Consider the following 57,327-nt stretch of genomic DNA (forward strand, 5'->3'; position numbering starts at 1 on the left):
CTTGACCACGGCCTTCTTGGCGGACAGAGGCTCGGTGACCAGCTCGATCACGGCCTGCGGGGAGTTGTCTCCACGGCGGGGCGCTATCTTGGTGATTCGTGTGTAGCCACCCTCACGCTGCTGCATTTGCTCAGCGATCTGCGTGAACAAGATATGGACCACAGACTTGTCGCGGATGACGCGCATGACGCGGCGGCGGGCAGGCAGATCCCCGCGCTTGGCGAAGGTGATCAGCCGCTCAGCCAGCGGACGCAGGCGCTTGGCCTTGGGTAGGGTGGTCGTGATGCGGCCGTTGGCGAAGAGGCTGGTGGCCATGTTGGCCAGCATCAACCGCTCATGCGCCGGGCTGGAGGCCAGACGTGGGCCCTTGCTAGGTTTTGGCATTGGATTATCTCCTTACGGCCCGGGAGGACAGGTGGGCATACGCCCGAACATCCGACTTCCCGGAATTTCTGTCAGCAGGCGACGGAACCCTTCCCCCTCGCCCGCTCATACGAAGGCTGCAATCCCTCACTCGTCGTCAGGCGAGAAGAAGGTGCCTCCCTCGAGATTATTAGTGTCGAAGCCCAGCGGTGAGGCCTTCAGCGACAGCCCCATGCCCTCAAGCTTCTCCTTGACCTCGTCGATGGACTTCATGCCGAAGTTGCGGATGTCCAGCAGATCCTGCTCGGTATGCGAGACCAGCTCGCCGATGGTGTGGATTCCTTCGCGCTTGAGGCAGTTGTAGGAACGCTGCGTCAGGTTCAGGTCCTCAATCGGCACGGACATTTGCGGATCAGCTTCTTCCACCTCAGGCTCGGGCCCAACCTCTACGCCCTCGGCCTGAGTGTTGAGCTCGCGGCAGAGGCCGAAGAGCTCGACCAGGGTCGACCCAGCGGACGCCACTGCATCACGCGGCGAAATAGCCGGCTTGGTCTCCACATCCAGGATCAGCTTGTCGAAATCCGTGCGCTGCTCGACACGGGTGGCCTCGACCTTGTAGCTGACCTTGAGCACAGGAGAATAAATGGAATCAACCGGGATGCGGCCGATCTCATCGTTGTCCTGCTTGTTGAGCTGGGCCTGGACGTATCCACGCCCACGCTCCACCGTAAACTCGATCTCCAACTCGCCATCCTCGGCCAAGGTCGCGATATGCAGATCAGGATTGGCCACGGTGACGCCTGCCGGCGGGGTGATATCCCCGGCTGTGGCCTCGCCCTTGCCGCTCTTGCGCAAATACATGACCACAGGCTCGTCGTATTCGCTGGTCAGCACGATGCCTTTGATGTTGAGCAGGATCTCAGTGACGTCCTCCTCCACACCGGGCAGCGTGGTGAACTCGTGCAGGGCACCCGAGATGCGGACCGAGGTCACAGCCGCACCGGGTATGGAACTCAGCAGGGTACGACGCAGGGAATTGCCCAGAGTGTACCCGAATCCCGGCTCCAAGGGCTCGATGGTGAAACGGGAGCGCTGGGCATTGACGACTTCTTCAGTAAGAGTCGGACGCTGTGCAATAAGCACTGTTGCTATCCTTTCAGCTCCGACCGGTGGTGCACTCACCGGTCTTCGCGGGTGGATTCATGGGTTTTCTAGTGCTCAGACGCGACGGCGCTTGGGAGGACGAACGCCATTGTGTGCCTGTGGGGTCACATCCGAGATGGAACCGACCTCCAGGCCTGCGGACTGCAGGGAGCGGATGGCGGTCTCACGGCCCGAACCCGGGCCCTTGACGAAGACATCCACCTTCTTGACCCCATGCTCCATGGCCTTGCGGGCTGCGGATTCAGCGGCCATGCCCGCTGCGTAAGGAGTGGACTTGCGGGAGCCCTTGAAGCCTACGTCGCCGCCCGAAGCCCAGGCCACTACAGCACCGGAAGGATCGGTGATGGAGATGATGGTGTTGTTGAATGTTGACTTGATATGCGCCTGCCCGACCGGAACCGACTTGCGATCCCGACGACGAGGCTTGCGCGCGGCCTGCTTTGCTGCTGCCATTGATCCTCGTTTCCTTGTCACGAATAACGAATAACTAATTGCTAGTGCGAACCATCGGGGACCCTCATCCCCGCTTCGCATTCAGCCTTACTTGGTCGCCTTCTTCTTTCCGGCGACAGTGCGCTTGGGTCCCTTGCGGGTGCGGGCGTTGGTCTTGGTCCGCTGGCCGCGCACGGGCAGACCCCGGCGGTGGCGCTGGCCCTGATAGCAATTGATTTGGATCTTACGGCGAATATCAGCGTCGATCTCACGACGCAGATCACCCTCGATCTTGTAGTTTCCCTCGAGGTAATCACGCAGCGTAATAAGCTGCTCGTCCGTGAGATCCTTGACGCGGGTGTCCGGATTCACTCCGGTCGCGGCAAGTGTTTCCTTGGCGCGAGTACGCCCCACACCGAAGATGTAGGTGAGGGCTATCTCTATGCGCTTCTCGTTGGGGATGTCGACTCCGGCAAGACGTGCCATTGCGATTCCTTTTTTGCTCTACGCAGGTCGTGCACCGAGTCTTCCGGTCTCCCGGCCCGGGCCTGCGCACCCGGGGTTCAGCCTATCGGCTGTGACTCAGCGCCTTTAGTGTTCGTTGCCGCTGGGAATCCGCTCAGCCCTGGCGCTGCTTGTGGCGTGGGTTTTTGCAGATCACCATGACGCGGCCGTGACGACGAATCACGCGGCAGTTCTCGCAGATTCTCTTCACACTAGGGCTGACCTTCATGGTTTTCCTTTGCTTGTGTACCTTGTTACTTGTACCGGTACGTAATCCGTCCGCGGTTCAGATCATAGGGACTCATTTCGAGCACCACCCGATCCTGGGGCAGAATGCGGATGTAATTCTTGCGCATCTTGCCGGAAATGGTGGCCAGCACCAGGTGCTTGTTCTCGAGCTCGACGCGGAACATCGCATTCGGGAGGGCCTCGACCACACGCCCTTCCACCTCGATCACACCATCTTTTGCCATAAGCCTTCTATCCGATCCTCGGCCGGTTACACGGCGCGCCGAAAGACACGCCAAATGGTAAGTATAGCATTGATGGACCCAAAATTGGGCAATAGCGTGTTGACACGACAAAAGGGCCGTCCGAACGGCTGTCGCTCAATCAGTATAGCAGTCGTTCAGGCGGTCCGATAAGGACCCGAATCCCTCAGTCCTCAATGGCGATGTTCTGCGTGTTGTCAGCCGGCTCGATGCTGGTCTTGGGCAGGGTCACCTCGAGGGTGCCATTGGCGTAGTGAGCATGGATATCCTCCTGGCGGACCTTATCGCCCACATAGAAGCTGCGGGAGCAGGACCCGGTGTAACGCTCGCGCCGAATCCAACGGCCCTGATCGTCCTTGTCGCCCTGGTCGCTGTTCTTCTGCGCGGATACAATCAGGTAGCCGTCCTCAAGACGCAGGCCGATGTCCTTCTTGTCAAAGCCAGGCATGTCGATGGAGAGCTGGTACTGCCCGTCCTTCTCACGCACATCCGTGTTCATCAAGGGGCTGTTCAGCGCGTTCTTGGCGCTCTGACCCTGCCGACGCCCGTCACGCCAGTTGTTGAAGAAGGGATCGTCGAAGAAGTCGCCGAAGATCGAATTGTTCATCAATGCGGGAAACATAGCCATAATCACATCTCCTGATTCTCTAAGTCATCGTTCCTGCGGACCGGAACCCCAGACGGACATCCTGACCTATCCTCCCGGGCTCCCTGCCCTTCACTTTGTCCAAACCGCGGGCCCCGGGTTCCATGCCCGATGTTCACCCAAGGAATAAAAGTTGAGTCGCGGAGACTCAACTTTTGCTAGCGCACTTAATTACTCTTCTTTGTTCTCTCATTCTTCGGGCCTTGAATGACCACATGTTAGACATTACGGGCCACAATTCTTGTGACGTAACTTTGGGGCATTTACCATAGGATAAGATTCCGCCAGCCCCCGTAGGCTCTTGAGGGCGGACCCAATCGTATGTGGACCGGACGGACCGGCCATTCCTAGTCAAAGGAGCTTAGATGCTCACCAACGAATACATCAAGCGCGTATACCAGCAGGTTGAGAAGCGCGACGGCGACCAGCCGGAATTCCTGCAGGCTGTGCGTGAAGTCTTCTCCAGCCTGGAGCCCGTGGTGGAGCGGCATCCCGAGTATGAGGCCAACGGCGTGCTGGAGCGCCTGGTCGAGCCTGAGCGTGCAGTCAAGTTCCGTGTGGCCTGGACCGACGATCAGGGCCATGTTCAGGTCAACCGCGGTTACCGGATCCAATTCAATTCAGCAATCGGTCCCTACAAGGGCGGCCTACGCTTCCACCCGACCGTGACCGAGTCGGTCATCAAGTTCCTGGGCTTCGAGCAGATCCTGAAGAATTCGCTGACCGGACTGCCCATGGGCGGTGCCAAGGGCGGATCCGACTTCGACCCCAAGGGCCGCTCGGATGCCGAGGTCATGCGCTTCTGCCAGGCCTTCATGACTGAGTTGCAGCGCCACATCGGGCAGTTCACCGACGTGCCCGCCGGCGACATCAACGTGGGATCCCGCGAGATCGGCTACCTGTTCGGTCAATACAAGAGAATGCGCGACGAGTACTCGGGCGTGCTGACCGGCAAGGACTTGACCTTCGGCGGCTCCCTGGCCAGGACCGAGGCTACGGGCTATGGTCTGTGCTACTACACCCAGGAGGCCCTGCAGACGCTGCGCAAGGATTCCTTCCAGGGTAAGACCGTCGTCATCTCCGGCTCGGGCAATGTGGCCATCTTCGCCATCGAAAAAGCCCAACAACTGGGCGCCAAGGTGGTGACGGCATCCGACTCCAATGGGTACGTCTACGATCCCAACGGAATTGACCTCGACGTCGTCAAGGACATCAAGCTGGGTCACCGCGGCCGAATTCGCGAGTATGCAGACCGCGCAAACTCCGCTGAGTACCACGAGGGCTGCAAGGGTGTTTGGACCGTGCCCTGCGACATCGCCCTGCCCAGCGCAACACAGAACGAAATCGACGAGGAATCCGCAAAGACCCTGGTCGCCAACGGGTGCACCGTAGTCTGCGAGGGCTCCAACATGCCATCCACCCCCGAAGCCATCCAGGTCTATCAGGACAACAAGGTGCTCTACGGACCCGCCAAGGCCGCCAATGCCGGCGGCGTCGCAGTCTCCGGTCTGGAGATGAGCCAGAACTCGCTGCGCCTGCAGTGGACCTTCGACGAGGTGGACCAGCGGCTCAAGGACATCATGACTGGAATCTTCCAAAAGTCCTACCAGGCCTCCAAGGAATATGGTCATGAGGGCGACCTGATGCTGGGCGCCAATGTGGCCGGCTTCACCAAGGTGGCCGATGCTATGGTGGCCCAGGGCATCCTCTGAGATAGGCTCTAGATAGCGAAATAAGGGGTCCGACCCGCCGAAATTGCAGGTCGGACCCCTTATTGTGCTTTAGCGGACGGCAGGACTCAGGCAACCAGCTGGTCGATGACCTCGGAATCAATCCTCTGACGCGGGTTGAAGTCCTTGGAGCCCAGATACCGATAGATGCTGGTCTGAAGTGCCCGAGCCTCCGGATATTCGGTCAGATTCTGCAGGCCCATGGAGGAGAGCAGAAGCCGGCCCTTACCACAGCGGCATTCCAGCAGCTGTGTCATGGGTCGCAGGTAAGCGTAGCTGTCCATCTCAGTGATGATGGATTGGTAGCGCTCAGGCAGGATGATGGCCCGCTGGGTGGCCATGGGCCACCACTGCCAGTCAGTATGCGAGTCGGTCGGGAAATCGGCAAAAATAGGGTGGTCGGCTTGAATGAACTGCCCCATGGTGCCGCTCTGGTCCTTGAATGTCCCCACTGACCAGAAGTCCGTGGAGAAATGGGCCTGAACGGATCTGGGCAGGGACTGTGCCGTGGAGTCAGGACTCAGATAGACTGTGCCTCCCTGGTCCAGGATCCGACGCGCCTGGTGGTCAAACCTCCTGGCCTCGTACAGACCGCCTGGCCGTTCAGGCTTGCTGTCCCGGTAGACCCAGACCGGATAGACATTGGTCACGCCGTCGATCTCCAAACTCAGGCGGCAGCGTTGGTTGCCTTCAACGCCATCCAGAGGCAGTTCGAAGGCTCCAAGATCGGTCAGCTTGCCCACCGGACAGGTGACCTGACGGAAGACACGCTCCAGATCAACCCCCTGGCCCTGCAACCGCAGCCGAAGATCACCCTGCAGCGCGCGTCGGCCGTAGTTGGCCACTTTGACCGTCCCTGAGAGCTTCTCTCGGCTGGTATAGGCATAACGGTCCATGACTGCCAGCGGCAACTGGTCGGTGAAGAAGGACCGGAAGCGTTCGGGGCGGGCGAAGGGAAAATGCTTGGGGTGCAGATGAGCATCCATCATGCCCACCAGAGCCGTGCCCTGTCCGGGAAAGTCCTGCAGACCCAGCAGCGAAAGTCCCGACATGGAAGGGGTTCGCAGGACGGACTCCACCTCCTCCCGGTAGCAGATCCGCGACAGTTCGCCTGTAGCGGCCACCCATTCCAGCCAGGTGCGCTGGTCCAGGCCAGATTCACGGACCCTGTCACGGATCATTGCGTAATTCTCAGGACGGGTGACCCCTGTGAACTCCTCGATCTCTCGGAAGTCCGGCAACACTTCATACTGGCCGACCTCGAATCCATAGACCGGCACCTTGCACTCTTTGCGGACTGCCTGCATGGAGTCCTCGAAATTGTGTGCAGTTCCCGGATGGGCAGCGTTGGTGGATCCGCGCATGTTGGCGAAGCAGCAGCGCAGGTCGTGGCTCTTGTAGGACTCTGATGTGTAGACCTCGTTGCAGTCATCACTGCCCAGCTGTCCATAGTGCGGGTTGGACGAATTGGCGTAGAGCCGGGTGTCGTCAATGCTCCGGGCATCCTCGATAAGCTGAGCCATGCGCTGGTGGCCGGTCGCATCCGCAGACAGCTCGTTGCCCAGGGTGAGCATGACAAAGGAGGGATGGTTGGCCAGGAAGAGCAGCGTCTGCTCCAGTTCGGTGCGATAGTAGCGGTAACTCACATCCTCCTGGAAGGCATGATGGTAGTCCCAGTGGGAGAGCTCGGGCTGCATCATCATCCCCATCCGGTCCGCGGCGATGAAGGCTGCCTCGGGCGGGCAGTGCGAGTGGAAGCGGACTACATTCACTCCGTATGACCGGTAGGCCTCCAGAATACGAATCCAGGAGCCCACGTCCATGGGCGGGAAGCCGGTCTGCGGAAACTCAGCGCAATTGGCCTCGCCTCGCAGGAAGAAGGCCCTGCCGTTCAGAGCCAGTCTCCCCTGCTCATCGGCTGCGAAGTCACGGATGCCGAAGTCCGTACTTACCCGCGAGAGCACCTTGGATCCGTCCGGTGGCAGGAGCTCGATTGCCATGCCATGCAGACAGCCCTGGTATTCGTCCCAGCGATCCGCATGGGCATCAAGCGGAAGATCGGGCCAGGTCAGTGTTCGCCGCCCAGGTTTCAGGTCTGCAGCGACCTCCAGAGGCTGGGCCAGTGCATCGGAAGAGAGCCTCAAGCGACCATGGAATCCTTGGCGCGAATCCACATCAGCCTCTACGGTCAGCGCATCGCCATGGGGGTAAGCACGAATGCTATCTACAAAAGTGTCCTCCTCCACACGCAGACCAATGTTTCCGAGAAGCCCGTTCCAGTTGGTCTGGGTGTGGTCAGTGGCGGTCGAGGAATCCACAATGGCGTCGTGAGGCATGCCCTGATAGGCGTTGTCGGAATCCACCTGCAGCAGGTCATTGCCCGTCAGCAGTCCGGTCAGCTCGAAGACATGCGGCGTATTCAAGGTCTGAGGACGATAGGGCTCGACCAGGCGTTCTCCCACCCTGACCTCCAGGCGGCGAGCGCGCTCTACCTCGAAGAAGACCCTCCGCCCCGGCTGCGGGGCCCATCGAATCTGTCGGGACAGCCTGACCGTCCCTTCAAAAGTGTGCCGCCTGGTCAGCCGAGAGCCGATGGGGCCGGGTTTGCCGCTGCCATAGTCAGCAGACAGCTCCTGATCATCGTGTCCGAGTCCGTTGGTGTCCAGCGTGCCCGGCAACAGGACGGTTCCCTGCAGCTCAGATGGGGACTGAACCTGCCAGGCTCCAGTCAATGCAACCTTGATCATGCTTTCCTCCCGGTGAGAATTGCCCTGTGGTCCAATTCATCAGTGAACATCCCGGCCTGAATATGGCCGGCATCCAGTTCCAGCACCTGCTTCAGGCACTCCCGAGCCTGGTCGATCTGCCCTATGCCGATGCGTGCCAGTGCCATCAGGTAGAGGCAATGAACCCGGTTCATACGGGTATAGTCCGCATCAAAGGTCAGGAAGTCGGGAAGGGAGACTGCGAAGTAGTCCTTCTCCACATGGTCGTCCAAATGCTGCTCGCCAAAGTCCAGCAGCCGGTAGTAGCAGGCGTTGGCCGGACCCTGCTCGCCAAGAGCCTGGTGGGCCAGCCCCTGGAAAAGGACCATCTCAGCAGGCTGGTCGTTGTAGTAGAGCGACTCCCCCACCTGCCCGGAGCCCAGGCAGGCCAGACGGAACTCCTGAACCGCTGCATCCTTGTCTCCTGCTGCTCGTCTGACTATCCCCAGATAGTAGTGAAGATCGTTGTCCTTCTGACCTTCCAGTTTGCCTTCGCCCAGGTTCTCCGGATAGGTCATGGCTCGCTCCAGCAGGTCCGCAGCACGGTCCCAGTCCTGGACCGCCATGGCATCCTTGGCCATCAGGGTCAGGGATATCCGGTATTGGGCGGTAATCTTGCCCTCGCCGCCCTCCCAGGGGTGGAAGCGCCGGCTGCTCATGAGCTGATAGGCCCGTTCGTAGCCGCCGGTCTGGTTGAGCAGGCTCAGGTATTCGATATACAGATCGTCCCTGCGGGCCACAACCTCTGGATGCTTTGCAAATTCCGTCAGCCGACGGGCAAAGCTCCAGCCCATCAGCCTATGAAGCTGATCCCGCTCCAGAAAGACCCGGGCGTCTTCGGGATCCAACCGGTAGGCGGTCTCGATTTCCCGGTCGGCGGCCTGCCAATCGTGTCGCTTGTTGTCATAGGCGATGGCCAAGTTGCGGTGAACAGTGGCGAAGTCGGGATCCAGCTGCCGGGAATGCTCCCAAAGCTCGATGGCCCGGTCTGTCAGAGACTTGTCGTAGTAGAGACAGCCCAGATAATAGGCTGCTTTGGGACCATCAACCGTGTCCATGGCCATCTGCAGCGGCGCGATATCATCCAGGGAATTGGGGAAACAGTAGTCCGAAGGCGCGGCCTCGGCGGCTTGGAAGGCTTCAAGAGCCTGATCCTTCCTCCCAAGCAGGTGCAGATACCAGCCTTGATAGTACCGGACCATGGGCTGATGCTGATCGGCCTGGCCCAGCAGCTGCAGCGCCTCCTCATAGGCGCCGAATGCCGCGTAGCCACGGGCCGCTCGCAGGAGGTTGAGGTAATCCCCGCGCATCAGTTTGAACAGCTCGTCCGGATCGCCGCCTGCCAAGACTCGCTCGTATCCGGATACGAAGTCGAACCGATCCAGGGCCAGGTTCTCGCGCACCACTTGGTCCGCCTGATCCTGCCTGCCCAGCCGACGCAGCAGATAGGCCTTGAGCCCGCGAGCCCGAATATTGTCGGTGTTGCGGGTCAAAGAGCGCTGGACGAAGTCCAATGCCTGCTCCAACTGGCCGCGACATGCAGCGATGCAGGACAGGCAGAAGAAGGCCCCTTCCTTTTGGGCATCGTCCCAGGTGGCCTTGTAAAAGGCATCATAGGCCTCATCCGTTCGTCCTTGATAGCTCAAGGCAAGACCCAAATTGTAATGGGCCTCGGAATCATAAGGCTGATTATTGCGCCAGGTCAGCCGCCTGATGGCTGTGCGGAAGTGCTGCTCGGCTCCGGCGAAGTCGCCGCGTCGAAGCAGAAGTCGACCATAGGCGTTGTTGATGCGTGCATCGCCCGGGTCACGCTTGAGCCCCTCCAGGTAGTAAGGATCAGGCCTGTAGGTGGCATGGCGGTACTGTTCCAGGTGCAGTCCGGTCAGCAGCAGCTCCTCGTTGGTGGCGATACGTTCCGGCTGATCGGCGGCCTGCGCCGGCTCGGGAATCTTGCCTCCGGCGGGTGGCTGCGGACGATAGCTGACCAGGAGCCGTCCTTGAGCGTCCTCCACCCGGGCTGTCAATGAAGTAGCCGGACGATCGCCTGTCTCGAATTCGGCCCTGACCTGATTGTCAGGGCCAAGGGTGCCCTGCCACTGGTAAAGGATGGATCCGTCATCGGCAGCGACCTGGGCGCGCGCATCCTTTTGAACCCGTGTGGTGTAGACGGTGACACGCCCTTGCCCGGCCCTCAGCCCCTGGGCCTCGATACCCTCATGCTCGCCGGCAGCTCCGAAGGTCTGCTCGGGGCCGACTTCCAGGTTCAGGGCCGCATCCACGCTGGCGTTCTTGACCAGCCCAACCTGTTTGTAGGGCATGAAGTACTGGGTGAAGGTCTTGCCCTCGTATGGCTTGAGCCAGGTGAAGTCGGGCTGGTTGTCGGTGAAGACCCCGGTCATCAGCTCCACGTAGGGGCCATCAGCATCGGTCAGATTCCGATCCCAGGCGTGGCCGAAGTCCCCGCAGCCCCAGGTCCACTGCTTTTTGCCCGGCGAGATGTGATGGTCAGCCACATGCAGAATGCCCGCCTGCCGCGAGAAATCGTAGCCGCCAACGAAGTCATAGTCAGAATGCGCCGCCATATATGAGGTCGGTACCGGCACATTCTTGTAACGGCTGATGTCCACTCCTTGGGAGTAGTCGTGCTTGTAGTAGGTTCCCGTGGCGATCGGATAGCGGGAGACGTCGCGTTTGCCGTGGTCCATGACTGCAGTCACATCGGGTGGCATGACGGTCCTGGTGTGCTCGTTGACCGCCACGGCCGGGTTGGCCCACCAGAGGAAGGATTGGGGCAGGGGCGTGCCGTTGTAGAGCCGGGCCGAGATTTCAATGACGCTGACCCCGGGATGCAGGGCGATGGTGGTGGTGACCTGGGTGCCGTAGATGCGGTCGGTATCGTGGCAGACCACCGCCTTGCCCCCGTCCGGCAGATCCTTCAGCGTACAGTCCACCGGAAGGAAGGTACTGGGCCGGTGGTGCTGCGGCCAGTTGAACTCGATGCCCCCGGAGATCCAAGGGCCCGTCAGGCCTACCAAAGCAGGCTTGATGACCCGATTGCGGTAGACGAAGTCATAGTCGTTGGTCTTGTCCCGAGCATACTGAATGCGTCCGCCCAGCTCAGGCAGGACGGTCACCTCCAGGTATTCATTCTCCAGGATGACCGCCTTGTAGTCCTGATCCTTGCATTCATCCGAGATGGTCTCGATGACCGGGTAAGGATAGACCCGTCCCGAAGAGCCCTGATAGACTCGATTTTCGATAAATTGCGGATTCTTGTCCGGTTTTCCGATCCCGTAGGTGGGAATCGTAAGCTTTTCGACCTTTACTGTGACGCCCATTGTCATCAGCCCCTTGTCTGCTCAGCCAAACTGTATATATTTGCTCTCAGTCTATAGTCGGAATTGGCCTTCGGAACTGCATAAATTGTTTAAAAATATTAAAAAATTGCTACTAGGCCAGCACTTGTCGAACTCGGGACGACTGCAGAAAATGGTCGAATGCATATACAGGAAAGGGGTCGGCCCATCGCGGACCGACCCCCTACACTAACGTCGCTTATGCTGGATCATGCCTTTGGCAATCCCGGAGAGCCCTACTCCAGTTCCAAGGCTCCGGTGTAGAGCTGGTAGTACTCGCCATGCTTGGCTATCAGCTCATCGTGATTGCCACGCTCGATGATTCGCCCATGGTCAAGGACCATGATCACATCAGAGTTGCGAACCGTGGAGAGCCTATGGGCAATGACGAAGACCGTCCTACCGCGCATCAGCGCGTCCATGCCCTGCTGGACCACCTCCTCGGTCCTGGTGTCGATCGAGGAAGTGGCTTCGTCCAGGATCATGGCCGGAGGATCCGCCACAGCCGCCCTGGCAATGGAGATCAGCTGACGCTGACCTTGCGACAATCCGCTTCCATCCCCCTCGAGAACGGTCTGGTAGCCCTGGGGAAGCATGCGGATAAAGCTGTCAGCGTTGGTCATTTTGGCGGCTTCGATGCACTCCTGGTCAGTGGCATCCAAACGTCCGTAGCGGATGTTGTCCAGGACTGTGCCGGTGAAGAGGTTGACGTCCTGAAGGACGATGCCCAGGGAACGGCGGAGGTCAGGCTTGCGGATGTTCCTCACATCGATCCCGTCATAGAGGATCTGCCCCTGTTGGATGTCGTAGAAGCGGTTGATCAGGTTGGTGATCGTGGTCTTGCCAGCACCAGTGGCCCCGACCAGAGCAACCTTCTGTCCAGGCTTAGCGAACCAGGTGATGTCGTGCAGGACAGGCTTGCTCGGGTCATACCCGAAGCTGACGTCGGTGAATCGCACATCCCCTTGCAAGAGGGTGTATCGCCCATCAGGAGAGGTGATTGCCTGATCCTTGGCCTTCAGGGCCACATCTCGGGCATCGCCGGGAAGCTTCATGGCGGCCTCCAGCGAGCGCCTGCCATCGTCATCTGCCTCACGCTTCCAAGCCCAGTGCCCTGTTTCGTGGTCGACGGGGGTCATGGTCCGGCCGTCCGAGGCCAGCTCGACGCTGACCAATCTGACCGTACCCTGGTCTGATTCAACAGGCTGGTCCATCAGGTCGAAGATCCGCGAGGCTCCGGCCAAGGCCATCATGACCATGTTGAACTGCATGGAGACCTGGCCGATGGGGTTTACGAAGGAGCGGGATAGGGTCAGAAGGGAGACGATGGTTCCCAGGGTCAGCGGCCCTGCCCCGGTCAGTCCTACGTTGCCCATGCCCGCGATGCCGGCCAGCCCGCCTACGATTGCCAGAATGACATAGAGCAGGTAGCCCATGTTGCCCACGACCGGCATGGTGACATTGCCGTAGGTGTTGGCTTGGGCCGAGGCCTGGAAGAGCTCCTCATTCCGCGCTTCGAAGACCTTGGCGGTGGCATTCTCGTGGTTGAAGACCTTGATGACCTTCTGCCCGTTGACGGCCTCTTCAACGAAGGCGTTCACCTGGCCCAGATAGCGCTGCTGGTGAACGAAGTACCGGCCGCTTCGGGTGACCAGAACCCGGACCACCACAATCAGGACCGCCGCAAAGACCAGGGTCAGGACGGTGAAGGGAATGGAGAGCCAGAGCATGGAGATCAGGGCTGCCAGGGCGGACAAAACCGAGGAGACCATCTGCGGGAAGGACTGGGAGATGGCCTGGCGGAGGGTATCCGTGTCGTTGGTGTAGCGGCTCATGGTGTCGCCGTGCTCATGGGTGTCGAAAAAGCCGATGGGCAGCTCCTGCTGGTGGGCGAACATCTGGTCGCGGATGGTTTTCAATGTGCCCTGTTCCACCTTGACAATCAGCCAGTTCCAGAACCAGGAGCAGAAGGTCCCTACCGCATAGAGGCAGCCCATCAGGATCAGGGTCCTCATCAGCGGTCCCCAGTCAGGGTTGGCGGCCCCGACCAGCGGCAGGATGTAGTGATCGATCAGTGGCTGAAGGAAGAAGGCCGATGCGGCTTGGGCCCCGGCGCTGACAATGATGCAGACTACGATCACCACCAGCTGCCAGCGGTAGGCCAGCAAGTAGCTGAAGATGCGACGGGTCGTCCCCGGCGCGGCCTTGTCCAAGCGGGGCTTGCGGTCCTTGAATGATCCGTCACTCATGGTCCTTGTCCTCCTCGCTCTGGTTCCTGGTCTGTGATTCGTAGATGGATCGGTACTCCTGACATGTTCGCAGAAGCTCCTGGTGGGTGCCCTTGTCGAGAATCCTGCCCTCTTCCAGGACAACGATCATGTCAGCGTCCTCCACAGAGGCCAGACGCTGGGAGATGATGATCTTGGTGGTATCGGGAATCTCCTGGCTGAAGGCCCGGCGGATCAGCTGGTCGGTCTTGGTGTCCACGGCGCTGGTTGAGTCATCCAGAATCAGGATGTCAGGTTTCTTCAGAAGGGCACGTGCTATGCACAGACGCTGTCGCTGACCACCAGAGAGGTTGGTGCCGCCCTCATCCAGGTAGGTCTGATACCCATCGGGAAACTCCCGCACGAAACCGTCAGCCTGGGCCAGAGTGCAGGCGCGCACCAGATCTTCGTCCGAAGCATCAGGATTGCCCCAGCGCAGGTTCTCGGCGATGGTCCCGGTGAAGAGGACATTCTTCTGAAGCACCATGGCCACCTGGTCGCGCAGGACGGTCAGGTCGTACTGGCGCACATCCACCCCGCCCACCTGAAGGGACCCTTCGGTCACGTCGTAGAGACGGGGTATGAGCTGGACCAGGCTGGATTTGGAGGAGCCGGTCCCGCCCACGATGCCCAGGGTCGATCCCGAGGGAACGTCCAGATTGATATGGCTCAGAACGGGACGTTCGGACCGATCCGAGTAGCGGAAGGTCACATCCTGGAAGCTTATGGAGCCGTCGGCCACCTTCATAACCGGTTTGGCGGGATCATGCACGGTGCTGACCTCGTCCAACACCTGGCAAATGCGCTCCGCCGAGGCCTGGGAGATGACGACCATGACCACGATCATGGAGACCATGTTCATGGCCATCATGATCTGGATGGCATAGGTGACCAAGGCAGTCAGATCGCCCGTGGTCAGCCCCAGGGCCGCATTGTTCCCGGATGCCACGATCTGGGAGGCTCCCATCCAGGATATGACCAGCAGAGAGGCGTAGATGCAGAAGTTCAACAGCGCCGGGTTCAGGCTCATGATTCTCTCGGCCTTGCAGAAGGCCCGGTAGATGGCCAGAGAAATACCGTTGAATTTGCGCTCCTCGTAGTCCTCCCGGTTGTAGGACTTGACCACTCTGATGCCCTGAAGATTCTCGTCCACCACATTGTTGAGGTGGTCGTAGGTGTGGAAGACCCGCTCAAAGATAGGGTGCACCAGCAGGGACAGACCGATCAGCCCGAAGCCCAGGATGGGGATGGCGATCAGGAAGACCAAGGATATGGGCCTGGAGATCTTATAAGAAAAGAGCCAGGCGACGATAACCATGATCGGCGCCCTGACCCCGACCCTGATGACCATCTGATAGGCGTTCTGCAAATTGGTCACATCGGTGGTCAATCTGGTGATGATGGAACCGGTGGAGAAGCGGTCGATGTTGGTGAAACTGAAGGACTGCACCTTGGCGAAGAGGTCGCTGCGGACATTCTTGGCCAGGCCGGAAGAGGCGATGGCCGCATACCGCCCGGACATGAACCCGGAGAAGAGGGAGACGGCCGAGCAGGCCAGCAATATCAACCCGAATTTGAAGATGGCCGGCATGGACCTCCCCGAGACTCCTTGGTCGATCAGGGAGGCCATGATGGTCGGAATCACAATTTCAAGGACGCTCTCCAGAAAGACGAAGGCTGGAGCTAGAAAACTGGCCTTCCGGTATTCGCGCAGTGAGCGCAGAATGGTTCGGATGGTGTGCTTCGGACGCGCTGGTTCCTGTTTATCCGATCTGACCACGGATGCCGTAGACCCCTTCAAGTGGACCTCTTCTGTTTCTATTGATTTCTCTATCTTTTACGGCCAATCACCGACATGCAATACCCCCGGAAGAGGGTCTGAATGCAACTAGGCTATCATCCTCTCCGCCAGAGTTGGGCGGACGCGCGGGGATTTCCGCCCACCACAAAAAGAAGCTGTCAAGCCCCCTGGGGCCATGCAGCTTCTATGCTTGGGTTAGTCTTAGTGGCGAGCTGTGCCAGTGTGTTCTGAACAAGGCCTTCTTACGGTTAATTCAGCTGGCGACAACCCTTTAGCCTGACAGGCTATGAATTAGCGCTTGTCCAGCTGCGCGATAATCTCCTTGGATATCTGCTCGACCGCTCCCTGACCGTCCACTGCGACCAGAAGGCCACGAGACTTATAAGTGTTCAGCAGGGGTGCGGTCTCCTTGGCATAGATATCCAGACGCTTGGCGATGGCCTCGGGGGTATCGTCTGCTCGCCCCTCTTCCTTGGCTCGCTGGGCGATGCGCTGCATAAGCACGTCATGGTCGGCGTCCAAGGCCACCACAGCCGTCAGCGGAGTGTCAAGCTCTTTGAGCATCTTGTCCAGGGCCTCGACCTGGGAAGCCGAACGGGGGTAGCCGTCCAGAATCCAGCCCTGGGCGGCGTCATCCATGCCAAGACGGTCCTTGACGATCTTATTGGTCAGCTCGTCTGGAACCAGCTCACCCTTGTCGGTGTAGACCTTGGCCTGCTTGCCCAGCTCAGTTCCGTTCTTCAGGTTGTATCGGAAAATGTCGCCGGTGGAGATGGCCGGAATCCCGTAATGCTTGCTGAGCAAGGCTGCTTGCGTGCCCTTGCCAACACCTTGAGGTCCCATGATCAACAGTCGCTGTGCCATTCCCTATCCTTTGCTCGATGTTCTATGTTCTTGACTCTTTGGTTCCGGACGGTCTTAGCCGTCTTTGCCGGGCAGAACCCTCATTTACGTATGCTAGCGGCTACCCGACCCAATACAGGTTCCACTTACTGAACCCATGCAAACTGTCTTCCCGCGACACAAAAGAATCCGGCCCCTTGCCACCAAGGGCCAGGGCCGGACCTTCATTTGTTTTAATCTGACAGCACTTGCAGGTGCTTAAGTTAGGGTCAGCCTTCCTTGTGGTCGCCCTCCAGCAGGAAACCAGTGTACTGGAACTGCTCGGTCTGGGCCCTGGCCTGACGCAGGGTGTCCAGGCCGACGCCGGCGATAATCAGGATGGTGGTGCCGCCGAAGGGCAACTTAGAGTTGATCTTCAGCAACATGATTAGCACCGTGGGTATCAGCGCCACGAAAAGCAGATAGATGGCGCCGACTGTATTCAGCCGATTCATCACGTATGACAGGTACCGGCTGGTGGCGCGTCCGGCCCTGATGCCGGGGATGAAACCGCCGTACTCCTTCATGTTGTCGGCCGTCTCATCGGGGTTGAAGGTGATGGAAGTGTAGAAGAAGCAGAAGAAGACGATCATGACCGAGTAGAGCACGATGTACCACACCGAGGTGGTGTTGGCCATGTTGGCATCAATCCACTTGACCCAGCTCTGTTCGGGCTTGCCGAACTGGGCAATGAGGGTGGGAATAGCCAGAATGGATGAGGCGAAGATGGGAGGAATCACGCCTGACATATTGATCTTGAGTGGCAGATAGGTTGAGGATCCGCCGTACATCTTGCGGCCGATCATCCGGCGGGTGTACTGGACGGGTATGCGGCGCTGAGCCAGCTCAACATAGTCCACCAGAATCAGAATGACCACCAAGACAGTCACAACGATGCCGAACTTGACCCAGTCGCCGTTCTTGCCGTTGGTGCCCCAGCCGATGTTCCAGAGCTGAGGCAGGAAGCCGGAGCAGATGGAGATGAAGATCAGGACGGACATGCCGTTGCCAATGCCCTTGTCAGTAATTAGCTCGGCCATCCACATGATCAGGCCTGTGCCGCCGGTCATGATCAGAACCATGACCACCAGGTTCCAGACCGAACTGTCAGGGATAACCTGCTGCTGGCATGCCCCGTTGAAGAGCGCGCCGTTGCGGGCAGTGACCAGAATAGTCGTGGACTGCAGCACCGCCAGGCCGATGGTCAGATACCTGGTGTACTCGGTCAGCTTGGCCTCGCCGGACTGACCCTCCTTGTGCAGAGCCTCAAAGCGTGGAATGACCACACGCAGCAACTGCACCACGATGGATGCGGTGATGTAGGGCATGATGCCTAGCGCGAAGATGGACAGCTGCAACAGAGCCCCGCCCGAGAACAGATTGACCAGGCCGATGAAGTCCTCATTGCCGGCTGTGGTGATGCACTTCTGCACGGCAGGATAATCCACACCTGGGGTAGGTATGAACGACCCGATGCGATAGATGATGATGATGCCAAGAACAAAGAGGATTTTCTTCCTCAACTCCTTGGTCTTGAAGGCCTGGATTAACGTCCTCACCTAAGTTCCCTCCCTACGCGCCCACGCGTTGGTCCCGGTGCATCGCACCTTATTGCTCCGACCAGCTTAACCGATGGCTCCGTCAAATCCCGACGGCAACCTGGCCGGAAACGAATTCCGGCCCTCGCCCGCTTGGAGCGGGGAGGGCCGGAATCATCTGCCTTGCGGTCTGTCCCCTATGAGTGTCAGTCCTCAGAGACGGACCCGCCTGCGGCTTCTATCTTGCTTTTGGCCGAGGTCGAGGCCTTTACGCCCTTGAGGGTGAAAGCAGCCTTGACATCGCCATCACCCAAGACCTTGACGGGGTGGCCCTTGCGGACCGCTCCCTTGTTGACCAGATCCTCGACAGTGACCTCGCCGCCGTTGGGGAAGAGTCCTTCCAGAGCACCCAGGTTGACCACCTGGTACTCCTTCTTGAAGGGACTCCTGAACCCACGCAGCTTGGGCAACCGCATGTACAGGGGCAGCTGGCCGCCTTCAAAGCCCGGACGGACTTGGTAGCGTGCCTTGGTGCCCTTGGTGCCACGACCGGAGGTCTTGCCCTTGGAACCCTCGCCGCGACCCACACGGATGCGGTCACGCTTGGCACCCGGAGCAGGACGCAGGTCATGCATCTGCAGGATGGTGGGCTCTTGCTTCTCGCTGGCCATAATCAGTCTGCCTCCTCTACGTTCACCAGGTGGCGGACCTTGTCGGCCATCCCCCGGTAGACGGGGGTGTCCTCACGCAGGACTGTCTGGCCGATCTTGTGAAGGCCCAGAGACCTGACGTTCTCCTTCTGGCGGTCGGTGGCATGAGCCACGCCCTTGACCAGGGTGATCTTGATCTGCTTGGTCATCACTCACCTGCCTTCGACTGCTCGTCAGCCTTGGCCTTGGCCTCTTCGCGCTCCTTGCGCTCGTCGGCGATGCCGGCGGCACGTGCGCGCAGGAGGGAGTCAGGGGCGACCTCCTCCAGGGGCAGGCCGCGGCGTGCCGCGATCTCCTCAGGCTCCTCCAGCTGCTTCAGGGCAGCTACAGTGGCCCGCACCATGTTGACGGCTGTGGCCGAGCCCATGGACTTGCTCAGAATGTCGGTGATGCCTGCGCACTCCAGGACGGCGCGAACCGGACCACCGGCGATGACGCCGGTTCCTGGGGCTGCAGGCCGCAGGAGAACCGTTCCGGCTGCATCGTGGCCGATCACCGGATGGGTTACGGTTCCGCGGATGCGGGGAACAGTGAACATGTGCTTCTTGGCGTCCAGCTGACCTTTGGAGATAGCTGCGGGGACCTCACGGGACTTGCCGTAGCCAACACCCACGGTGCCCTTGCCGTCGCCCACGACCACCAGAGCCGCGAAGCTGAAGGTTCGGCCGCCCTTGTGGACCTTGGAGACACGGTTGATGGTCACGACCCTGTCGAGCATGTCGTCACGCTCGTCGCGGTCGCGGCGACCACGACGGCCATCCCTACGGCCGTCACGGGAGCCGCCCCGACGACCGCCGCGGCGATCATCGTTCCGGTCGTTCCGGTCCCTTCTGCCACCCTGGCTGGACTGAGCGTTTGTGGAATCTTCAGTCACCTGGGTTGTTTCCTTTGTCGTTTCGTTGTCGCTCACAGTGCCAAACCTCCCTCACGGGCGCCTTCCGCAACCGCTGCGACCCTTCCGTGGTACTTGTTGCCACCACGGTCGAAGACCACGGTGGTGATGCCAGCCTTCTTGGCCTTGGCCGCGATCTGCTCGCCGACCTTGCGGGCGGCCTCGGTCTTGGTGCCCTTGAAGGAGCCGTAGTCCGAAGCCATAGTCGACTCGCTGACCAGGGTGACGCCCCTGGTGTCGTCGACGATCTGGGCGATCATGTTGCGGTTGGTCCGTGTGACCACCAGACGGGGACGCTCTGCCGTGCCGGATACATGCTTGCGCAGACGGGCATGGCGGCGCAGACGGGCGATCTTCTTGCCTTTGCCTAGTATCGAGACCGTCATATCACTTACCAGCCTTTCCAGCCTTGCGCAGGATGTGCTCGTCGGCGTATTTGATGCCCTTGCCCTTGTAAGGCTCGGGAGCACGCAGGGCGCGGATGTTGGCCGCAGCCTGGCCGACAGCCTGCTTATCGATGCCGGAGACGACCACTTCGTTGGCGTTCGGTGTCTCGAAGGTGATGCCCTCCGGGGGGTCGACAGTGATGGTATGCGAGTAGCCCAGCGAGAACTCCAGGGACTTACCCTTGGCAACCACTCGGTAGCCTGTGCCGACGATCTGCAGGTGCTTGCTGTAGCCCTTGGAGACGCCCTCGACCATGGATGCCACAATGGAGCGGCTCAGGCCATGCTTGGCCTTGGTGGTGCGGTCCTCGTCGGCGGGGGTCATGATGATCTCATTACCCTCGACTTTGCCGGTGATGCCCTCAGGCAGCGTGCACCCGTCGGAGCCCTTGGGACCCTTCGCGGTGAATTCCTGGCCCTTGAAGGCCACCTCCACACCTGCCGGAACGGCGATGGGGAGCTTACCAATATGCGATGCCATGTTCAGCTCTCCTTTCTCACCATACGTAGGCGACGATTTCGCCGCCGATGCCCCTGTCGAGGCATTCCTTCTGGGTCATCAGTCCCGAGCTGGTCGAGATGATGGCGATTCCCAGCCCGCCCAGCGGCATGGGCAGGGAATCCGATTTGGCATAACGGCGCAGACCGGGCTTGGAGACACGCTTGATTCCCTGAATGGACTGGCGTCCATCGGGACCGTACTTGAGCGTGATCTCCAGATCCTGCCCGACGCGCGCCTCCTTGGCGCGGTAATCGGCGATAAAGCCTTCGCGCTTGAGAATCTGCGCGATGTTCGCCTTGAACTTGGAGTACGGCATGTCGACTGTTTCATGCTTGGCCGCACTCGCATTACGCAGACGTGTCAGCATGTCTGCGATGGGATCTGTCATTGTCATGTGGGCTTATGCCCTTCCTCGCCGTGGTTTCCGCCGCCGGGCAGAAATCTGCCTCGACCGCGGACCTTCAGCGTCGATCTTTACCAACTGGACTTCGTCACACCCGGCAGCTCGCCGCGATGCGCCTTCTCACGAAGGCAGATGCGGCACAGGCCGAACTTGCGATAGACGGAATGAGGACGACCGCAGACCTGGCAGCGCGTGTAGCCACGCACCTTGAACTTCGGCTTGCGTGCCGCCTTGTTTCTCAGAGCGGTTTTTGCCATATCAGTTCTCCTTGAAGGGGAAGCCCAGCTGCTTAAGCAGCGCCCGGGCCTCCTGATCGTTCTTGGTGGAGGTCACCACTGTGATATCCATACCACGCTGGTGATCGATCTGATCAGGATCGATCTCGTGGAACATGGACTGCTCCGTGAGACCGAAGTTGTAGTTGCCCTGGCCGTCAAACTGACGGTCGCTGATGCCGCGGAAGTCGCGGATGCGGGGCAGAGCCAGGGTCAGCAGTCGATCCAGGAACTCCCACATGCGCACGCCACGTAGAGTGGCGAAAGCGCCGATGGCCTGTCCCTCACGCAGGTGGAACTGCGCCACGGACTTCTTGGCCTTGGTGATCTTGGGCTTCTGGCCGGTGATGGCCGTCAGATCCTTGACTGCACCCTCGATCAGTTTGGAGTCGCGTGCCGCGGCACCCACGCCCATGGAGACCACGACCTTCTCGATCCTGGGCACCTGCATGGGGTTGGAGAACTTGAACTCCTTCTCCATCTCGGGCACGATGTTCTCGCGGTACTGCTGCAGCAAACGAGGGACTGCCGGTGCTTCAACGGTGGTATCGCTCATGACAGCTCCTTGCCTGACTTCTTGGCGAAGCGGGTGCGCACGACCTTGACCTTGCCGTCACGCGCCTCCTCCTTGATGTTCACGCCGATGCGAGTCGGCTTCTTGGTCTCCGGGTCGATGACCATCACGTTGGAGCGATGGATGGGCGCCTCGGTCGGGACAATGCCCGACTCCTGACCCTGCTGGGTGGCCCGCACATGCTTCTTGACGATCTGAATACCCTCGACGATCAGGCGGTCATTGGGCAGAATCCGCAGAACCTTGCCCTCCTTGCCGCGATCCTTGCCGCGGATGACCTTGACCTGGTCGCCTGTCTTGATTTTGGCTACCACTTCAGATCACCTCCGGTGCCAGGGACACGATCTTCATGAAGCGCTTGTCGCGCAGCTCACGACCGACCGGTCCGAAGATACGAGTGCCGCGGGGCTCACGACCGGTGCCGAGGATGACTGCCGCGTTCTCGTCGAACTTGATGTAGGAGCCGTCATGGCGACGGTGCTCCTTTACGGTACGGACGACAACCGCCTTGACGACCTCGCCCTTCTTGACCGACCCGCCGGGTATGGCATCCTTGACGGTGGCGACGATCACATCGCCAATGCCGGCATAGCGTCGCTTCGACCCGCCGAGCACGCGGATGGCCAGGATCTCCTTGGCACCCGTGTTGTCGGCGACCTGAAGCCGCGATTCCTGCTGAATCATTGATTCTCCTTAGCCGCGCTGGTTCTCCGCAGACACCCCGCGCCAGGGCGGGATGAAATGCGGAGCCTGGCCGAACTTGTTACTTGGCGCGCTCGACGATGGAGTCGAGACGCCAGCGCTTGGTCTTGCTCAGAGGACGGGTCTCCATGATACTCACGAAGTCGCCCACATGGGCCTCGTTCTTCTCATCATGGGCCTTGACCTTGCGGTTGCTGCGGACGACCTTGCCGTACAGGGGGTGGGTCGAACGCTGCTCCAGCTCTACGGTGATGGTCTTGTCCATCTTGTCGGACACGACGTAGCCGCTGCGAACCTTGCGGAAGTTGCGCTCCTGCTTGTCAGCCATGCTTACTTCTCCTCAGCTTTGCTCTCGGCCTTTGCTTCGGCGGGCTCCTGGCTGATGCCCAGCTCGCGCTCACGCAGGACGGTGTACATCCTGGCGATGTCGTGCTTGACGGCCTTGAGGCGGGAGGTGTTCTCCAGCTGACCGGTGGCCGACTGGAAGCGCAGGTTGAACAGCTCTTCCTTGGACTTCTTCAGGAAATCCTCGATCTCCGCATTGGTCTTTTCATTCAGATTCTTGATGGAATACTCGGCTGTTCCGACTGACATCAGATGTCACCGCCTTCACGTGCAATAATCCGGCACTTCATGGGAAGCTTGTCAGTAGCGCGGCGAAGGGCCTCGCGGGCCACATCCTCGCTCACGCCGCCAATCTCGAAGAGCACCCGGCCAGGACGAACGTTGGCCACCCAGAACTCAGGCGCACCCTTGCCGGAACCCATTCGTGATCCCAGGGCGTGCTTGGTCAGGGGACGATCCGGGAAGACCGTGATCCAGACGCGGCCACCACGCTTGATGTACCGAGTCATGGCGATACGGGCTGCCTCGATCTGCCGGTTGGTCAGGTAGGCCGGAGCCAGAGCCTGGATGCCGTAATCGCCGAAAGCGATCTCGTTGCCGCCCTTGGACATGCCCGAACGACCCGGACGATGTTGCTTGCGGTATTTAGTCCTCTTTGGGATAAGCACGGCTCACTCCTTTGCTTCGGTTGCGACGGGGGCCGAGGCGGTCTGCTCCTGAGCTGCCGCCGGCGGCGCGGCCACACCGCTGTTCTGCTTGGCTGCATCCTGCTCACGGCGGGTGCGTCCCTCGGAGGGACGGACCCCACGGCGAGGACGACGATCGCCACGCCGACCGGGGCGGTTGTTCTGCTGAGCCTGCTGCTCCTCGAACTGACGCTCCGTCATGTCGCCCTTGTAGATCCAGACCTTGACGCCGATACGTCCGTAGGTGGTCCTGGCCTCGAAGAAGCCGTAGTCGATCAGGGCGCGCAGAGTCTGCAGGGGCACACGGCCCTCACGGTAGAACTCCGAACGGCTCATCTCGGCTCCGCCCAGGCGGCCGGAAAGCTTGATCCTGATGCCCTTGGCACCGGCCCGCATGGCATCCTGCTGAGCCTTTCGCATGGCACGGCGGAAGGTGACGCGGTTGGTCAGCTGCTCGGCGATGCCCTGAGCCACCAGCTGGGCATCGATGGAGGCGTTCTTGACCTCGAAGATGTTCAGCTGGACCTGCTTGCCGGTGATATTCTCCAGCTTGGCGCGCACGCGCTCGGCCTCTGCTCCACGACGACCAATGACGATGCCTGGCCGGGCGGTATGGATATCGACGCGCACACGGTCACGGGTCCGCTCGATGACGATCTTAGAGACGCCTGCGCGCTCCAGATCCTTGTTCATCTCCTTGCGGATCTTGTCGTCCTCAAGAACGAAGTCGCTGTAACGCTCCCCCGCCTTGTTGGAGTCGGAGTACCACTTGCTGCGGTGCTCCTCGGTGATGCCGAGTCGGTACCCAAACGGGTTGATCTTCTGCCCCATTATCGGGCTCCTTCCTTGTCGGCCACCACGACGGTGATGTGGCTGGTCCGCTTGTTGATGCGGGCAGCACGACCCTGGGCGCGGGCGCGGAATCGCTTCAAAGTGGTGCCCTCGTCCACGTAGGTCTCCCGAACCACCAGCTCGTTCTCGCGGAAGGGCTGGTTGGCCTTGTCCGCCTTGACACGCGCATTGGCGATGGCGCTCTCCAGGCACTTGCGGACCGGAACGGCCGCGTCCTGGGGGGCGAACTTCAGAATGGTCACGGCCTCGGTCGCCTGCTTGCCTCGGATGAGGTCGACGACGCGGCGAGCCTTGCGAGGCGTCACGCGAACGTGACGTGCAATTGCCTTAGCTTCCATGTGTCTCTACTCTCCCTCGCCTCAGCGGCGTACTTTCTTGTCGTCCTTAACGTGACCCCTAAAGGTCCGGGTGGGGGCGAACTCGCCGAGCTTGTGGCCGACCATGGCCTCGGTGACGAAGACCGGGACATGCTTGCGGCCATCGTGCACAGCGAAAGTGTGCCCGATGAAGTCCGGGGTAATCATGGAACGACGGGACCAGGTCTTGATGACGTTCTTGGTGCCCTTCTCGTTCTGCTCGTCGACTTTCTTCTGCAAGTGGGCGTCGACGAATGGGCCCTTCTTGATGCTACGAGTCATCTTTCCGACACTCCCTTACTTGCGGTTCTTACCATTTGGACGACGACGCACGATCATCTTGTTGGAGGCCTTCTTGGGCCTGCGGGTGCGGACCTCGCCCTTGCCCCAGGGAGACACTGGCGGCTTGCCGCCACGAGTGCGTCCACCATGCGGGTGGTCGACCGGGTTCATGGATTCACCACGGGTGATGGGCCGGTGGCCCATCCAGCGGGCACGTCCAGCCTTGCCAAGCTGGACATTTGCGTGGTCGTTGTTGCCGACCTCGCCCACTGTTGCACGGCAACGGGAGTCGACGTTGCGAATCTCGCCGGAGGGCATACGCAGCTGGGCGTAAGCCCCGTCCTTGGCCACCAACTGGACGGCAGCACCAGCCGAGCGGGCGATCTTGGCGCCGCCCAGAGGCCGCAGCTCAATGGCGTGGACGATGGTGCCGGTGGGGATGTTGCGCAGAGGCAGGTTGTTGCCGGGTTTGATGTCGGCCTGGGGACCAGTCTCAATGACGTCGCCCTGCTTGATGCCCTGCGGAGCGATGATGTAGCGCTTCTCGCCATCTGCAAAGTGCAGAAGGGCAATGCGGGCCGAGCGGTTGGGATCGTATTCGATCTCAGCCACCTTGGCGGGCACGCCATCCTTATCCCAGCGACGGAAGTCGATGAGACGGTACTGGCGCTTGTGCCCGCCGCCGCGGTGGCGGCTGGTGACGCGACCATAGGAGTTGCGTCCGCCGGTCTTGCTCAGCTTGCGGACCAGCGACTTCTCGGGCTTTGAGCGCGTGATTTCGGCGAAGTCCGAAACCGAGGCGTTGCGACGGCCCGCGGTCGTCGGCTTGTATGTACGGATAGCCATAATCTAGTTCTTCCTTAACTTTTCTCGGCTAGCCTTCAGTTATTGGTACCGAAGACATCGATCGACTGGCCCTCGGCCACCTTGACGATGGCACGCTTCTCGGCGTTGCGACGACCCCAGCCCGTACGGGTCCGGGTCCGCTTGCCCTGCCGATTGAGGGTGTTGACCGATGTGACCTTCACATTGAAGATCTGCTCGATGGCCTGCTTGATGGCGACCTTGTTGGCATCAGGGTCCACCACGAATGTGTACTGGCCGCGGTCCGAGTTGGCGTAGCTCTTCTCGGATACGACCGGACGCAGAATGATGTCGTGCGCTGGCTTGTGAATAGCTGCCATGAAAATCAGGCCTCCTTGACGGTCTCGGACTTGGCGCCGCCCTTGACAGCCAGGAAGGCATCGAAGCCATCCTTGCTGAAGACGACATCCTCTGCCGTGACCACATCGTAGGTATTGAGCTGATCGGCGAAGAGAACGTGGACGGTGGGCAGGTTCCTCACGGAGAGCCACTCGTTGATGTTCTCACGGGACAGCACGACAGTGGTGAATCTGTTGTCGACCAGGGGCAGCAGGGCTGCCTTGGCGGCCTTGGTGGACGGGGTCTCGCCAATGCCGAAATCGACCACGTGCACGCGTCCGGCGTTGACCCGGTCGGACAGGACGTAGCGCAGGGCTGCGGCCTTCATCTTCTTGGGAGTGCGCTGGGAATAGTCGCGCGGCTGCGGGCCGTGGACAATGGCACCACCGGTCCACTGGGGAGCGCGGATGGAGCCCTGACGAGCACGACCGGTGCCCTTCTGCTTCCAAGGCTTGCGGCCGCCGCCGGAGACGGTGGACCGGGTCTTGACTGAATGCGTGCCCTGGCGGGCTGCAGCCAGCTGGGCGACGACCACCTGGTGGATCAGCGGCACGTGTGAGCGGACATCCTCCTCGGCAATGCCGAAGATCTGCTCGGGTGCATCCACGGTCCCGGTGTTCTTGCCCTGGGCGTCGGTGATGTTCAGAGTCAACTTAGCCATGGTTTCAGGCTCCCTTCACTGCCGAACGAACCAGGACGATGGCGCCGCGGGGCCCGGGCAGGGCACCCTTGATGGCGATAACGCCCTTCTCGGCATCTGCGGAGACGATGGTCAGATTCTGGACGGTCGAGGTGTCGTGACCCATGCGGCCGGCCATCCGCTTGCCCTTTAGAATGCGGCTGGGCGTGGCGCAGGCACCCACTGAACCGGGACGGCGCTCGTTCTTGTGCGAGCCGTGGGTGCGGCGGTAGGACTTGAAGCCCCAGCGCTTGATAGTGCCGGCGAAGCCCTTGCCCTTGGTGGTGCCGGTCACATCGACCTCGCTGCCCTCGGGCAGCAGGTCCAGGCCCAGCTCCTGGCCGGGCTGATAGCTCTCAGCATCGGCGGTGCGAACCTCGACCAGATGACGACGCGGGGTCACTCCAGCCTTGGCGAAGTGGCCAGCCAGCGGCTTGGTCACCTTGGTGGGGTCGATCTGCCCGTAGCCGATCTGGATGGCCTGGTAGCCGTCCTTCTCCTGATTCTTGACCGCGGTCACCACGTTGGTGGACACGTCCACCAGGGTCACCGGGACGAAGAAGCCGTTCTCGTCCCAGACCTGGGACATACCCAGCTTGCGGCCCAGGAGAGCCTTGCGGTTCCTCTGCTCTTCAGCCATGCGGTTTCCTCCTCCCCTACAGCTTGATCTCGATGTTGACGTCCGCCGGCAGATCGATGTGCATCAGCGAATCCACTGCCTTGGGCGTGGGATCCACGATGTCGATCAGGCGCTTATGGGTGCGCATCTCGAAGTGCTCGCGGGAGTCCTTGTACTTATGAGGAGAACGGATGACGACATACACGTTCTTCTCAGTCGGCAGCGGAACGGGGCCAACCACAGTTGCGCCCGCGTTCGTCACCGTCTCGACGATTTTCTTCGCCGATTGGTCGATGACCTCATGGTCATAGGACTTTAGCCTGATGCGGATTTTCTGTCCCGCCATTGCCGTCCGCCCTTTCTAGCGATCTATGAACTGATTACCCAGTCTGTTTCGAGGGCACGGAACGACGGCCACAAGGAGACATTCCTCCCGACAGGCCTCAGCCGGATCCATGCGCAGCCGTGGAGAATCCCGTGGGGATGGGACTCCTCGCTGCACCCGCTATTGTGATTGACAAAATGCGAGCCCAAAACAGGCAACTTTCTTATTAAAGCACGAGGGTTCCCCTAGAAGAATCCGGGCGTGTCGCGCTTCTTCCAGGGGAACCCACGACTCAATTACGACCCTGTCAGACCCGCCGGGAGGCCTCCTGAGCCGCTCCATCACCTTGACGGGCGACCCTCATCCGGTGGCCCTCCTCCTGACTGACCCCATAGTATGCGGCCACGGCGATGTCTTTCATGTCCTCAATCAGCGGAATGCGGGGGTTGGCAGGCGTGCACTGGTCCTCATAGGCGCGCATGCCGATTTGATCCAAGGACTGCCAGTAGATGTCCTCGTCCACTCCGGCTGCCTGGAAGGAGGCATCCATGCCCAGGCGCTCGTCCCTGTAGGATTCAACGGCACGGGCCAAGAGCTCCACACCCTCCTCGGGGGTAGATGATTCGATGCCTAGCACATGGGCCATCTGCCTGTAGCGCTCCGCAGCCACATACTCGCTGTATTTGGGCCAGCTGGTCGGCTCGTCCGGGACCCGTCCGTTGTAGCGGATCACATAGGGCAGGAGGATGGAGTTGGCGCGTCCATGGGCCACATGGCAGAGGGCTCCGATGGTATGCGCCATGCCGTGGCACATGCCCAGGAAGGCCGAACCGAAGGCCATGCCTGCCATGGTCGCCGCATTGTGCATCTTCTCCTGGGCGCGCATCTTGGCCTCACCGCCGGCAGTGCCCACGGCAGGCTCCAGGTTGTCCCAGATCAGCTTGGCGGCGTGCAGGGCCATAGCGTCGGTGTAGTCATTGGCATAGACCGAGACGAAAGCCTCAATGCAGTGGGTCAGAGCGTCGAAGCCCGAGTCACAGGCCAGCCTCTTGGGCTGGGTACGAGCCAGAACCGGATCCACGATGGCCACGCTTGGGGTCAGGGCATAGTCGGTAATGGGGTACTTATAGCCGGTCTTATGGTCGGTGATGACCGCAAATGGGGTGACCTCCGAACCTGTCCCCGAAGAGGTGGGGATGCAGACCAGCCTGGCCTTGGTGCCCAAGGGCGGAATCTTGAAGGCCCGTTTGCGGATGTCGAAGAACTTCTCCCGAACATCGGCAAAGGAGATCTCCGGGTGCTCATAGAGCAGCCACATGATCTTGGCTGCGTCCATGGGGCTGCCGCCACCCACGGCGATGATGGTGTCGGGGCCGAACTCGTCACGCATCATGGTTGCGCCGCGCTCCACCGTCTCAACGCTGGGCTCCGGCTCTACATAGTCAATGATGCGGAAGGTGACCGGCTCGGACCGGGCGCGCAGCTGATCAATGATCTTGTCGACGATCCCCAGCTGCTCCATAACCTTGTCGCATACGATGACGGCCCGGCGGATGCCGAACATGTCGCGCAGGTAGCGGACTGAGTTGGGCTCGAAGTAGGTCTTGGCCGGCACCTTGAACCACTGCATGTTGTTGTTCCTCCGCGCAATCCGCTTGACGTTGATCAGATTGACCGCCTGGACGTTGCCCGAGACCGAGTTGCCGCCGTAGGAGCCGCAGCCCAGGGTCAGGGAGGGGGCGATGGCATTGTAGATGTCGCCGATGCCACCCAGGGAGCTGGGCTGGTTCCAGACGATCCGGCAGGCGTGCATGCGCTGGCCATACTCGCGCACCAGCCTCTCGTCATCGGTGTGTATGGCTGCCGTGTGCCCGGCGCCGTAGCGTAGCATCTGCTCGCAGAGAGTGAAGCCCTCCTCCTTGTTGCTGGCCTTGAGCACAGCCTGAACCGGAGCCAGCTTCTCCAGGGTCAAGGGTTCCATGGGGCCGACCTGGTCGCATTGGGCAGCCAGAATGGTCGCATCCTCGGGTATCTCGAAGCCGGCCTTACGAGCGATGGACTGGGGGGACTTACCCGGAACCTCGGAGTTGAGCCGGGGAGCGGGTGCATCGGCACCGGCATGGGCCCGCACTCCGAACATGTACTCCTCCAGCTTGGCCTTCTCCTCAGGATTGACGAAATAAGCCTTACGCCGCTTCATCTCCTCGATCACCCGGTCATACACATCCTGATGGGCGATGATGGCCTGCTCTGTGGCGCAGATCATGCCGTAGTCAAAATGCTTGGACAGGATCAGGTCATTGACGGCCCTGGGCACGTTGACCCTGCGGTCCACATATGCCGGGGCATTGCCGGCTCCTACACCCAATGCCGGCTTGCCCGAGGAGTAGGCGGCCTTGACCATGCCAGTGCCGCCGGTGGCCAGAATGGTAGCCACACCGGGGTGCTGCATCAGGGCGCCGGTGGCCTCGACTGAGGGGTGCTCAATCCACTGGATGCAATCCTGCGGAGCGCCTGCCTCGATGGCGGCATCTCGAACGATCCGGGCCGCCTCCACCGAGCAGCGCTGGGCGTAGGGGTGGAAACCGAAAACGATGGGACAGCGGGTCTTCAAGGCCAGCAGCGACTTGAAGATGGCAGTCGAGGTGGGGTTGGTCACCGGAGTCACCCCGGCCACGACTCCCACCGGCTCGGCCACCTCGATGATGCCGTCCACGTCGTCTTCGCTGATGATGCCCACGGTGCGCTGCCTGGCCAGGTAGTTGGTCACATGCTCGCAGGCGAAGATGTTCTTGGTGGCCTTGTCCTCCACCAGGCCGCGTCCGGTCTCGTCCACGGCCATCTGCGCCAAATGCAGGTGCTTGTTCAGGGCTGCAATGGATGCCTTGGCCACGATCCGGTCCACCTGTTCCTGGTCGAGCTTCTCAAAGGCGCGTAAAGCCGCCTGTGCGCGGACAACTAACGCATCCACTTCCAGGCGGGCCAGCTCACTGCTGTCGGCCGGGCTGCCTTCCCTGACGACTGGCGGCTCCTTCACTTGATGCTCATGCTTCTGCTTCTGCGTTTCAGCCAAGATATTGGCCCTCCTCATGTTCCGCGGATTCCGATCAGGACCAGCAGACAGTCTCCAGACCGTGCAGATCCATGAAAGGCTTCCGTCATAACGTGACGAAAGTCACAATATAGACCCGAGGGGGCACCATTGAGCCCCAGGATGAGCGAACGTTCGCTTGAAGCGTGTCGTGTGGGAATTCGTGGTTTTTCTGGTCATTTTCCGCGCCCGAACGTGCGCTTTGCCGTTCGCTTCAGACTGGACCCGCCAGGCATGAATCCAGGCATAAAAAATCCCCAAGGTCCGTGAGAACCTCGGGGATAGAAGAAACTGCGGACGTCAGCGCTTGGAGAACTGCGGGGCGCGACGGGCCTTGTGCAGACCAGCCTTCTTGCGCTCCACCACGCGGGCGTCACGGGTCAGGAACCCGGCCTTCTTCAAGGCAGGACGGTTGGCGTCCCTATCGATGGCGTTCAGGGCGCGTGCAACGCCCAGCCGGACTGCGCCGGCCTGGCCGGTCACGCCGCCGCCATCGACGCGAACAACCACGTCGAACTTGTTCTCGAGCTTGAGCAACACGATAGGCGAGTTGACCTCGCGCTGGTGCAGCTTGCTGGGGAAGTACTCCTCCAGGGTGTGCCCGTTGATGCTCCACTTGCCGGAGCCCGGGATCAGACGAACGCGGGCGACTGCCTCCTTGCGACGGCCAGTGCCGTAGCCCGGCTCGATGGCGGAGGTGCCGGTGCCTGCACCGGCGTTGGTCTCGGAAGTGTAGGAAGCACTGGTCTCCTCGGCCTCAAGAACCGCGGAGCTGTTGTTGTTTTCAGCCATGGTGATTATCTCCTCTGGTCCTACTTGGCCTGCTGGGCGACCTGATGGATCTTGTACTCAATGGGCTGCTGTGAGGTGTGAGGATGTTCCTCGCCTGCGAAGACCCGCAGCCTGGTCAGCTGGACCTTGGCCAGCCTGTTCTTGGGCAGCATGCCTTTGACCGCCGTCATGATGATGCGCTCGGGGTTGTGCTCCATCAGCTGCCCGTAAGAGTCGCGACGCAGGCCGCCGGGACGACCGGAGTGGGTGTAGAGCACCTTGTCGTTCTTGTTGCCCGTCAGCACCATCTTGGAGGCGTTGATGACGATGACGTTGTTGCCGGAGTCGGCGTAGGGTGCATAGGTGGGCTTGTTCTTGCCGCGCAGCAGATCGGCCACCTGAGCTGCCAGGCGCCCCAGCACCACACCGGAGGCGTCGACGATATACCAGTCATGTGTCAGATCGGCTGGTTTCGGGGTGAAAGTCTTCACGATTCAACCTTTTCCTTGCATTGTGTTTCAGGCTCTCCGCGCCGCATGCTGCCATGCCGGCCGAAAGCCATGTATTCCGTGGGCTCCCTTAAAGTCCTAGACGGCGAGTGGGAAAAGCGCTTTGAGGACCCCTTAGGGAAACACAACAATCCATTATTGTAACGCCTGTATGCCGTTCGTCAAAATTCGCGTCCGCTCCTGTCTCAACGGGAGGCAGCCGCCCGTGCCACCTGACCGTCCGGGTCCTTGCTCAGGGCCTCAAGGGTCGCCTGTCCCGTGTTGGGATTCAGGGCCACGGCCCGGCGCACCATGGCGGCCAGCACATGGGGGGCATCCTGCTCCGCGCGGGTGCCCAAAGCTCCCAGGAAGTCTAGTGTCTCGGCATCGGTTCGTTCGTCCTGGGCGCCTTCCAGACGCATCTTCCAAGAGGTCATAGGGTTGGTCAGCGCGGCAGCCCTGACTCCGGCGTCGTCATCCTTGGTGAGCAGACCTGCCAGCCAGTTCTTGTCGTCCTTGTTGGCGGCCACCGCCCGGCGGACCTCGGAGCTGGAATCCTGGGAGAGCTTGACCAGAATGTTGGGAAAGGGCATGGTCTGCGCCAGGTAGACCCTGTCCTCCACCGGCGTGTGTTCATTGCCAGCCACCGCCTCCAGCAATGCCGTGAAGCGGGAGAAAGCAGCCTGATCTGACCTGTCGGGCAGTGGGCTGCGGGCGAATTCGTGCAGCTCAGCCGTATCCGTGGAGTGCCTGAGCCTTTCATAGAAGACGGTCAGGGCCTCGTGGGGCTTGCCGGCTGACGGAGGTTCGGTTTCCGGTTGGTCCTGAGGATTGGTCATGCGGCCAGCTTAGGTCGCCTCCTTGATATCAGACTCGGCCCGGAATCCCCTCTAACATGGAGATAGCGCAGGAACCGAGGAGACGGTAGGCATAGGAGGCAAGCCGATTTGCTCACCATATTGGATACGCCGCAGAAACCGGCCACAGGCTCTCTGACCGAGCGGAAGTCCGAGTTCATCGGCCAGGCCTGCCATGTGGAGGACCAAGATGCGGCCATGGCCTTCGTCCAAAAGGTCCGCTTACAGCACCCCAAAGCCCGGCACGTCTGCCACTGCGCGATCTGGGGACCCGAGGGCCGCACCAGCGAGCGCATGAGCGATGACGGAGAACCCTCAGGAACGGCCGGCAAGCCCATACTTGAGGTCATGCGTCGACAGGGACTGACCGATTGTGTCCTGACCGTGACCCGATACTTCGGGGGGATCCTTCTGGGATCAGGGGGGTTGATCCGAGCCTATTCCTCAGCAGCCTCCCTGGCACTCAAGGCGGCAAGATCGGCACGTGTGCTCCCGACGGAGCGCTTCACGATTACCGTGGACTACCCGGAGTACGACTCCCTTCGCCGTCTGATCCGCACCTCTGGGGGACACATGGAAAGCGAGGACTTCACTGACCGGGTGCGACTGACCTACGACCTGGAGCCCGCGGCGGTGCCAGCCTTTCATGGTCGGCTGGACGACCTTCTGCAGGGCCGTGTCCAGCCCAGTGCACTGGGCGAAGGCCGCAGGCTGATTCCCCTGTCCGGAGACCAAGCTCCATCTAGCACATGATGGGCAGGACGGGCCATGCAGCCATTGCCCAGTTGTGATCTACCCTGCCAGACAGGCTTATGCCAGGCACCATCGGGTCCGCCACTCACAGATTTGGATCCTCCCAGGCCGAATCCCTGCAAAGGACAAAGGATTAGACACCAATGGCAATAAATAAGACCGGTGATCGTGCAAAATCAACAATCACCGGCCATCAGGCGGAGACGAGGAGATTCGAACTCCTGGACCGCTTGCGCAGTCAACACCTTAGCAGGGTGCCCCTTTCGGCCACTCAGGCACGTCTCCATGCTGGCTCCCGATCCGGGACCTTAGTCCCTCAATTTTCGAGAACAAAACAATAGAATACCATGATTGACTGACCTGACTCGCCGGAGCAACAGAATCGGATGAGGCAGAGACATATCCATCCATTTTTCATGGATAAAAACCAGAATATTGAATCTTTTCTAAGAATTTACATTCGAGAATAATTTATCGCATGTTCCTCCGGGGGCCCCTTCTATCATGGAGCCATGAGTACCGCACCAAGGCTTGCAGCCGCCAAGAAGGACTGGGGACATGACGAGACCGGCTGCACGGTGCTGCACATTGACATGGATGCTTTCTACGCCTCTTGTGAGGTTGCACGACACCCGCAATTGCAGGGAAGGCCGGTCATTATCGGCACCGGGCAGCGTTCGGTGGTGTCGGCGGCCAGCTATGAGGCCAGAGCCTTTGGCGTCAACTCGGCCATGCCCCTGGCACGCGCCAAGCGACTGTGCCCTCAAGGGGTCTTCCTCCCGGTCGACATGACTTATTATCGGGGCATTTCACGACGGATATTTGATACGGTTTTCTCACAAATCACCGATCAGATCGAGCAGGTCTCCGTAGACGAATGCTACATGGACGTGTCCGGGGCGCTCATGCGCTGGGGTATGCCCACAGCCATAGCCCGGTGGATTCGAGCCAGCGTGGCGCGCCAATTCCACGTGACCTGCTCGGTGGGCATCGCCACCAACAAGCTGGTAGCCAAGATGGCCTCCACCAATGCCAAGCCTGACGGCATGCTGCTGATCCCCAAGGCCCGGCAGGCCGAGTTCGTCCAGCTGATGCCCCTGCGCGGGATCCCCGGCATCGGACCGGCCCTGGAAAAGCGGCTCAACGCCTGGGCAATCAAGGATGTGGCCGACTTGGCCACCATGAGTGAGCGGGATCTGGCTCGGGCCACAGGTTCGACCGTCACAGCCCGGATGCTGGCACAGGCCTCCCACGGCCTGGACGACGATCCGGTAAAGCCACGCGCACCTGAGAAATCCCTGGGCGCGGAACGCACCTTCCTGCACGACACCACCAGCATGAAGCAGGTCTGCGACCTCCTGCGCGCTTGCAGCGACGAGGTGGCCACCGGACTGCGAGCGCATGACCTAATCGCTCGGACCATCACCGTCAAACTGCGCTTTGATGACCTGCGCTATATGACCAAGGCCCATACCCTGGAGACACCGGTCAACTCAGCCAATCGCATCTATCCGCAGGCTGTCGGACTGCTCAAGGCCATGCTGGGGCTGCCTGAGGGTGTTCCCATGGACACTTCCCTGCCCCGGCTGATCCGCCTAGCCGGTGTCAGCGCATCCGGTCTGAGCCGGGTGGAAGATACCCCCATCCAGCCATCCTTGGACGACATCATGCGCGAGAGCAAACGTCACACCGGCAGCGAGTCCCAGCGCCTGGATCAGGCAGAGGCCACCATGGACTCCATCAGGAACCGCTACGGCAAGGGTTCGGTCAGCATGGGTCTCTAAGCGCCTGTATGCAAACGATCCAGGGCCAGCTCCAACTGGTCGTCGGATATGGTGGACGAGAATCGCAAACGGTGACTATCCCCGTAGAACTCCCCAGGACTGGCCAGAATCCCCATACGGGCCAGGTCGGCCATATCGGCCCAGCAATCGCCCGAACGGGCTTGCGCCCAGATATAAAGCCCACCCTGTGGCATGACGGCATCGTATCCGTAAGATGTCAGAGCTTGAGCCAAGGCCCGCAGACGACGGGCGTAGATCTCGCGCTGGGCCATCACAGATCCTCCGTCCTCCAGAGCGGCTCGCATAGCCCGCTGTACCGGACCTGGCACAATCAGTCCCACCTGCTTGCGGTAGGCGGTCATGGCCTTCACCAAATGAGCATCGCCGGCCACGAGGGCCGCCCGGTAACCGGCCATGTTGGACTGTTTGCTCATCGAGTACAGACAGAGTATGCCGCTGGCATCGCCGCCACAGACTTCAGGTTCCAGGATGCAGGGTGAGGCCGGGATCGGCGCATTCTGCCCGACTTGGGTATGTTCTGACCAATCCAGCATGGCATAGCACTCGTCACTCAAGACCGTGGCCCCTATAGAACGAGCCGCCCGTACGATCTTAGCCAACCCGGCTCGGTCAATGACCTGCCCACTGGGGTTGCCTGGCGAATTGATCCATACTGCTCGCACGCCAGGCAGATCCACCCATGAATCCGTATCAACAGGATCATCCACGGTCGTCACCTGGGCTCCAGCCAGCTGGGTTCCGATGGCATAAGTGGGATAGGATACCTTCGGCTGCACCACCCGGTCCCCCGGTCCCAGATGCAGGAGGGAGGCCATGAGTGCCACCGCTTCCTTGGACCCGACCGTAGGCACCAGATCCGCGCCCACGGCATCAAGATCGACCCCACGGCGATGACGGAACCAGTCGGTCGCAGCCTGCCTCAGGAGACCATCACCGGCAGTTTTTGGATAGCCTCGCGCCTGGCCATCATCCGCAGCCGCCGCCAAGGCCTCCTTGACCGACCTGGGCACAGGATCCACCGGTGAACCCACCGAGAGGTCGACCAGACCGCCGGGGCACTGCTCAGCACGCCGCCGGTAAGATTCAATCCTTGACCAATCATAGGGGGATTCGAACGAGTGAAAACCCATGGCCCGCCTTTCTCTTATAAATAAGCCGCGGTGGGATGGCTCCCTTCCGCGGCTCGTCAGCCTTAATCGACTACTTGTTGGGTGGCAGGGCTGCAACACCCTCCGGATCGTGATCATAGGGGCCGACCGCGGCAGCACCGCCGGCATCCCCCACCTGGGCGAAGAAATCAGTCGCTGCGTCCTTATACCAAGTCCACTCCTCGGGCAGATCGTCCTCGTAGAAGATGGCCTCCACCGGGCAGACAGGCTCGCAGGCGCCGCAGTCCACGCACTCGTTGGGGTTGATGTAGAGCGAACGGACGCCCTCGTAGATGCAGTCCACCGGGCATTCGTCCACGCAGGCCTTGTCCTTGACGTCCACGCAGGGCTGAGCGATGACGTAGGTCATGGGTTACCTCCTGAGTATGCGAGTACTCACTTTACACTCCAGCGCCGACGCTCCAGGTCAGTCCAGACCGGCCTGGGTGGCCTCGGATATCTTCCCGCTGAGCTGATGGCGACCGAGCAGGGAGTGCCGGTAGGAATAGCCGAAGTAGATGGCCAGACCCGCAGCTAACCAGACCACGAATCGGATCCAGGTCAGTACGGTCAGGTTGAGCATGAGCCAGAGGCAGGCCAGAGCAATCAGAATGGGGACCCAGGGGTTGCCGGGCATCTTGAAGGATCGGGGCAGATCCGGCCGACGCTTGCGCATGATGGGCAGGGAAATGGCCACAAGCAGGAATGCCGAAAGCGTGCCGATATTGACCATGTCGGACAAGACGTCTATAGGGAAACAGGAGGCCACCACGGCCACCACGATGCCACCCAGGATCTGGATGCGGGCAGGCGTGCCATGACGGCCGGTTCGGGACAGGGCACGGGGAAGAAGCCCGTCGCGACTCATGGCGAAGACGATGCGGGTCAGCCCTAGCAGGAGCACCATAACCACAGTGGTCAGACCCACCACGATGCCGAAGGAGATGATCTTGGCGGCCCAAGGAGCCCCTACCATCTCAAAACCGGTTGCCAGGGATGGGTTCTTGGCCTTGGCCAGATCCTTGTAGGAGACCATGCCGGTGGTGACGATGGCGACCAGGATGTACAGGGTGATGACAATCAGCATGCCCAGACCGATTCCGCGGGGAATGGTCTTGTGGGGCTCCTTGGCCTCCTCGGATGTTGTGGCGACGATATCGAAGCCTACGAAGGCGAAGAAGACCAGGGCGGCGCCTGAGAGGATGCCTGGGACACCGTAGATGGTGGGCTGCATGCCGGAAACCCACTGCCAGAGCGGCTGGCCCATGATCCCGGGCACGCTGGCCCCCGGCACGGCCGAAGCGGGCTCGGAAGGCGGGATGAAGGGCCGGTAGTTGTCCAACTTGACGTAGAAGAAGCCCACCACAATGACGAAGACCACGATACCGATCTTGAGGACGGTCAAGGCGCCGTCGAACCGGGCCGAGAGCTTGGTACCCAGAACCAGAAGAACCGTGAAGAGGGTGACGACCGCCAGCGGGGCCAGGTCCACATCCAGGCCGCCCAGATGGAAGCTGGAGCTGAATGAGGTGCCGCCCATCAGATGGATGAAGTCATTCAGGTAGACGCCCCAGTACTTGGAGATGACCGAGGCGGCCATGAGCATCTCCAGGATCAGGTCCCAGCCGATGATCCAAGCCACCAGTTCGCCTATGGTGTTGTAGGTGAAGGTGTAGGCCGAGCCTGAAACCGGGATCATGGAGGCGAACTCCGCGTAGCACATGACGGCCGCTGCGCAGACAATGCCTGCGATGACGAAGGAGATGATGACGGCCGGCCCCGCATGGAAGGCCGCCGCCTGGGCCCCCACCGAGAAGATGCCAGCGCCCACGGCCACTGCGACGGCCATAATGGCCAGGTCCCAGGTGGTCAGCGTCCGCTTAAGCGACCTACCCTCCTCCCCGGTCTCCGCCAGGGTCTGTTCAACGGATTTCTTTCTGAATAATTCCATCCTGCTCCCAATCGTGACTTATTGTGCCGCAAACTCCTCCGGCCCATCACTATAGGAGATAGGGGCACACAACTCCGGACTTTGCTCATTTCGGGATATTACCTTCGGGATATTACCCGCTGGCAAGTCTTTCGGAATCGGCAACTCAATCAAGGCAAAACTATCTGCCAATAGACAACAAGGCACCCCAGCCGTTTCGACCAGGGTGCCCATTGGGTGCAACCCGCACTCTATTCAGTCGGGCCATCCTTGAATATGGCAATATCCTGCATGCCGTTACGCTCATTGCAGGTCTGCTCACCGTTGACCACTGCAAGGACTTTCTTACGAAAATCGTTGAAAACCTGATCCCCGGGCTCATCCAAAAGACGGCCGGCGTCGAAGTCAATCCAACGATGCTTCTTGGTGGCCAGAGGCGTGTTGGTAGCTACTTTCACAGTAGGCACGAAAGTTCCGAAGGGAGTGCCCCGGCCAGTAGTGAAGAGGACCACTTGCGCTCCGGCTGCGGCCATTCCCGTGCTGGAGACAAGGTCGTTGCCTGGCGTCTGCAGCAGAGAGAGCCCGGGCCTAGAAATATGGTCACCATAGTTGAGCACGTCCTCGACCTCGCAACGACCGCCTTTGCGGATGCAACCCAAGGATTTGTCCTCCAAAGTCGTGATTCCGCCCTTCTTGTTGCCTGGAGAGGGGTTGTCGGATATGACTTCGCCGTATTTGCGGAAGAACCCCTTGAAATTGTTGATAAGGTCGACGACATCATGGAAGACCTGCTCGTCGCGTGCCTGACTCATCAGGACCTGCTCGGCCCCGAACATTTCAGGGACCTCGGCCAGGACCACGGAACCGCCCTGAGTAACCACCCATTCAGCGAACCGACCGACCAGCGGGTTGGCCGTGATACCTGACATTCCATCGGACCCGCCGCACTTGACGCTGACCTTGAGTTCAGACAGAGGCACCTCTTCGCGGTGATCACCTTTGGCGGCCTCGTTAATCTGGTCCAGGAGGGCATCGGCCTCATCCAGCTCGTCCTCCACCTCCTGGCATATGACCCAACGAACCCGGTTCGTGTCATACTCGCCCAAGGTGCTCAGCATGTCCTCCATCTGATTGTTTTCACACCCCAGACCGACGAGGAGCACACCCCCAGCGTTGGGATGGGTGGCAATATCCTGAAGACAACGCCTGGTGTAGACCAGATCGCCTCCGAGTTGGGAGCATCCATAAGGATGACGCGCCACGATCACCGAGTCAAAAGATCCGTTGCCGGGATGACGGGCTGAGAAAGACCGTGCCATGGCGTTGCACAGACTATTGATGCAGCCTACGGTTGGGACGATATAGAGGTCGTTGCGGATGCCTACCTTGCCTGTGGTGCGCCGATATCCTTGGAAAGTCCCGGTCGGACTGCCCGGCTTGACCGTGTCGGTAACCGGCTGATAACGGTAGCTCAAGTCGGCGCCCAGGTTGGTGGCCAGATTGTGCGTATGGACCCATTGTCCTGTAGTGATAGCCTCCTTGGCATGGCCGATGGCATAGCCATACTTGATGACGTCCTCACCCTTGGAAATGTCCTGAAGCGCAAGTTTGTGTCCACGGGGAATTTGGTCAAGCACCGTCACCTCGCCATGCCCCTCGACCAGGACCCTTTCGCCGGGCTCCAGATTCCTGGCAGCGACAGCCACCATATCTGTAGGATTAAGCAGAATCGTATCCTGGCCGGTCCGCGCCGGTATGTCCTTGACATAGTCATGCTTCAGGCCGGTGGCATCTCCCGTATCACAGGTGGGAACGAATCCCGTGGAACCACCCTCTGGAATCATGCACTGCTGCTTTGCCTCACTCATGCTGTTATGCTATGTAGCCCACGAGGAGCGGTTCCTTTTTGTTGCCAGTCTTTGCTTGTTCTTCGAACCATTGCAAGCGCACATCATCAATCGGCATGCACTTCCTCATAGTCGAAATAGGCAAAGTCCGCGAAGGAACAATGAGCATCCATGTCCTGGGCGCAAATCCCCACCATGGCTCCGGAGAAGACCGTTTTGCCCCTGAGCTTACCGACATGTTCGTCACTGAGATGCCAGGCCGGCAGCCAATCACCCATCGGCTTCGGATCGTCATCCCCCGAACCCAGCAAGAACCTCGCCTTGTCATGTCGCACCTGAACCCGGATCGTATAGGTGTTTGAACCACTTACGTCAATGAGCGGAGACGCAAATGAGAATGCATCACCCTCATTGACAAGTACCCTAGCTGTCGGATGCCCAGCATCCCCCTCGCCTCCTATATATGCATACATCCAGTTGCTGGTGTCGTAAAACAGAATCAGGCCTGCGGTCTGTTGGAAATTCTCAGGATGAAACTCCATCTGTGTTACTGCGTCAAAGCTGAAGGACTGCCAACGACGAGCGAAAAGCGTCTGCTCGTGCAGGCTGGATGGACTCTGTCCTCCATGAAGGCGGAGCCAACCCGGTCTCTCGGTCAAGGAATAGTCCCGCTCCGCTTTCAGCGGTGCCCGAAGGGTTTTGAAAGATGGAGGTAATCCACTTTCAGGGGAAAAATGAACCGACTCCGAGTAGTCAGTGCACTGACTGGCATCCGTACCCTCCACCTGGATTGTCCGCTGTGGATTATGACCTCCTCCAACCAGACGTGGCCAGCCATCCGAATCCCATTCGATGGGTTGAAGAGCGGTTTCCCTGCCAAGCACACACTCGCCACGTCTCCTTAGTGGACGGGCACACAGGTAGGTGATGTACCACTGTCCGTCCTTTTCCAGAAGACTGCAATGCCCTGCCTTCTGCAAGTAGCCGTCAGGATCATCCTCCGCAGTAATCAGGGGGTTGTAGGGGGACTCCTGCCAAGGACCTTGCAGCGAGTTCGAACGGACAACCGTGGCGGCATGGTTCCATTCGGTCCCACCCGCCGCACAGACCAGATAGTAATATTCTCCGCGTCGATATATCTGAGGCCCCTCACAGACACCCAGACTGGTCCCCTTGAAGATGCGCCGTCGCTCCCCCACCAGACACATCTTCTCCGTGTCAAATTCCTGGAGGACCACTCCAGCGAAGCGCTTATGTCCCATGCGCCAGTCATAGAGCATGTTCATAAACCATGAGCGCCCATCCTCATCATGGAAAAGCGACGGGTCAAAACCCGAAGCAGTGACAAAAACGGGATCCGACCAGGGGCCATTTATGGATGGTGCGGTGATGACATAATTAAGCGTGTCTTTATAGATGGTCGCGCTTTTCACATCCGTGTATACAAGCCAGTACAACCCCTTGGCATAGGAGAGATGGGGGGCCCAGATGCAACAAGCGTTCGGATCGCCCCGTAAATTCACCTGGCTGGTTCTGGTCAGCGGAGCACAGACCCATTCCCAATTGACCAGATCCCTGGAATGGTAGATGTCCACCCCCGGCCACCATTCAAAGGTGGAATTGGCTATATAGTAATCATCGCCAACCCTCAAAGCCGATGGATCGGGATGAAAGCCTGGAATAACTGGATTCTTAACGAGCGACATAGCCTCACCTTACTGCTTGACCGCACCTGCGGACAGACCGGACTGCCAGTACTTCTGAAGGAAAAGAAATGCGATAATCAGTGGAATCACAGCCAGCAGGGACCCTGTCAGGATCATATTGTTGGGCACCACATGATAGGTGGCGTCACCCCCCATCTTCATCCAGACGTTGAGTCCGACCGTCAAAGGATAGTCACGTACATCGGAAAGCATGATAAGCGGCAGGAAGTAATTGTTCCAGACACCGACCAAGGCGAATAGGAGGGTGGTTACGAAACCCGGCGCCAGAAGAGGCAGGGCGATCTTCCAAAAGATAGTCCATGTATTGGCCCCGTCTATGCGAGCCGCCTCCACCATCGAAATGGGGATGGATGTCTGCGCATAGATGATCATCAGGTAAAGCCCAAAGGGATTCGATAGCTGTGGGATGATAACTGCCAGAGGGGTATTGGTCATACCCATCTTGGAATACAGAAGGAAGAGGGGAACGGTGATGACCGTCGACGGAATGGACATGAAGATGAGCGTGACCCAAAGCAGGGCATTCCTCCCGTGGAATTTCATCGTGGCGATTGCATAGCCTGCAAACGTTGCGAAGAGAGTGGATCCCACACCAGCTATAACCGCGTAGACAAGCGTGTTGACCAGCCAACGCCCATACACTCCGTTTTCAAAGGTGAAAGCCTCGATGACATTCTCGAAGAAAACATTGGAGTCAGCAAACCAAAGACCTGGTGATGAATACAGTCCCTCATTGGTCTTGGTAGAGGAAAAAGCGAGCCAGATAAGAGGAACCAGGCAATAGATCACCATAAGCAGCATAATCAGGTGAAGAAGGACATCGAGAATCTTCTGAGTGGAGGTCAAACGTACCGGCAGGCCATTACCTCCGGCTTTCTTCAAACGAATGGCCCTGTCCTTTCGAGCCAGTCTGTCGTCGCGACGACGCTGCGAGGAGGAACGGGAAGCCTTGTTATTGATGAGACTGGTTGATGACATTTTACTTCTCCTCCCAACGATTACCCAGCATCTTGACGACGCTGATGATGATCATGGTGAACAGACCCACCACCAGGGATACGGCGGCCGCATAATTGAGATCATTGCCACTAAAAGCAAGGGAGTAGGTGTACAGGTTTGGTGTGTAATAACTGGTAACCACTTCGGGGGCTATGGTCTGCATCATGCTGGGCGTATTGAACAGCTGGAGCGAATAGATTATGTTGAAAAGGATGGTCATGACGACAGAACTGCGAATCTGCGGTATTTTAATTGACCAGGCAATCCTGAATTCGCTGGCGCCATCCACTCGAGCCGACTCATAGAGTTCCTCAGGCAAGGCTTTGAGCGACGAGTAATAAATCAGTGTGTTGTACCCCATTGAGACCCAGATGCTGATATTAATCATGGCCCAGAGCATGAGCTCCTTTGAAATCATATTGGGGGCCTGGGCATGGAAGAGAGCAAAGACCTGTCCGAAGAGTCCATAATCCCTCCCATAGATATAACTCCACATCAAGGCAGCAATGACATTGGGAACGGCATAGGGCAGGAACAGCAGTATCCGGGGAATGGCCACATGCCGGATACGCTGAGAATCAAGCATCAAGGCGGCAAGCAGGGAGAGGAAGGTCATCAGGGGGACCTCAATGATCGCATAGATCGCCACCCGGTTGAAGCCATTCCACAACAGAGGATCCTTGATCGCCCGGATGAAGTTGGTCATACCGGCAAATCGCTCCCCACCAATCATCTGTTCCTTGAACAGCCCAAGGTAAAACGCATAAATCATCGGAATTATGGTTCCACCCAAGAAGACAATTACATAGGGCAAGCACCAGATCATGCCTATATGCTGAAGTCTCTCCTTGCGTGGACTCGCCTCACTGGGGGCTTGAGGAGACACGACCCCGTCCGAGGCCACTACGGCTGTGCTCATCACTGACTCCTTTTCCTTTGTGGATTCACTTGCCCAGATACCATCGGTCCGGATCCGGAGAGAAGAGGAGGCAGAAGACCCTTCCTCCCCCTGCGATTACCGAGCTGGTTTCCTTTCTGAGCGGTCCGCCGCACCTTACTTCTTGTCAGTAATCTTGAACCCCTGTCCTTCGGCATAGGTCTTCAACGATTCTTGCCACTTCGGGAAGACGGAAGCCAACTTCCCACCTTTCTTCATCTCCGGCACCACAATGTCCTTGAAGGAGGTGGCATACTGGGTATTGAAGGGAAGTATGGACCAATCGGTGTTGATCTTCTTGGAAGACTCCATGTATATGGCATTCACGTTCTGGTTGAAGTAGTCATTGTGCTGATTCTGGTAGGTCGCATCATCCAGATAGGCTTTGGTGGGCGAGAAGCGTATCCCGCCCTCGCTGTTTCCGGCCTTGATTGCAGCGGGATCGGAACAGATCCAGTTCAGGAAGGCCACGGCAGCCGCCCTCTTGTCCTTAGGGCAGGATGTTGTCACGGCAAAGAGTGAACCACCAATCGTGGCGGATTTGAAGTCGGCGGCTGAGGAACCCCAAGCAGGAGGCAGGGTGATTTCCACTTTCCCCTTCATGGACTGCTGTTGCTTCTCATAGGTGGAGCTGCGCCAGGCCCCATCGATCTTGGTGACCCACCGGCCCTCTGCGAACCCCCTGTTGTACTCATCGGTCTTGGATGCAACGGGCTCAAGAACGTCCTCGTCGATCAGCCTTTGAATAAAGTCGACCACCTCTTTGACCTTCTTGTTGGTCATATCCAGGGTCACGTTCTCCAGACCTTTGACTTGCCACATGGGAGCTTTGGCCTGCCGCATAATGGCGGCCATATAACGGACATCAGCCGTATCTATATAGCCCATGTATCTAGTGGGGTCGGCCTTGTGCAGTGCGATACCGGCTTGTTCGAACTCGTCCCAGGTTTTGGGAATGGCGATTCCATGCTGGTCGAGCAGATCGCGACGGGAGTACATAACAATCGGCCCCTGATCCATAGGGAATCCGTAGAGTCCTCCCGCCACGTGAACATCAGCCCAGGCAGCCTTGGTATAACGGCTTCCCATCTGCTGTTCAATCGACTTGTCATTGATATTGAGCAGGGCCTTGGTCGTGGCGTACTGCGGCAGATAGTCATACTCCAACATGGTCATATCGGGAATGTCTTTGTTCGCCTTGATGACATTGGAGAACTTCGTGTAATGATCCGCAGCGGCACCTGTAGCCGTCACCTTGACCTTGATATGTGGATACTTGCTCTGGAAAGCGTCAATGGTGCTTTTGAGGCTGTCAGCCTGCCAGGTCCACAGCGTCAGCTCGACATCCTTATCCGATTTCAATGCTGCAGCCGCCTGCGACGCGGTAACGCCACCCTCAGCGCCGGCAGACCGGTTCCCGCCATTATTTGAACCGGACCCGCAAGCACTCAATCCTGCAATCATGAAGAAACCGACGCACGCGCACACCACCTTGTGCCCTTTGGAATTCCAACTCATAATCCGCCTTTCGATAATCATCCTTGATTATGCGATTATTTATATTGCAATTTTCGATAATAGCGCCATCTGTGATATAGGTCAAATCGTCTAATTATTAACTATTGAGCACCGATACGTCCACGAAACGGCCTTTATCCTATTAGTAAATACCTCCAATTGTTCCGCGTTTATCTTCTTTGGAGCAGCCACTTGAGGAGTCGAAATATTTCGATATACTTATCGAGCCAGTTATTATATGAAAAGGGGGGACTATGCTTAAATCTAAACCGTCGGCAAAGGTGAAATACCCAAAGCTGACCGACGTCTCCAAGGAGGCCGGGGTCTCCGCCGCAACCGTCTCCAAGGTGATCAACGGTAAAAGCGATGTGGCGGAAGAAACCCGTGAACGAGTCGAAAAGGCCATAGAGAAACTTGGCTACTCCAGATCAGGAAAGACGGGAACCTCTTCCAACCTAATTGAGATGGCTTTGCAACATCTGGATAATCCATGGACGCTCAACCTACTTGACGGAGCAGCAAAAGTGGCTTCTGAGAGGGGGATCAGACTGGTCTTAAGCGAAATCGACGATCCTGGTTTACTATCAACCACTTGGTTGGACGAGGTACTGGCCCGTCGGCCCCTAGGAGCCATACTCATCTTCTCGAACCCCTCTTTGAGCCTGGCAAGAAGATTCGCATCCAGACGCATCCCTGCAGTCTTCGTCGATCCCTGGGGAAATCCCGTACTGGATACCATGTCCGTCCAGTCCGACAACTGGTCGGGCGGCCTGTTCGCTACCCGACATCTGATAGACCTTGGGCACCGGCACATCGCGACCATCACCGGTCCCGACAGCGTCATGTGCTCCATCGCCCGTTTCGACGGATACCGAAATGCCATGTCCGAAGCAGGATTGGCTGTCGACCCCAGTTTGATTCGCCACGGACAATTCAGCGTCGAGGATGGGGAACGGTTTGGAATGGAGCTGTTGAGTTCACACAACCCTCCCTCGGCCATCTTTGCCCAGAGCGACTTCCTGGCAATGGGCGTATACAAGGCAGCAAAACGACTGGGAATCAGAATTCCCGAAGACCTATCAGTCGTCGGATTTGATGATATCCAGACGGCGGCATTCATGGGACCCGCTTTGACGACCGTACACCAGCCGCTCGTGGAGATGGCGGCCCGTGCCGCACACATGATTCTTGATGTGAGGGCACAAAAGACAATCGACCATCGGGTAATCCTACCCAACTCGCTCGTTATAAGGGAATCCACCTGCCCACCGACGACGCTGAGAAGTTAGCAAACAGCACATGCTTGACAGCCGGCCTGGAATGACTCAAGGCATTGTCCAGGCCGATGATGCCTTCCGGAAGTCAGTCCTCAAAAAGGGCCAAGGCGTTCTCGTAGGAGACCGCACGCACCAGAGGAGCCAGATACTCCTTGTCATCTGGTATGACGCCCTGGGCGGCCCAGTCGCCCAAGAGCCCGCAAAGCACTCTGCGGAAGAGCTCATGCCTGGGGAAGGACAGGAAGCTGCGGGAGTCCGTGGTCATTCCTACCGCATTGCCCAGGAGCGAGGTTTCAGCCAAAACTTCGAGCTGCCGACGCATCCCGGTGACGGTGTCGTTAAACCACCAGGCATTGCCCAACTGAAGCTGGCCCCGATCATCGCCTCCGAAGCAGCCTAAATCAGTGGCTATGGCCATATAGTCGTTGGGATTGAGGGAATAGACGATGGTTCTGGGCAAAATGTTCGAACTCTGCGCCTGGTCAAGGAGTGCGGCAAGGGGGGCGGCAACCGAATTGTCGGCCATCGAATCGTAACCCGTGTCGGCTCCAAGCTTTCGGAAAGCCGTCGAGTTGTTGTTGCGGCTGGCCTGAAGATGCAGCTGCATGGTCCAGCCCTTGTCCTTGTAGATTCGCATCAGCTCAAGAAGGAGAGCCGCGCGATATTGGGCCTGTTCATGCCTGTCCAGGTCTAGCCCGGCCCTGGCCTTGCTGAAAATGGCATCCAGATTCTCAGCAGTCGCCGGAGCGAATTCCACCACATCGACAGCATGGTCGGAGAGTCTGGAACCATGCTGGTGGAAGTACTCCACCCGATCACGCAGAGCGTCGACCAGTCCGCTGAAGTCATTGATCGGCTTGCCACAGACCGACTCCATTGTGCCGATCCAATCGCCATACCCTTCGGCGGTCGGATTCAGGGCCGCATCCGGACGGAAGGCGGGAACCATCCTAAAGGGCTCCCCCTCCTTGGCGAATTGATCGTGATACTCCAGATTATCCTCAGGGGAATCCGTGGTGCAGACGATCTTGACGTTCATGCGACGCAGAAGCGCTCTTCGCGAGAAGTCCGGGGTGGCCAGCTGTTCATTCGTCTGATCAAAGATGGACTTGGCGGTCTTGGTGGTCAGGGGTTCGCGGATGCCGAAGTACCTCTGCAGCTCCATGTGCGTCCACAGATAGACTGGGCTACCCACAGCCTGTTCCATGGTCTGGGCATAAGCCATAAATTTGTCCCAAGGGTCCCCGTCTCCGGTGATCAGCCGTTCCGGAATGCCATTGGCCCTCTCCAGCCGCCATTTATAATGGTCTCCATAATTGTGACCATCTGTCAGCCAAGCCTCGACAATATTATCGAAGTTGGGATCCTCATAGATTTCTTTGGCGTGCAAATGGCAGTGATAATCCACCAGAGGAAGATTCTCAGCTACCTCATGGAACAACTCCCGAGACAATTGCGTCCCGAGAAGAAAATCATCATCCAGGAAAGCCACTACAAACTCCTTAGTCGAAAACAGCAAGTCGGGCATTCGAATTTCCGCGATGCCCAAGATTCTCCTGTACAGACCAACAGACAGGCGAAACAGTCACACGATCGGAACTCACATATGCTATGAGTCAGCCTATGCGCGTCTGAAAAGATACGGTCTCGATGTTGCCATGATTTGTCGAAACTCCCCTGATCAGGAATCTGACGCAGCCTTTCCCGTGCTTTCCCGGACGATCAGGCGAGAGGGAATCATGATGCTCTGCGCCAGATTGGCTCGGCCATTCAGCCGATCCAAAAGAATGCCGGCTGCTGTCTTACCCAGTTTGGGCGGGGTGTTACCCACGCTGGACAATGGCGGATCACTGACCTGCGCCATAGTGTCATTGTCGAATCCGATGATCACATAGTCGTCCGGACAGCGAATACCCTGACGACGCATGGCAGCCATGAAACCCAAGGCCATCAGATCATTGTGAGCAATGACGGCGCCTGTAGGATCATTCAGGTACTGCTTGGCCAGGGCATACCCCCCGACGAAGGTGGGAAGACCCGGCCAAATTCGTCGAACACTCACCCCACGCTTGCGAAACTCTTCGCAGGTGTGATTCCACCTGACTCCCACCGACCATGACGAAGAAGGCCCATCCAGATAGGTCACTCGAGAAAAGCCCATGGAAACCAGTAGTTCAGCGGCCTGACGGATACCAGTGCCAATATCGATGGCCACACTGGGCACCCCACGCACGGTCCGGTTAACCACGACGATGGGCCTGGTCTGGGCGCACTTGCGGATCATGGCATCAGGCATTCTCGATGAAGTCAGGATTACCCCGTCCACATAGGCGGCGATCTTGTTGAAGGCCGCCCGCTCTCTGCTGGCGCTTTCCTCGGATTCAGCGACGATAAGGGCAAATCCAGCCAGGTTGGACTCGTGCTGTACAGAACGGATGATGTCAGAGAAGAACTGGTTGGCGATGTCCGGAACGATGATGGCGATCATGCCCCGCAACGTCCTGGACGGAACCGTATCGACCGGCTCCGTATAGTACCCCAGTGCGTCGGCTGCAGCGAATATCCGCTTGGTTGTGGCCGCACTGACCCTATCAGGCCGAGCAAATGCCCTTGATACCGTGGAGGGCGAGACACCGGCCTTGTCAGCCACCTCTCTGATCGTTACGCGCCTGGAACGGTTATGACCGTTCATGACCGAGATTCCTTCTCTGCCCCGTTTCGAGCCAAAGGCTTGCTCGACCTGGCACCCGTGCTCTGCCTGATGACCAGACGGGCGGGAACCGTCGGGGCTACGGACAGGTTGGCTCCGGAAAGACGTTGCATAAGGAGGTCGGCAGCCCCCCGCCCGAGGACTGAAAGGGACATATGAATGGTGGTCAGAGGCGGACTGCTCACCATGGACATGGTGTCGTTGTCGAACCCGATGACAGAGATATCACGAGGGCATTCGCAACCAAGCCGTCTGAGGGCCGCGATCAGGCCGATGGCCATCAGATCATTATGGGCGATGACCGCTCCTGTAGGGTCGTCCATATACTTCTCTGCGAAGGAATAGCCTCCGTAAAAGGTAGGAGCGCAAGGCAGCGAACGCTTGACGCTCATCCCCTTGGCGTCGCATTCATTGAAGATATGCCGCCACCGGATGCCTCCTGACCATGAGGCCGCCGGACCATCCAAATAAGTGAGACTCCGATAACCCAATGAGTATAGGTAGTCGACCGCTTGACAGGCCCCCTTGGCCACGTCGATGCTGATGCTGGATACACCACGAACGTCACGGTTGACGCTGACCAAAGGACGCAGCTGGGCGCACTTGCGGATCATGGCATCGGGCATCCTCGGGGAGACCAGGATGATTCCCGAGACCACGGGAGCGACCGTATCGACGATCCTGCGCTCCCTGGTGATAGACTCCCGGGTATCAAGAATCAGGGTTTCAAAGCGCAAGCGTTCGCACTCGTCCTGGATGTTGCGAATAACACCGGTGAAAAACTGATTGCCCAGGTCGGGCACAATGACCGCAACCAGCCCCCTGCCCTGCGAGCCTGACCGGCTGTCGACGATATCGCTGTGATAGCCCAGTTCATCAGCGACCTTCTGAACCATTCGAGCCGTAGAAATACTGACCCGATCCGGGCGCGAGAAGGTACGCGAGACCGTTGAGGGGGACACCCCGGCCTGACGAGCCACATCATATATGGTGATATGGCGGTTGTCCGTGGAGGCATCGCCACCCGAATCTGCTCCGGTCTTCATCTATTCGTATCAGCCTTCCTTGGTCTGCCCCATATCGCATGAAATACACGCCAACGGTGCCGAGCACTTCCAGCTTCCAAGTATAAGTGACTTCCCAGTTCTATAGCAGCCGACAGCAGTCTGATGAGAAACAAACTGCAACTACGAAAGCAGACAGGCACCAACTTGATAGGTTCGGAGGCAGGACGGACAAGCGTTACGCCTGGTCTCCGCGATATGTTTTTTTGATAAAGGAAGGCACTGATGCTTCACCTTAGTGACGATATACATAATGAGTCCACAGCCTGGCAGAAGGCCGGCGTGACCCTGCCAACCTACGACATCGAAGCCATGCGCCAGGCCACCAAGCGCTCGCCTGCCTGGATCCACTTTGGGGCCGGCAATCTCTTCAGGGCAGTCCACGCCCCCATTGCCCAACAACTTCTGGAGTCAGGCGCCACCGACCGAGGCATATTGGTGGCCGAATCCTTCGACCCCGCCATCGTCGATCAGGCCTACACCCCCTTCGACGACCGCTATCTTCAGGTCATCTTGAGAGCGGACGGATCCATGAAAACATCGTTGATCGCCTCCGTCGCGGGCGCCTACCCACTGGGCGAGGATCCGAAACCCTTGCATGATCTGAGGCTGGTCTTCCGCAATCCCAGCCTGCAGATGGTCACCACGACCATCACCGAGAAAGGCTATGCCCTGGTTGATTCCCAGGGCCAGCCGCTACCATGGATCGCTCCGGAATTCGAGGGCGGACCCGATAAAGCCAAGAGCGCCATCGCAGTCATCACGGCCCTCCTGCTGGAGCGCTTCAAGGCCGGCGCCCTTCCCCTGGCCCTGGTCAGCACCGACAACTTCTCACGAAACGGGGAGCGGTTCGGCCAAGCCGTCAGGCAGATGGCTGACGAGTGGATAGGGAGGGGTCTGGCCGAAAAAGGCTTCGGTGACTACCTCAGAGACAAGAACAAGATCACCTTCCCGCTGACCATGATCGACAGAATCACTCCCAACCCTGACAAGGAGGTGGGTCGCCGCCTCAAGGCTCTGGGCATCGCCGACGCGGAACCTTTCCGGACCAGGGGCGGAACCGCTATGGCCCCATATGCCAACACTGAGGAAACATGGTATTGGGTGGTTGAGGACGACTTCCCTGCAGGCCGCCCGCCTCTGGAGAAAGCAGGGGTCTACATGGCCGACAAGGACACGGTCAACGCCGCCGACCAGATGAAGGTCACCACCTGCCTGAACCCCCTGCACACGGCCCTGGCCGTCTTCGGGATGCTCCTGGGGTATCCGACCATGTCAAAGACCATCGCCGACCCGGACCTCAAGGCCTTGGTCACCCGCCTCGGGTATGTGGAAGGACTGCCTGTGGTCGAGGACCCGAGTATCTTCTCCCCCAAGGAGTTCCTCCGCCAAGTCATTGAGATCAGGGTTCCCAATCCTGGCCTACCCGATACGCCGGCGCGCATCTGCGCCGACACCTCCCAGAAGATTCCGGTCAGATACGGAATCACCATCAGCAAGTACATCCGAGCCAAGGACCTTGACACAGCCGATCTGGAAGCCATCCCGCTGATCATCGCCGCCTGGCTGCGGCTGCTGATCGGTTCGGATGGCAATGGAATCGACGATGCCGGACGGCCGGTCAAGCTGAGCCCAGACCCGCGCCTGGAGGAGCTTCAAAGAATTCTGGTCGACATCCCACTCAACGGGTCAGCCAAGAAGGAGACTCTGGCGACCACGATCAAGTCCATCCTGGCCGACACATCCATCTTCGGAACCGATCTGAACGCCACCCCGCTGGCCGACAAAATCGAGACCTTCCTGACCGCCATGTGCCGGGGCAACGGCGCTGTAGCGAGCACCCTTCACAAAGCTGCAAGCGCCTGGTGGCATCGGCAGCCTACTGACTGAACAAGGCACACAATGACCGGGTCCGCCCGATCCGGATGTAAGGAGAAAACATCATGCACATAGGATTCCGCTGGTATGGCCAGGGCAACGACACCATCAGCCTGGACGATATTCGTCAGATTCCGGGGGTGGAGACCATTGTCTGGTCCTTACACCATAAACAGGCCGGCGAGGTCTGGCAGCCGGACGAAATCGAAGAGGCCATGGCCACAATCACCGGGCTGTCTGCCAGGGATCGGGCGGCAGGCATAACCAAGACCTTCAACGCTGACGTGGTTGAGTCCGTCAACGTTCACGAGTCCATCAAGACCGGTTCGACGGTCCTCGGAATCAGCCGGGACCAGGCCATTGACGCCTACATCGAGACCGTAGCCAACCTGGGCAAGGCCGGGGTCAAAGTCGTCACGTACAACTTCATGCCGGTCTTCGACTGGCTGCGCACGGAGATGTTCCACCCTTGCCCAGACGGGTCCACCGCCCTCTACTACAACCAGCACCAAGTGGACCAGCTCAGCCCACAGGGCATCATCGACGAAACCCTGAAGGGGGCCGGATCACTGACTGTGCCCGGCTGGGAACCTGAGCGGCTTTCCCATCTGCCTGAACTGATGGAGGCCTATCAGGGAATGGGCCACGAGCAGATGTACGCCAACTACAAGTACTTCCTGGATGCCGTGATCCCCACCTGCGAGCGCTACGGGGTCAAGCTGGCCGTCCACCCCGACGACCCTGCATTCGACCTGTTCGGCTGGCCGCGCGTGGTCTCCAGCAAGGAGGGGATCCAACGAGTGCTGGACCTGAACCCCAGCCCCTGCAACGGACTGTGCCTGTGTCTGGGATCCTTCTCATCCAGAAGAGGCAACGACGCCGTGGATGCAGTCAAGACCTTCATGGACAGGATCTACTTCAGCCACGTGCGCAACATCCGATTCACCGACGAGCAGGGCTCGTTCTATGAGGTGGGTCACCGTGCAAGCGAGGGGAACGTGGACACCGTCGGCATCATGAAGGCCTACGCCGAGGCAGATTACCAGGGCTACATCCGCCCCGACCACGGACGGCATCTATGGAGCGAGAACACGGAAGCCGGCAGACCGCGGCCAGGCTACGGCCTTTATGACCGCGCCATGGGCATCCAGTATCTGCTTGGAGTCTGGGACGCTTACCACTACAACCGTTGATAAAGCAGAAAAAACCCTGAACAATAAGAAAGTGTCTGATGCCAGTCCGGGTCAATCGCAAACCCGAGCCGGCATCAGACATTTATTCAGTGTTCCCGTCAGGACCACGCCCTGTGGGAAGTTTCCTTCAACCTGGGAAAGCCGACATACATGCAAATGCGAGAGTCAAATTGCTCCGAAGCAACTGACCCCTCGTTTGCACTGTTGGCTCACGCCAATCGGTCAATCAGGGGCTGGACACCCCGGTCGGCCAAATCGTCCAGGTTCTTCTGTACAGCTTCCACTAGTCCAGCAATCCTGGTCAGGTCATGGCCCCAAATGGAAGCATCGGAAAGAATCCGATTGACAAAGTCATCCTGACCAGCAGCCTTGTGGAAGGCATCGATGACCTTTTGATCATCCTGAATCTTCACTGCATCACCGGCCTTGCCGCCATAAATCCACAAGAGGCAGGACAGCGCCAGGATGATGCGTTCCGGAAGCCCGCGTCCCTGCTCTACGTTTGCCGTGACCAGCGGGAGAAGGCGTGAGACGAATTTGGAGACCGAGTTCAACCCTATGGAGTCCAAAGAATGCTGGACAAAGGGGTTGTCGAACCGCTCGCGAACAGCAGCAGCGAAGTTCTCCAGCTCCTCCTTGGGCAGGGTCTGGACGGGGATGATCTCCTCCTCCATCTCGCGGGTGATGAAAGAGCGCATGGTCTTATCGCCCATGACCTGTCCTACGGTCTTGAATCCGGCCAGCCGAGCCACCTGGGCCATGGTGGTATGGGGACCGTTGAGCAGATAAACCTTGCGCTCACGGTAGGGCTGTACAGCATCGCAGGTCACCAGGTCGATTCCGGCCTTCCGCGCGGGAAGCAGCTCATCAACCTTGCGCTGGGCGGTCTGGTCACCGGCTACGACCCAAAGCAGGAAGGGTTCGGCCTTGACCATGTTCTGATCCTCGTAGCCCAGCATCTCCCAAAGCTCCTGGGCATCTTCACGCGGGTAGCCGGGGACTATCCGATCCACGAGAGTGGATACGAAAGTGTTCTCCCGATCAAGCCAGTCGATGAAATCCTTGCCCCATCTGAACCGTTCGGCGACATTTATCAGAGCACGATGCAGGGCCAGACCGTTGTCGGCGATAAGCTCGCAGGGCATAATCAGGAAGCCTGGCAGGGACCTGTCGAACCTACGCTTGAGCAGATGAGCCAATTTTGCCGGATATCCCGCTGGCGGCTGATCTGTGACCTTATCCCCATCGTTGACGGCAATGCCTGCCTCGGTGGTATTGGAGATGATGATCTGCGTATCAGGATCATCGGCCAGAGCCAGAAAACCATCCCAATCCTTGTAGGGGTCGACTGTCTTGCCGATGGAATCAATCAGCTCATGGCTACGGACGGGCTTCCCATCCTTGAGGCCTTCCAGAATGACCGTATAGAGCCGCTCCTGGTCCTCCAAGACATGGACTCTGCCGTTTTCAAGGGGCTGGACAACTGCAACGTTCCCCTCGAACAAGCCCCTGTTGTTGAGCTGCTGGACTATCCAATCAACGAATGCTCTGAGGAAATTTCCCTCACCGAACTGAATGATCCTGATGGGTCGTTGAGCTGCTTGTGCACTAGTCAGCCCCAGATGCACAGCCACTGCTTCCTGTAGTCTTTCCACAATGCTTCCTTTCCGTCCGCTTGCGTCATCCCGCCCATACGGGAGATCCGGCCAGATCATCGAACTTGGCGACCGATGACCAGCCCGGGACTCAGACACTCAGCCTTGCACCACCTGCCTGGCTTGCGTACAGGCATCAGCAACGGCTTTCCAATCGCCTTGGCGCTGGGCCTTGGACGGTACAGGGAAGCTCCCGCCCACAGCAAAGACGTTGGGCAGGTCGATGTATTCACGGGCGTTCCCGAACCCGACTCCTCCGGTGGGCAGGAAGCTCATCTCGGCAAAGGGGCCGGAGAGTGCCTTCAAGGTCTTGACGCCACCGTAAGCCTCGGCTGGGAAGAACTTGGTAAAACGCAGACCAAGATCATAGGCTTTCTCAATGTCGCTGGGAGTCGCCGTTCCAGGCAAGACCGGTATCCGGGAGCCCATGCACCAGTCGACCACAGCATCGCTGAATGCCGGGGAGACGACACCCTTGCAACCTGCCTCCACTGCCTGGCGTGCCTGGTCGACCGTGTGCACAGTTCCTGCCACCAGGGTCACCTCAGGCACCTGATCGTGAATGGCCCGCATCCCGTCCAGGGCGGCAGCCGATCGGAAGGTGACCTCTGCGATGGGCACTCCACCGGAAGCCAGGGCCCTGGCCAGAGGAACCGCTTCCTCGGGTGAATGCAGGGTGACCAGGGGGACCACTTTGATTGTTCTGATCAGATCGATCAATCCGATCCGGTTCTCCGGTACATCTGTCTTGTCAAACTCGCTCATGCCTGCTTCCTTCTCTTGTGGAATTGAACTTGTTGAATCGAATCCATCGCCTGTCCATGGAGGGCTCCTGATCGTCGCACAGATAAACCGGCTCAGCCAACCTGTCTGACCCTCGCCCGCCGGTGCCCGGCAATAAAGTCATTTAACTGGGCCTTGTCAGGCAAGCCTTCGTTGTCGGAGACCACCTGGGTCTGCATGGCGCCAACGGCACACCCGCGCTCCAAGGCTTCGGACATGCGTCGGCCTTCAAGCAGGGCCGACAAGACACCGGCTGCGAAACCGTCGCCGGCACCGACTGTGTCCACCACCGCATCAACCTTGAAACCCGGAACGTAGACACCATCGTGACCGTCCGTCGCGTAGGCTCCATCAGGCCCGTCCTTGACCACCGCATAACGGGCGCCATTGTCAATGAAGGCCTGACCGATATCGCGGACATTGTCCAGCCCGAATAGATGCCTGCCCTCGGAAATGCCTGGAAGGACCAGATCAGCCTTGGCGCTTAAAGACAGGAGCGTCTGCTTCATTTGCCTGTCGCTCTTCCAAAGAGCCGGACGTTCGTTGGGATCAAAGGAAACGAAAATCTGATTGGCCCGAGACAGCTTAACCAGCGCTTTGCTGGCTTCCAGTGTGCTTTCCGAAAGCGCTGGGAGGATTCCGGTCATATGCATCAGCGAGATGCCGTTGCAATCGATGGCCTTGACATCGGCCGGGCCCAAGGCCGAAGCCGCCGATCCCTTGCGAAAGTAGTAAGTCTTGGGGTCTCCCTGCTCTACCTTGGACTTCATCATAAAGCCAGTGGAACGAGTGACATCCTTGCCGACCAAGGAGGTGTCCAGGTTGTTCTGCCGCATGAAGTACAGAATCCGTTCGCCTATCGGATCCTGGCCTATGCGAGTCATATAGACCGGATGCTGACCCAACCGCTCCAGACCGATTGCCACATTGAGCTCAGCACCGGCCACCGAGGCACTGAAAGATCCGACCTCGCTGCAGGGTCCCTCCTCGCCTGCCGCGAAGAGCCCCATACCCTCGCCGACCAGGAGGACCTTGCCGGGACGGACGCCGCTGACCACTATGTCGTGGGAAACCGCCATACCATTCCTTCCATGACCTGGACAGAT

Annotated in this window: 58 protein-coding genes and 1 tRNA gene (1 of these 59 only partly in view); 6 read left to right on the top strand and 53 right to left on the bottom strand. The window is 59.2% G+C overall.

All coding sequences use genetic code 11. The features are described 5' to 3' along the window. The 7 genes from rplQ to H3T90_RS03480 all read right to left on the bottom strand — a co-directional run. Positions 1-384, bottom strand: the 5' portion of a protein-coding gene (gene rplQ / locus H3T90_RS03450) for a 50S ribosomal protein L17 (RefSeq protein WP_110413362.1). It extends 261 nt beyond the left edge of the window; the window shows 384 of its 645 coding nt (coding positions 1-384); it begins with the start codon at positions 382-384; its stop codon lies off the left edge, out of view. Positions 385-510: 126 nt separating this feature from the next. After that, positions 511-1,506 carry a DNA-directed RNA polymerase subunit alpha gene (locus H3T90_RS03455; RefSeq protein ID WP_110425723.1) on the bottom strand — a complete coding sequence of 332 codons (996 nt, stop codon included), beginning with the start codon at positions 1,504-1,506 and terminating at the stop codon, positions 511-513. A 75-nt stretch (positions 1,507-1,581) separates the two neighbouring features. Next, complete coding sequence (gene rpsK / locus H3T90_RS03460; protein WP_015022328.1) at positions 1,582-1,980, bottom strand: 30S ribosomal protein S11; 399 nt, start codon at positions 1,978-1,980, stop codon at positions 1,582-1,584. An 87-nt stretch (positions 1,981-2,067) separates the two neighbouring features. Further along, positions 2,068-2,445, bottom strand: a complete 378-nt coding sequence (gene rpsM / locus H3T90_RS03465) for a 30S ribosomal protein S13 (RefSeq protein WP_015022329.1) — start codon at positions 2,443-2,445, stop codon at positions 2,068-2,070. Between the two features lie 133 nt (positions 2,446-2,578). Continuing rightward, entirely contained in the window at positions 2,579-2,692 is a 114-nt protein-coding gene (rpmJ, locus tag H3T90_RS03470) for a 50S ribosomal protein L36 (RefSeq protein ID WP_015022330.1), read from the bottom strand. A gap of 25 nt (positions 2,693-2,717) precedes the next feature. Beyond that, entirely contained in the window at positions 2,718-2,936 is a 219-nt protein-coding gene (gene infA / locus H3T90_RS03475; RefSeq protein ID WP_015022331.1) for a translation initiation factor IF-1, read from the bottom strand. A 184-nt stretch (positions 2,937-3,120) separates the two neighbouring features. Beyond that, positions 3,121-3,582, bottom strand: coding sequence for an Hsp20/alpha crystallin family protein (locus H3T90_RS03480; protein ID WP_046323294.1), 462 nt, complete (start codon positions 3,580-3,582; stop codon positions 3,121-3,123). A gap of 383 nt (positions 3,583-3,965) precedes the next feature. Between H3T90_RS03480 and gdhA the strand changes: the two genes are divergently transcribed. After that, entirely contained in the window at positions 3,966-5,312 is a 1,347-nt protein-coding gene (gdhA, locus tag H3T90_RS03485) for an NADP-specific glutamate dehydrogenase (RefSeq protein WP_198229625.1), read from the top strand. Positions 5,313-5,398: 86 nt separating this feature from the next. Here gdhA and H3T90_RS03490 read toward each other — a convergent pair whose 3' ends face one another. The 31 genes from H3T90_RS03490 to H3T90_RS03640 form a co-directional block, all read right to left on the bottom strand. Continuing rightward, a complete protein-coding gene (locus H3T90_RS03490) occupies positions 5,399-8,077 on the bottom strand; it encodes a DUF8487 domain-containing protein (RefSeq protein ID WP_198229626.1) in 2,679 nt (892 codons plus the stop codon). After that, entirely contained in the window at positions 8,074-11,433 is a 3,360-nt protein-coding gene (locus H3T90_RS03495) for a tetratricopeptide repeat protein (protein ID WP_232350549.1), read from the bottom strand. Before H3T90_RS03495 ends, H3T90_RS03490 begins: the two co-directional genes overlap by 4 nt. 254 nt (positions 11,434-11,687) lie before the next feature. After that, entirely contained in the window at positions 11,688-13,700 is a 2,013-nt protein-coding gene (locus H3T90_RS03500) for an ABC transporter ATP-binding protein (RefSeq protein ID WP_198229628.1), read from the bottom strand. Then, positions 13,693-15,498 carry an ABC transporter ATP-binding protein gene (locus H3T90_RS03505; RefSeq protein WP_332468232.1) on the bottom strand — a complete coding sequence of 602 codons (1,806 nt, stop codon included), beginning with the start codon at positions 15,496-15,498 and terminating at the stop codon, positions 13,693-13,695. The genes H3T90_RS03500 and H3T90_RS03505 overlap by 8 nt, the downstream gene beginning before the upstream one ends. A 312-nt stretch (positions 15,499-15,810) precedes the next feature. Next, positions 15,811-16,383: an adenylate kinase gene (locus H3T90_RS03510; RefSeq protein WP_198229629.1), complete on the bottom strand. Its 573-nt coding sequence runs from the start codon at positions 16,381-16,383 to the stop codon at positions 15,811-15,813. Positions 16,384-16,631: 248 nt separating this feature from the next. After that, positions 16,632-17,960, bottom strand: coding sequence for a preprotein translocase subunit SecY (gene secY / locus H3T90_RS03515; RefSeq protein WP_110413369.1), 1,329 nt, complete (start codon positions 17,958-17,960; stop codon positions 16,632-16,634). Between the two features lie 185 nt (positions 17,961-18,145). Then, positions 18,146-18,610, bottom strand: a complete 465-nt coding sequence (gene rplO, locus H3T90_RS03520; protein ID WP_110425730.1) for a 50S ribosomal protein L15 — start codon at positions 18,608-18,610, stop codon at positions 18,146-18,148. 2 nt (positions 18,611-18,612) lie between these two features. Next, on the bottom strand, positions 18,613-18,798 hold the full coding sequence (rpmD, locus tag H3T90_RS03525) for a 50S ribosomal protein L30 (protein WP_045924814.1): 186 nt from the start codon (positions 18,796-18,798) through the stop codon (positions 18,613-18,615). Beyond that, positions 18,798-19,559: a 30S ribosomal protein S5 gene (rpsE, locus tag H3T90_RS03530; protein ID WP_024626785.1), complete on the bottom strand. Its 762-nt coding sequence runs from the start codon at positions 19,557-19,559 to the stop codon at positions 18,798-18,800. Before rpsE ends, rpmD begins: the two co-directional genes overlap by 1 nt. Next, positions 19,556-19,927: a 50S ribosomal protein L18 gene (gene rplR / locus H3T90_RS03535; RefSeq protein WP_015022343.1), complete on the bottom strand. Its 372-nt coding sequence runs from the start codon at positions 19,925-19,927 to the stop codon at positions 19,556-19,558. The genes rpsE and rplR overlap by 4 nt, the downstream gene beginning before the upstream one ends. A gap of 1 nt (position 19,928) precedes the next feature. Further along, a complete protein-coding gene (rplF, locus tag H3T90_RS03540; protein ID WP_046323303.1) occupies positions 19,929-20,468 on the bottom strand; it encodes a 50S ribosomal protein L6 in 540 nt (179 codons plus the stop codon). A 16-nt stretch (positions 20,469-20,484) separates the two neighbouring features. After that, positions 20,485-20,883 (bottom strand): 30S ribosomal protein S8, encoded by a 399-nt coding sequence (gene rpsH / locus H3T90_RS03545; protein WP_024626787.1) that lies wholly within the window; start codon positions 20,881-20,883, stop codon positions 20,485-20,487. An 80-nt stretch (positions 20,884-20,963) separates the two neighbouring features. Next, on the bottom strand, positions 20,964-21,149 hold the full coding sequence (locus H3T90_RS03550; protein WP_015022346.1) for a type Z 30S ribosomal protein S14: 186 nt from the start codon (positions 21,147-21,149) through the stop codon (positions 20,964-20,966). Position 21,150: 1 nt separating this feature from the next. Beyond that, positions 21,151-21,723, bottom strand: a complete 573-nt coding sequence (gene rplE, locus H3T90_RS03555; protein WP_046323304.1) for a 50S ribosomal protein L5 — start codon at positions 21,721-21,723, stop codon at positions 21,151-21,153. Beyond that, positions 21,720-22,055, bottom strand: a complete 336-nt coding sequence (rplX, locus tag H3T90_RS03560; protein WP_015022348.1) for a 50S ribosomal protein L24 — start codon at positions 22,053-22,055, stop codon at positions 21,720-21,722. The genes rplE and rplX overlap by 4 nt, the downstream gene beginning before the upstream one ends. Position 22,056: 1 nt before the next feature. Next, positions 22,057-22,425 carry a 50S ribosomal protein L14 gene (rplN, locus tag H3T90_RS03565; protein WP_015022349.1) on the bottom strand — a complete coding sequence of 123 codons (369 nt, stop codon included), beginning with the start codon at positions 22,423-22,425 and terminating at the stop codon, positions 22,057-22,059. A 79-nt stretch (positions 22,426-22,504) separates the two neighbouring features. After that, entirely contained in the window at positions 22,505-22,771 is a 267-nt protein-coding gene (gene rpsQ / locus H3T90_RS03570; protein WP_015022350.1) for a 30S ribosomal protein S17, read from the bottom strand. A gap of 2 nt (positions 22,772-22,773) precedes the next feature. Further along, entirely contained in the window at positions 22,774-23,037 is a 264-nt protein-coding gene (gene rpmC / locus H3T90_RS03575; protein WP_015022351.1) for a 50S ribosomal protein L29, read from the bottom strand. Then, on the bottom strand, positions 23,037-23,456 hold the full coding sequence (gene rplP / locus H3T90_RS03580) for a 50S ribosomal protein L16 (protein WP_015022352.1): 420 nt from the start codon (positions 23,454-23,456) through the stop codon (positions 23,037-23,039). Before rplP ends, rpmC begins: the two co-directional genes overlap by 1 nt. Before the next feature lie 3 nt (positions 23,457-23,459). After that, entirely contained in the window at positions 23,460-24,305 is an 846-nt protein-coding gene (gene rpsC / locus H3T90_RS03585) for a 30S ribosomal protein S3 (protein ID WP_198229630.1), read from the bottom strand. Next, positions 24,305-24,664: a 50S ribosomal protein L22 gene (rplV, locus tag H3T90_RS03590; protein ID WP_015022354.1), complete on the bottom strand. Its 360-nt coding sequence runs from the start codon at positions 24,662-24,664 to the stop codon at positions 24,305-24,307. The genes rpsC and rplV overlap by 1 nt, the downstream gene beginning before the upstream one ends. Positions 24,665-24,685: 21 nt before the next feature. Continuing rightward, positions 24,686-24,964, bottom strand: a complete 279-nt coding sequence (gene rpsS / locus H3T90_RS03595) for a 30S ribosomal protein S19 (protein WP_198191386.1) — start codon at positions 24,962-24,964, stop codon at positions 24,686-24,688. 15 nt (positions 24,965-24,979) lie between these two features. Further along, a complete protein-coding gene (rplB, locus tag H3T90_RS03600) occupies positions 24,980-25,810 on the bottom strand; it encodes a 50S ribosomal protein L2 (protein WP_198191385.1) in 831 nt (276 codons plus the stop codon). Positions 25,811-25,845: 35 nt separating this feature from the next. Then, positions 25,846-26,148 carry a 50S ribosomal protein L23 gene (gene rplW, locus H3T90_RS03605; protein ID WP_110452588.1) on the bottom strand — a complete coding sequence of 101 codons (303 nt, stop codon included), beginning with the start codon at positions 26,146-26,148 and terminating at the stop codon, positions 25,846-25,848. Positions 26,149-26,153: 5 nt separating this feature from the next. Further along, complete coding sequence (gene rplD / locus H3T90_RS03610) at positions 26,154-26,828, bottom strand: 50S ribosomal protein L4 (protein ID WP_015022358.1); 675 nt, start codon at positions 26,826-26,828, stop codon at positions 26,154-26,156. A 4-nt stretch (positions 26,829-26,832) separates the two neighbouring features. Beyond that, on the bottom strand, positions 26,833-27,486 hold the full coding sequence (gene rplC / locus H3T90_RS03615; RefSeq protein ID WP_198229631.1) for a 50S ribosomal protein L3: 654 nt from the start codon (positions 27,484-27,486) through the stop codon (positions 26,833-26,835). A gap of 16 nt (positions 27,487-27,502) precedes the next feature. Next, on the bottom strand, positions 27,503-27,811 hold the full coding sequence (gene rpsJ / locus H3T90_RS03620) for a 30S ribosomal protein S10 (RefSeq protein WP_006295278.1): 309 nt from the start codon (positions 27,809-27,811) through the stop codon (positions 27,503-27,505). Between the two features lie 286 nt (positions 27,812-28,097). Further along, complete coding sequence (gene adhE / locus H3T90_RS03625; RefSeq protein ID WP_408610689.1) at positions 28,098-30,827, bottom strand: bifunctional acetaldehyde-CoA/alcohol dehydrogenase; 2,730 nt, start codon at positions 30,825-30,827, stop codon at positions 28,098-28,100. Positions 30,828-31,181: 354 nt separating this feature from the next. Continuing rightward, positions 31,182-31,673, bottom strand: a complete 492-nt coding sequence (gene rpsI / locus H3T90_RS03630) for a 30S ribosomal protein S9 (RefSeq protein ID WP_046323306.1) — start codon at positions 31,671-31,673, stop codon at positions 31,182-31,184. Between the two features lie 20 nt (positions 31,674-31,693). Next, entirely contained in the window at positions 31,694-32,143 is a 450-nt protein-coding gene (rplM, locus tag H3T90_RS03635) for a 50S ribosomal protein L13 (RefSeq protein ID WP_198229633.1), read from the bottom strand. Positions 32,144-32,346: 203 nt separating this feature from the next. After that, positions 32,347-32,979: an AbrB family transcriptional regulator gene (locus tag H3T90_RS03640; protein ID WP_046323308.1), complete on the bottom strand. Its 633-nt coding sequence runs from the start codon at positions 32,977-32,979 to the stop codon at positions 32,347-32,349. A 108-nt stretch (positions 32,980-33,087) separates the two neighbouring features. On the opposite strand from H3T90_RS03640, the gene H3T90_RS03645 reads away from it, so the two are divergent. Further along, positions 33,088-33,750 carry an IMPACT family protein gene (locus tag H3T90_RS03645; protein WP_198229634.1) on the top strand — a complete coding sequence of 221 codons (663 nt, stop codon included), beginning with the start codon at positions 33,088-33,090 and terminating at the stop codon, positions 33,748-33,750. A 198-nt stretch (positions 33,751-33,948) separates the two neighbouring features. Here H3T90_RS03645 and H3T90_RS03650 read toward each other — a convergent pair. After that, positions 33,949-34,035, bottom strand: a tRNA-Ser gene (locus H3T90_RS03650). A gap of 227 nt (positions 34,036-34,262) precedes the next feature. Here H3T90_RS03650 and dinB point away from each other — a divergent pair. Then, positions 34,263-35,534, top strand: a complete 1,272-nt coding sequence (gene dinB / locus H3T90_RS03655) for a DNA polymerase IV (RefSeq protein ID WP_110425736.1) — start codon at positions 34,263-34,265, stop codon at positions 35,532-35,534. On the opposite strand, the gene dapC is transcribed toward dinB, so the two are convergent. The 8 genes from dapC to H3T90_RS03695 all read right to left on the bottom strand — a co-directional run bounded on the left by dapC (position 35,531) and on the right by H3T90_RS03695 (position 45,661). Next, entirely contained in the window at positions 35,531-36,685 is a 1,155-nt protein-coding gene (gene dapC, locus H3T90_RS03660) for a succinyldiaminopimelate transaminase (RefSeq protein WP_198229635.1), read from the bottom strand. The genes dinB and dapC overlap by 4 nt on opposite strands. Positions 36,686-36,755: 70 nt before the next feature. Further along, positions 36,756-37,073, bottom strand: a complete 318-nt coding sequence (gene fdxA, locus H3T90_RS03665) for a ferredoxin (RefSeq protein WP_015022367.1) — start codon at positions 37,071-37,073, stop codon at positions 36,756-36,758. A gap of 57 nt (positions 37,074-37,130) precedes the next feature. Next, entirely contained in the window at positions 37,131-38,654 is a 1,524-nt protein-coding gene (locus tag H3T90_RS03670) for an amino acid permease (protein WP_046323312.1), read from the bottom strand. A gap of 230 nt (positions 38,655-38,884) precedes the next feature. Continuing rightward, entirely contained in the window at positions 38,885-40,501 is a 1,617-nt protein-coding gene (locus H3T90_RS03675) for a UxaA family hydrolase (RefSeq protein ID WP_232350550.1), read from the bottom strand. Positions 40,502-40,587: 86 nt separating this feature from the next. After that, a complete protein-coding gene (locus H3T90_RS03680; protein WP_198229636.1) occupies positions 40,588-42,186 on the bottom strand; it encodes a glycoside hydrolase family 43 protein in 1,599 nt (532 codons plus the stop codon). 9 nt (positions 42,187-42,195) lie between these two features. Then, complete coding sequence (locus H3T90_RS03685; protein WP_198229637.1) at positions 42,196-43,185, bottom strand: carbohydrate ABC transporter permease; 990 nt, start codon at positions 43,183-43,185, stop codon at positions 42,196-42,198. A gap of 1 nt (position 43,186) precedes the next feature. Next, positions 43,187-44,032 (bottom strand): carbohydrate ABC transporter permease, encoded by an 846-nt coding sequence (locus H3T90_RS03690; RefSeq protein ID WP_232350574.1) that lies wholly within the window; start codon positions 44,030-44,032, stop codon positions 43,187-43,189. A gap of 228 nt (positions 44,033-44,260) precedes the next feature. Next, a complete protein-coding gene (locus tag H3T90_RS03695; RefSeq protein ID WP_232350551.1) occupies positions 44,261-45,661 on the bottom strand; it encodes an ABC transporter substrate-binding protein in 1,401 nt (466 codons plus the stop codon). A 254-nt stretch (positions 45,662-45,915) separates the two neighbouring features. Here H3T90_RS03695 and H3T90_RS03700 point away from each other — a divergent pair, with 254 nt between their 5' ends. Further along, positions 45,916-46,950, top strand: coding sequence for a LacI family DNA-binding transcriptional regulator (locus H3T90_RS03700; RefSeq protein WP_198229639.1), 1,035 nt, complete (start codon positions 45,916-45,918; stop codon positions 46,948-46,950). A gap of 73 nt (positions 46,951-47,023) precedes the next feature. On the opposite strand, the gene uxaC is transcribed toward H3T90_RS03700, so the two are convergent. From uxaC to H3T90_RS03715, 3 genes are all read right to left on the bottom strand, one after another. Continuing rightward, complete coding sequence (gene uxaC, locus H3T90_RS03705; RefSeq protein WP_232350575.1) at positions 47,024-48,466, bottom strand: glucuronate isomerase; 1,443 nt, start codon at positions 48,464-48,466, stop codon at positions 47,024-47,026. A gap of 153 nt (positions 48,467-48,619) precedes the next feature. Next, positions 48,620-49,630, bottom strand: coding sequence for a LacI family DNA-binding transcriptional regulator (locus H3T90_RS03710; RefSeq protein ID WP_198229641.1), 1,011 nt, complete (start codon positions 49,628-49,630; stop codon positions 48,620-48,622). Then, positions 49,627-50,694: a LacI family DNA-binding transcriptional regulator gene (locus H3T90_RS03715; RefSeq protein ID WP_198229642.1), complete on the bottom strand. Its 1,068-nt coding sequence runs from the start codon at positions 50,692-50,694 to the stop codon at positions 49,627-49,629. The genes H3T90_RS03710 and H3T90_RS03715 overlap by 4 nt, the downstream gene beginning before the upstream one ends. A gap of 243 nt (positions 50,695-50,937) precedes the next feature. Between H3T90_RS03715 and H3T90_RS03720 the strand changes: the two genes are divergently transcribed. Continuing rightward, positions 50,938-52,602 (top strand): mannitol dehydrogenase family protein, encoded by a 1,665-nt coding sequence (locus tag H3T90_RS03720; protein WP_198229643.1) that lies wholly within the window; start codon positions 50,938-50,940, stop codon positions 52,600-52,602. 53 nt (positions 52,603-52,655) lie between these two features. Then, positions 52,656-53,783 carry a mannonate dehydratase gene (locus H3T90_RS03725; RefSeq protein WP_198229644.1) on the top strand — a complete coding sequence of 376 codons (1,128 nt, stop codon included), beginning with the start codon at positions 52,656-52,658 and terminating at the stop codon, positions 53,781-53,783. A 209-nt stretch (positions 53,784-53,992) separates the two neighbouring features. On the opposite strand, the gene H3T90_RS03730 is transcribed toward H3T90_RS03725, so the two are convergent. The 3 genes from H3T90_RS03730 to H3T90_RS03740 all read right to left on the bottom strand — a co-directional run bounded on the left by H3T90_RS03730 (position 53,993) and on the right by H3T90_RS03740 (position 57,300). Then, complete coding sequence (locus H3T90_RS03730) at positions 53,993-55,438, bottom strand: tagaturonate reductase (protein WP_198229645.1); 1,446 nt, start codon at positions 55,436-55,438, stop codon at positions 53,993-53,995. Between the two features lie 99 nt (positions 55,439-55,537). Further along, a complete protein-coding gene (gene eda / locus H3T90_RS03735) occupies positions 55,538-56,203 on the bottom strand; it encodes a bifunctional 4-hydroxy-2-oxoglutarate aldolase/2-dehydro-3-deoxy-phosphogluconate aldolase (RefSeq protein WP_198229646.1) in 666 nt (221 codons plus the stop codon). 92 nt (positions 56,204-56,295) lie between these two features. Continuing rightward, on the bottom strand, positions 56,296-57,300 hold the full coding sequence (locus H3T90_RS03740) for a sugar kinase (protein WP_198229647.1): 1,005 nt from the start codon (positions 57,298-57,300) through the stop codon (positions 56,296-56,298). Positions 57,301-57,327: the final 27 nt, after the last annotated feature.

It is taken from the genome of Bifidobacterium polysaccharolyticum (assembly GCF_016101585.1).
Classification (GTDB): domain Bacteria; phylum Actinomycetota; class Actinomycetes; order Actinomycetales; family Bifidobacteriaceae; genus Bombiscardovia; species Bombiscardovia polysaccharolytica.

Coding starts and splice junctions, on each gene's coding strand:
- rpsK (WP_015022328.1), bottom strand. CDS start 1,980: ATGGCAGCAGCAAAGCAGGCCGCGCGCAAGCCTCGTCGTCGGGATCGC.
- rpsM (WP_015022329.1), bottom strand. CDS start 2,445: ATGGCACGTCTTGCCGGAGTCGACATCCCCAACGAGAAGCGCATAGAG.
- rpmJ (WP_015022330.1), bottom strand. CDS start 2,692: ATGAAGGTCAGCCCTAGTGTGAAGAGAATCTGCGAGAACTGCCGCGTG.
- infA (WP_015022331.1), bottom strand. CDS start 2,936: ATGGCAAAAGATGGTGTGATCGAGGTGGAAGGGCGTGTGGTCGAGGCC.
- H3T90_RS03480 (WP_046323294.1), bottom strand. CDS start 3,582: ATGGCTATGTTTCCCGCATTGATGAACAATTCGATCTTCGGCGACTTC.
- gdhA (WP_198229625.1), top strand. CDS start 3,966: ATGCTCACCAACGAATACATCAAGCGCGTATACCAGCAGGTTGAGAAG.
- H3T90_RS03490 (WP_198229626.1), bottom strand. CDS start 8,077: ATGATCAAGGTTGCATTGACTGGAGCCTGGCAGGTTCAGTCCCCATCT.
- H3T90_RS03495 (WP_232350549.1), bottom strand. CDS start 11,433: ATGGGCGTCACAGTAAAGGTCGAAAAGCTTACGATTCCCACCTACGGG.
- H3T90_RS03500 (WP_198229628.1), bottom strand. CDS start 13,700: ATGAGTGACGGATCATTCAAGGACCGCAAGCCCCGCTTGGACAAGGCC.
- H3T90_RS03510 (WP_198229629.1), bottom strand. CDS start 16,383: ATGGCACAGCGACTGTTGATCATGGGACCTCAAGGTGTTGGCAAGGGC.
- rplO (WP_110425730.1), bottom strand. CDS start 18,610: ATGGCCAGCGAGAAGCAAGAGCCCACCATCCTGCAGATGCATGACCTG.
- rpmD (WP_045924814.1), bottom strand. CDS start 18,798: ATGACCAAGCAGATCAAGATCACCCTGGTCAAGGGCGTGGCTCATGCC.
- rplR (WP_015022343.1), bottom strand. CDS start 19,927: ATGACGGTCTCGATACTAGGCAAAGGCAAGAAGATCGCCCGTCTGCGC.
- rplF (WP_046323303.1), bottom strand. CDS start 20,468: ATGGCATCGCATATTGGTAAGCTCCCCATCGCCGTTCCGGCAGGTGTG.
- rpsH (WP_024626787.1), bottom strand. CDS start 20,883: ATGACAATGACAGATCCCATCGCAGACATGCTGACACGTCTGCGTAAT.
- H3T90_RS03550 (WP_015022346.1), bottom strand. CDS start 21,149: ATGGCAAAAACCGCTCTGAGAAACAAGGCGGCACGCAAGCCGAAGTTC.
- rplE (WP_046323304.1), bottom strand. CDS start 21,723: ATGAGCGATACCACCGTTGAAGCACCGGCAGTCCCTCGTTTGCTGCAG.
- rplN (WP_015022349.1), bottom strand. CDS start 22,425: ATGATTCAGCAGGAATCGCGGCTTCAGGTCGCCGACAACACGGGTGCC.
- rpsQ (WP_015022350.1), bottom strand. CDS start 22,771: ATGGCTGACAAGCAGGAGCGCAACTTCCGCAAGGTTCGCAGCGGCTAC.
- rpmC (WP_015022351.1), bottom strand. CDS start 23,037: ATGTCAGTCGGAACAGCCGAGTATTCCATCAAGAATCTGAATGAAAAG.
- rpsC (WP_198229630.1), bottom strand. CDS start 24,305: ATGGGGCAGAAGATCAACCCGTTTGGGTACCGACTCGGCATCACCGAG.
- rplV (WP_015022354.1), bottom strand. CDS start 24,664: ATGGAAGCTAAGGCAATTGCACGTCACGTTCGCGTGACGCCTCGCAAG.
- rpsS (WP_198191386.1), bottom strand. CDS start 24,964: ATGACTCGTAGCATCAAGAAGGGCCCATTCGTCGACGCCCACTTGCAG.
- rplB (WP_198191385.1), bottom strand. CDS start 25,810: ATGGCTATCCGTACATACAAGCCGACGACCGCGGGCCGTCGCAACGCC.
- rplW (WP_110452588.1), bottom strand. CDS start 26,148: ATGGCAGCTATTCACAAGCCAGCGCACGACATCATTCTGCGTCCGGTC.
- rplD (WP_015022358.1), bottom strand. CDS start 26,828: ATGGCTAAGTTGACTCTGAACATCACCGACGCCCAGGGCAAGAACACC.
- rplC (WP_198229631.1), bottom strand. CDS start 27,486: ATGGCTGAAGAGCAGAGGAACCGCAAGGCTCTCCTGGGCCGCAAGCTG.
- rpsJ (WP_006295278.1), bottom strand. CDS start 27,811: ATGGCGGGACAGAAAATCCGCATCAGGCTAAAGTCCTATGACCATGAG.
- rpsI (WP_046323306.1), bottom strand. CDS start 31,673: ATGGCTGAAAACAACAACAGCTCCGCGGTTCTTGAGGCCGAGGAGACC.
- H3T90_RS03640 (WP_046323308.1), bottom strand. CDS start 32,979: ATGACCAATCCTCAGGACCAACCGGAAACCGAACCTCCGTCAGCCGGC.
- dinB (WP_110425736.1), top strand. CDS start 34,263: ATGAGTACCGCACCAAGGCTTGCAGCCGCCAAGAAGGACTGGGGACAT.
- dapC (WP_198229635.1), bottom strand. CDS start 36,685: ATGGGTTTTCACTCGTTCGAATCCCCCTATGATTGGTCAAGGATTGAA.
- fdxA (WP_015022367.1), bottom strand. CDS start 37,073: ATGACCTACGTCATCGCTCAGCCCTGCGTGGACGTCAAGGACAAGGCC.
- H3T90_RS03670 (WP_046323312.1), bottom strand. CDS start 38,654: ATGGAATTATTCAGAAAGAAATCCGTTGAACAGACCCTGGCGGAGACC.
- H3T90_RS03675 (WP_232350550.1), bottom strand. CDS start 40,501: ATGAGTGAGGCAAAGCAGCAGTGCATGATTCCAGAGGGTGGTTCCACG.
- H3T90_RS03680 (WP_198229636.1), bottom strand. CDS start 42,186: ATGTCGCTCGTTAAGAATCCAGTTATTCCAGGCTTTCATCCCGATCCA.
- H3T90_RS03685 (WP_198229637.1), bottom strand. CDS start 43,185: ATGTCATCAACCAGTCTCATCAATAACAAGGCTTCCCGTTCCTCCTCG.
- H3T90_RS03690 (WP_232350574.1), bottom strand. CDS start 44,032: ATGATCTGGTGCTTGCCCTATGTAATTGTCTTCTTGGGTGGAACCATA.
- H3T90_RS03695 (WP_232350551.1), bottom strand. CDS start 45,661: ATGAGTTGGAATTCCAAAGGGCACAAGGTGGTGTGCGCGTGCGTCGGT.
- H3T90_RS03700 (WP_198229639.1), top strand. CDS start 45,916: ATGCTTAAATCTAAACCGTCGGCAAAGGTGAAATACCCAAAGCTGACC.
- uxaC (WP_232350575.1), bottom strand. CDS start 48,466: ATGCCCGACTTGCTGTTTTCGACTAAGGAGTTTGTAGTGGCTTTCCTG.
- H3T90_RS03710 (WP_198229641.1), bottom strand. CDS start 49,630: ATGAACGGTCATAACCGTTCCAGGCGCGTAACGATCAGAGAGGTGGCT.
- H3T90_RS03715 (WP_198229642.1), bottom strand. CDS start 50,694: ATGAAGACCGGAGCAGATTCGGGTGGCGATGCCTCCACGGACAACCGC.
- H3T90_RS03720 (WP_198229643.1), top strand. CDS start 50,938: ATGCTTCACCTTAGTGACGATATACATAATGAGTCCACAGCCTGGCAG.
- H3T90_RS03725 (WP_198229644.1), top strand. CDS start 52,656: ATGCACATAGGATTCCGCTGGTATGGCCAGGGCAACGACACCATCAGC.
- eda (WP_198229646.1), bottom strand. CDS start 56,203: ATGAGCGAGTTTGACAAGACAGATGTACCGGAGAACCGGATCGGATTG.
- H3T90_RS03740 (WP_198229647.1), bottom strand. CDS start 57,300: ATGGCGGTTTCCCACGACATAGTGGTCAGCGGCGTCCGTCCCGGCAAG.